General features: G+C 61.3%; 52 protein-coding genes and 1 tRNA gene (1 of these 53 only partly in view). 39 read left to right on the top strand and 14 right to left on the bottom strand.

Annotation, left to right across the window (positions count from 1 at the left end; all coding sequences use genetic code 11):
• Together ABG996_RS06900 and ABG996_RS06895 are read left to right on the top strand one after the other, a co-directional pair.
• A protein-coding gene (locus ABG996_RS06900) for a hypothetical protein (RefSeq protein WP_230308442.1) crosses the window boundary here: on the top strand, positions 1-640 show its 3' portion. Its footprint begins 125 nt before the window's first position; 640 of the gene's 765 nt are visible here — the last part of the coding sequence; its start codon lies beyond the left edge, outside the window; it ends in the stop codon at positions 638-640.
• A 20-nt stretch (positions 641-660) separates the two neighbouring features.
• Entirely contained in the window at positions 661-1,662 is a 1,002-nt protein-coding gene (locus ABG996_RS06895) for a Ppx/GppA phosphatase family protein (protein WP_347479229.1), read from the top strand.
• A gap of 118 nt (positions 1,663-1,780) precedes the next feature.
• On the opposite strand, the gene ABG996_RS06890 is transcribed toward ABG996_RS06895, so the two are convergent.
• The 3 genes from ABG996_RS06890 to ABG996_RS06880 all read right to left on the bottom strand — a co-directional run bounded on the left by ABG996_RS06890 (position 1,781) and on the right by ABG996_RS06880 (position 4,100).
• On the bottom strand, positions 1,781-3,082 hold the full coding sequence (locus ABG996_RS06890) for an ATP-binding protein (RefSeq protein WP_117746838.1): 1,302 nt from the start codon (positions 3,080-3,082) through the stop codon (positions 1,781-1,783).
• A gap of 278 nt (positions 3,083-3,360) precedes the next feature.
• Positions 3,361-3,445: transfer RNA gene (locus ABG996_RS06885), tRNA-Leu, on the bottom strand.
• Positions 3,446-3,476: 31 nt separating this feature from the next.
• On the bottom strand, positions 3,477-4,100 hold the full coding sequence (locus tag ABG996_RS06880; RefSeq protein WP_006235902.1) for a hypothetical protein: 624 nt from the start codon (positions 4,098-4,100) through the stop codon (positions 3,477-3,479).
• 163 nt (positions 4,101-4,263) lie between these two features.
• On the opposite strand from ABG996_RS06880, the gene ABG996_RS06875 reads away from it, so the two are divergent.
• A complete protein-coding gene (locus ABG996_RS06875; RefSeq protein ID WP_006235903.1) occupies positions 4,264-4,551 on the top strand; it encodes a PTS sugar transporter subunit IIB in 288 nt (95 codons plus the stop codon).
• 11 nt (positions 4,552-4,562) lie between these two features.
• Positions 4,563-4,937 (top strand): VOC family protein, encoded by a 375-nt coding sequence (locus ABG996_RS06870; protein ID WP_347479226.1) that lies wholly within the window; start codon positions 4,563-4,565, stop codon positions 4,935-4,937.
• Positions 4,938-5,012: 75 nt separating this feature from the next.
• On the opposite strand, the gene ABG996_RS06865 is transcribed toward ABG996_RS06870, so the two are convergent.
• From ABG996_RS06865 to ABG996_RS06855, 3 genes are read right to left on the bottom strand one after another with little or no spacing between them, the layout of a single operon-like run.
• Positions 5,013-6,308 carry a sensor histidine kinase gene (locus ABG996_RS06865; protein WP_347479224.1) on the bottom strand — a complete coding sequence of 432 codons (1,296 nt, stop codon included), beginning with the start codon at positions 6,306-6,308 and terminating at the stop codon, positions 5,013-5,015.
• On the bottom strand, positions 6,292-7,071 hold the full coding sequence (locus tag ABG996_RS06860) for a response regulator transcription factor (protein ID WP_347479223.1): 780 nt from the start codon (positions 7,069-7,071) through the stop codon (positions 6,292-6,294). Before ABG996_RS06860 ends, ABG996_RS06865 begins: the two co-directional genes overlap by 17 nt.
• Positions 7,072-7,090: 19 nt before the next feature.
• Positions 7,091-7,633: a UBA domain-containing protein gene (locus tag ABG996_RS06855; RefSeq protein ID WP_347479221.1), complete on the bottom strand. Its 543-nt coding sequence runs from the start codon at positions 7,631-7,633 to the stop codon at positions 7,091-7,093.
• A gap of 359 nt (positions 7,634-7,992) precedes the next feature.
• On the opposite strand from ABG996_RS06855, the gene ABG996_RS06850 reads away from it, so the two are divergent.
• Together ABG996_RS06850 and ABG996_RS06845 are read left to right on the top strand one after the other, a co-directional pair.
• A complete protein-coding gene (locus ABG996_RS06850; RefSeq protein ID WP_346979717.1) occupies positions 7,993-8,268 on the top strand; it encodes a hypothetical protein in 276 nt (91 codons plus the stop codon).
• A gap of 48 nt (positions 8,269-8,316) precedes the next feature.
• On the top strand, positions 8,317-9,042 hold the full coding sequence (locus ABG996_RS06845; protein ID WP_347479219.1) for a metallophosphoesterase: 726 nt from the start codon (positions 8,317-8,319) through the stop codon (positions 9,040-9,042).
• Between the two features lie 15 nt (positions 9,043-9,057).
• Here the strand turns inward: ABG996_RS06845 and gluQRS are convergent, their stop codons facing one another.
• On the bottom strand, positions 9,058-10,068 hold the full coding sequence (gluQRS, locus tag ABG996_RS06840) for a tRNA glutamyl-Q(34) synthetase GluQRS (protein ID WP_347479217.1): 1,011 nt from the start codon (positions 10,066-10,068) through the stop codon (positions 9,058-9,060).
• A gap of 514 nt (positions 10,069-10,582) precedes the next feature.
• On the opposite strand from gluQRS, the gene ABG996_RS06835 reads away from it, so the two are divergent.
• Positions 10,583-12,526, top strand: coding sequence for a DUF2207 family protein (locus ABG996_RS06835; protein ID WP_347479216.1), 1,944 nt, complete (start codon positions 10,583-10,585; stop codon positions 12,524-12,526).
• A 189-nt stretch (positions 12,527-12,715) separates the two neighbouring features.
• Here the strand turns inward: ABG996_RS06835 and ABG996_RS06830 are convergent, their stop codons facing one another.
• Complete coding sequence (locus tag ABG996_RS06830) at positions 12,716-13,357, bottom strand: GNAT family N-acetyltransferase (protein WP_347479214.1); 642 nt, start codon at positions 13,355-13,357, stop codon at positions 12,716-12,718.
• Between the two features lie 277 nt (positions 13,358-13,634).
• On the opposite strand from ABG996_RS06830, the gene purH reads away from it, so the two are divergent.
• Together purH and ABG996_RS06820 are read left to right on the top strand one after the other, a co-directional pair.
• Entirely contained in the window at positions 13,635-15,242 is a 1,608-nt protein-coding gene (gene purH, locus ABG996_RS06825) for a bifunctional phosphoribosylaminoimidazolecarboxamide formyltransferase/IMP cyclohydrolase (RefSeq protein WP_347479212.1), read from the top strand.
• A gap of 105 nt (positions 15,243-15,347) precedes the next feature.
• On the top strand, positions 15,348-16,058 hold the full coding sequence (locus ABG996_RS06820; RefSeq protein WP_347479210.1) for a hypothetical protein: 711 nt from the start codon (positions 15,348-15,350) through the stop codon (positions 16,056-16,058).
• Between the two features lie 18 nt (positions 16,059-16,076).
• Here the strand turns inward: ABG996_RS06820 and ABG996_RS06815 are convergent, their stop codons facing one another.
• A complete protein-coding gene (locus tag ABG996_RS06815) occupies positions 16,077-17,258 on the bottom strand; it encodes a PucR family transcriptional regulator (RefSeq protein WP_347479208.1) in 1,182 nt (393 codons plus the stop codon).
• A gap of 217 nt (positions 17,259-17,475) precedes the next feature.
• Between ABG996_RS06815 and ABG996_RS06810 the strand changes: the two genes are divergently transcribed.
• The 4 genes from ABG996_RS06810 (at position 17,476) to ABG996_RS06795 (ending at position 21,557) form a co-directional block, all read left to right on the top strand.
• The gene (locus ABG996_RS06810; protein WP_347479206.1) at positions 17,476-18,507 is read left to right on the top strand and encodes an ornithine cyclodeaminase family protein; all 1,032 of its coding nucleotides are present in this window, start codon (positions 17,476-17,478) and stop codon (positions 18,505-18,507) included.
• 24 nt (positions 18,508-18,531) lie between these two features.
• Positions 18,532-19,662, top strand: coding sequence for an aminotransferase (locus tag ABG996_RS06805; RefSeq protein ID WP_347479204.1), 1,131 nt, complete (start codon positions 18,532-18,534; stop codon positions 19,660-19,662).
• Between the two features lie 170 nt (positions 19,663-19,832).
• On the top strand, positions 19,833-20,504 hold the full coding sequence (locus tag ABG996_RS06800; protein WP_347479202.1) for a response regulator transcription factor: 672 nt from the start codon (positions 19,833-19,835) through the stop codon (positions 20,502-20,504).
• A 9-nt stretch (positions 20,505-20,513) separates the two neighbouring features.
• Positions 20,514-21,557 (top strand): ATP-binding protein, encoded by a 1,044-nt coding sequence (locus ABG996_RS06795; RefSeq protein ID WP_347479200.1) that lies wholly within the window; start codon positions 20,514-20,516, stop codon positions 21,555-21,557.
• 294 nt (positions 21,558-21,851) lie between these two features.
• Here the strand turns inward: ABG996_RS06795 and ABG996_RS06790 are convergent, their stop codons facing one another.
• Positions 21,852-22,289, bottom strand: a complete 438-nt coding sequence (locus tag ABG996_RS06790; protein WP_006235921.1) for a universal stress protein — start codon at positions 22,287-22,289, stop codon at positions 21,852-21,854.
• 248 nt (positions 22,290-22,537) lie between these two features.
• On the opposite strand from ABG996_RS06790, the gene ABG996_RS06785 reads away from it, so the two are divergent.
• The 4 genes from ABG996_RS06785 (at position 22,538) to ABG996_RS06770 (ending at position 28,899) form a co-directional block, all read left to right on the top strand.
• Complete coding sequence (locus ABG996_RS06785) at positions 22,538-23,518, top strand: undecaprenyl-diphosphate phosphatase (RefSeq protein WP_055310402.1); 981 nt, start codon at positions 22,538-22,540, stop codon at positions 23,516-23,518.
• 333 nt (positions 23,519-23,851) lie between these two features.
• A complete protein-coding gene (locus tag ABG996_RS06780) occupies positions 23,852-26,749 on the top strand; it encodes an ATP-dependent helicase (RefSeq protein WP_347479198.1) in 2,898 nt (965 codons plus the stop codon).
• A gap of 366 nt (positions 26,750-27,115) precedes the next feature.
• On the top strand, positions 27,116-28,144 hold the full coding sequence (locus ABG996_RS06775; RefSeq protein WP_347479196.1) for a hypothetical protein: 1,029 nt from the start codon (positions 27,116-27,118) through the stop codon (positions 28,142-28,144).
• Positions 28,132-28,899 carry a hypothetical protein gene (locus ABG996_RS06770; protein WP_152068460.1) on the top strand — a complete coding sequence of 256 codons (768 nt, stop codon included), beginning with the start codon at positions 28,132-28,134 and terminating at the stop codon, positions 28,897-28,899. Before ABG996_RS06775 ends, ABG996_RS06770 begins: the two co-directional genes overlap by 13 nt.
• Positions 28,900-29,139: 240 nt before the next feature.
• Here ABG996_RS06770 and ABG996_RS06765 read toward each other — a convergent pair whose 3' ends face one another.
• Positions 29,140-30,072, bottom strand: a complete 933-nt coding sequence (locus tag ABG996_RS06765) for a type I phosphomannose isomerase catalytic subunit (RefSeq protein WP_411266838.1) — start codon at positions 30,070-30,072, stop codon at positions 29,140-29,142.
• A 74-nt stretch (positions 30,073-30,146) separates the two neighbouring features.
• On the bottom strand, positions 30,147-30,866 hold the full coding sequence (locus ABG996_RS06760; RefSeq protein ID WP_260700014.1) for a GntR family transcriptional regulator: 720 nt from the start codon (positions 30,864-30,866) through the stop codon (positions 30,147-30,149).
• Between the two features lie 281 nt (positions 30,867-31,147).
• Here ABG996_RS06760 and ABG996_RS06755 point away from each other — a divergent pair, with 281 nt between their 5' ends.
• From ABG996_RS06755 to nhaA, 3 genes are all read left to right on the top strand, one after another.
• Positions 31,148-32,101 carry an ROK family protein gene (locus ABG996_RS06755; protein WP_117820909.1) on the top strand — a complete coding sequence of 318 codons (954 nt, stop codon included), beginning with the start codon at positions 31,148-31,150 and terminating at the stop codon, positions 32,099-32,101.
• A gap of 168 nt (positions 32,102-32,269) precedes the next feature.
• The gene (locus tag ABG996_RS06750) at positions 32,270-33,193 is read left to right on the top strand and encodes a manganese-dependent inorganic pyrophosphatase (RefSeq protein ID WP_006235927.1); all 924 of its coding nucleotides are present in this window, start codon (positions 32,270-32,272) and stop codon (positions 33,191-33,193) included.
• A 267-nt stretch (positions 33,194-33,460) separates the two neighbouring features.
• Positions 33,461-34,819 carry a Na+/H+ antiporter NhaA gene (nhaA, locus tag ABG996_RS06745; protein WP_347479192.1) on the top strand — a complete coding sequence of 453 codons (1,359 nt, stop codon included), beginning with the start codon at positions 33,461-33,463 and terminating at the stop codon, positions 34,817-34,819.
• Between the two features lie 332 nt (positions 34,820-35,151).
• On the opposite strand, the gene ABG996_RS06740 is transcribed toward nhaA, so the two are convergent.
• A complete protein-coding gene (locus tag ABG996_RS06740; protein WP_055285533.1) occupies positions 35,152-35,406 on the bottom strand; it encodes a hypothetical protein in 255 nt (84 codons plus the stop codon).
• 150 nt (positions 35,407-35,556) lie between these two features.
• Here ABG996_RS06740 and ABG996_RS06735 point away from each other — a divergent pair, with 150 nt between their 5' ends.
• The 7 genes from ABG996_RS06735 (at position 35,557) to ABG996_RS06705 (ending at position 42,504) form a co-directional block, all read left to right on the top strand.
• On the top strand, positions 35,557-36,861 hold the full coding sequence (locus ABG996_RS06735) for an aspartate aminotransferase type Ic (protein WP_347479190.1): 1,305 nt from the start codon (positions 35,557-35,559) through the stop codon (positions 36,859-36,861).
• Between the two features lie 51 nt (positions 36,862-36,912).
• Positions 36,913-37,227 carry an STAS domain-containing protein gene (locus ABG996_RS06730; protein ID WP_035137695.1) on the top strand — a complete coding sequence of 105 codons (315 nt, stop codon included), beginning with the start codon at positions 36,913-36,915 and terminating at the stop codon, positions 37,225-37,227.
• 153 nt (positions 37,228-37,380) lie between these two features.
• Positions 37,381-37,980, top strand: coding sequence for a twin-arginine translocase TatA/TatE family subunit (locus ABG996_RS06725; RefSeq protein ID WP_347479188.1), 600 nt, complete (start codon positions 37,381-37,383; stop codon positions 37,978-37,980).
• The gene (gene tatC / locus ABG996_RS06720; protein WP_022093860.1) at positions 37,980-38,771 is read left to right on the top strand and encodes a twin-arginine translocase subunit TatC; all 792 of its coding nucleotides are present in this window, start codon (positions 37,980-37,982) and stop codon (positions 38,769-38,771) included. The genes ABG996_RS06725 and tatC overlap by 1 nt, the downstream gene beginning before the upstream one ends.
• A 6-nt stretch (positions 38,772-38,777) precedes the next feature.
• Positions 38,778-39,134, top strand: a complete 357-nt coding sequence (hypA, locus tag ABG996_RS06715; protein ID WP_346979259.1) for a hydrogenase maturation nickel metallochaperone HypA — start codon at positions 38,778-38,780, stop codon at positions 39,132-39,134.
• 55 nt (positions 39,135-39,189) lie between these two features.
• Positions 39,190-39,873 (top strand): hydrogenase nickel incorporation protein HypB, encoded by a 684-nt coding sequence (gene hypB / locus ABG996_RS06710; protein WP_161115879.1) that lies wholly within the window; start codon positions 39,190-39,192, stop codon positions 39,871-39,873.
• Between the two features lie 54 nt (positions 39,874-39,927).
• On the top strand, positions 39,928-42,504 hold the full coding sequence (locus ABG996_RS06705) for a DNA topoisomerase I (RefSeq protein WP_347479186.1): 2,577 nt from the start codon (positions 39,928-39,930) through the stop codon (positions 42,502-42,504).
• 144 nt (positions 42,505-42,648) lie between these two features.
• On the opposite strand, the gene ABG996_RS06700 is transcribed toward ABG996_RS06705, so the two are convergent.
• Positions 42,649-43,632, bottom strand: coding sequence for a zinc-ribbon domain-containing protein (locus ABG996_RS06700; RefSeq protein WP_195535148.1), 984 nt, complete (start codon positions 43,630-43,632; stop codon positions 42,649-42,651).
• Positions 43,633-43,943: 311 nt separating this feature from the next.
• Between ABG996_RS06700 and tmk the strand changes: the two genes are divergently transcribed.
• From tmk to ABG996_RS06640, 12 genes are all read left to right on the top strand, one after another.
• Complete coding sequence (tmk, locus tag ABG996_RS06695; RefSeq protein ID WP_195535147.1) at positions 43,944-44,627, top strand: dTMP kinase; 684 nt, start codon at positions 43,944-43,946, stop codon at positions 44,625-44,627.
• Position 44,628: 1 nt separating this feature from the next.
• A complete protein-coding gene (locus ABG996_RS06690) occupies positions 44,629-45,756 on the top strand; it encodes a DNA polymerase III subunit (protein WP_347479183.1) in 1,128 nt (375 codons plus the stop codon).
• Positions 45,747-47,447 (top strand): PSP1 domain-containing protein, encoded by a 1,701-nt coding sequence (locus ABG996_RS06685; RefSeq protein WP_316365454.1) that lies wholly within the window; start codon positions 45,747-45,749, stop codon positions 47,445-47,447. The genes ABG996_RS06690 and ABG996_RS06685 overlap by 10 nt, the downstream gene beginning before the upstream one ends.
• Before the next feature lie 102 nt (positions 47,448-47,549).
• A complete protein-coding gene (locus tag ABG996_RS06680) occupies positions 47,550-48,356 on the top strand; it encodes a ComF family protein (RefSeq protein WP_227790540.1) in 807 nt (268 codons plus the stop codon).
• Positions 48,357-48,821: 465 nt separating this feature from the next.
• Entirely contained in the window at positions 48,822-49,829 is a 1,008-nt protein-coding gene (locus tag ABG996_RS06675; RefSeq protein ID WP_347479181.1) for a substrate-binding periplasmic protein, read from the top strand.
• Positions 49,830-50,146: 317 nt separating this feature from the next.
• On the top strand, positions 50,147-50,731 hold the full coding sequence (gene hpf, locus ABG996_RS06670) for a ribosome hibernation-promoting factor, HPF/YfiA family (RefSeq protein ID WP_035137685.1): 585 nt from the start codon (positions 50,147-50,149) through the stop codon (positions 50,729-50,731).
• A gap of 79 nt (positions 50,732-50,810) precedes the next feature.
• Positions 50,811-51,764, top strand: coding sequence for a DegV family protein (locus ABG996_RS06665; protein ID WP_342996075.1), 954 nt, complete (start codon positions 50,811-50,813; stop codon positions 51,762-51,764).
• 98 nt (positions 51,765-51,862) lie between these two features.
• A complete protein-coding gene (locus ABG996_RS06660) occupies positions 51,863-52,978 on the top strand; it encodes an NAD(P)-dependent oxidoreductase (protein ID WP_347479179.1) in 1,116 nt (371 codons plus the stop codon).
• Between the two features lie 5 nt (positions 52,979-52,983).
• Positions 52,984-53,412: a hypothetical protein gene (locus ABG996_RS06655; protein WP_227790537.1), complete on the top strand. Its 429-nt coding sequence runs from the start codon at positions 52,984-52,986 to the stop codon at positions 53,410-53,412.
• A gap of 15 nt (positions 53,413-53,427) precedes the next feature.
• Entirely contained in the window at positions 53,428-54,126 is a 699-nt protein-coding gene (locus ABG996_RS06650; RefSeq protein ID WP_347479176.1) for a HEAT repeat domain-containing protein, read from the top strand.
• Between the two features lie 6 nt (positions 54,127-54,132).
• Complete coding sequence (locus tag ABG996_RS06645; RefSeq protein ID WP_347479174.1) at positions 54,133-55,218, top strand: isocitrate/isopropylmalate dehydrogenase family protein; 1,086 nt, start codon at positions 54,133-54,135, stop codon at positions 55,216-55,218.
• A 126-nt stretch (positions 55,219-55,344) separates the two neighbouring features.
• Positions 55,345-56,430, top strand: coding sequence for a hypothetical protein (locus tag ABG996_RS06640; RefSeq protein ID WP_347479172.1), 1,086 nt, complete (start codon positions 55,345-55,347; stop codon positions 56,428-56,430).
• The last annotated feature ends 138 nt before the right edge of the window (positions 56,431-56,568 follow it).

Raw genomic sequence — 56,568 nt, 5'->3', positions numbered from 1 at the left:
GACAAGTACCTCGCGCCCCAATGCTCAAGTGAATACTTCGACAGATGGACCAGTGCGCCCGGCACGTTCGTCGCATGCTCAGCGCTCGTCGGCTCAAACGCACGATAGGTCGAGCAGGCCCTCGAACCGTCTTTCGGGCTCGGACTTTATGCACTACGCCAACGACAACGCGGTGGTCAAGGCGATCTACGACTTTACCCACGGTCCTCAGCGAGGGCTATTCATCGGCATCGTCGTTGCCCTGGTGCTCGTGAGCCTGTATTTCCCCGTGCGCGACCTGTACGTGGCAAAGCGTTCGAGCGATATCTTGGCCAAGCAGGTCGAGATTCGCCAGCAATACAATGATGAGCTGCAAAAAAGCGTCGACAAGCTGCTCTCGGAGGAGGGTATCAAGGACGCGGCATCCGAGGACCTGGGCCTGGTGATGCCCGGCGAGAAGAGGATTGAAGTGCAGGGCCTGGACGGCGATTCGGACTCGTCGTCGGCTGAAAAGAAGTCGTCGAACGCCAAGAAGGCCAGCGAGGTGGCCAAGGAGATCGAAGAAGTCGGCAAGGACGCGCCATGGTACATCCAAGCGCTCGACATGCTGTTTGGGTTTAACGGCGTCGAGGGTCAGACGGTCGTGTCCAACGGCAAATAGCGCCCGGAGGGGAGCTCGCAATGACAAATTGCAAACGATATAAGGTGGCCGCGATCGACCTGGGAACGGTGTCGTCGCGACTAGTGCTAGCGCAGGTCGAGGCCGGGGCGATCGTGGAATCGTCCAAGCATACCGAGATTACCGACTTGGGCGAGGGCGTGGACGCGACGGGCCGCTTTTGCGAGACGGCGGTCGAGCGTGTACTCGCTGCGTGCCGTATGTTTGTGGACGAGGCGCGTACCTTTGGCGCCGCGTGCATCTGCACCACGTGCACGAGCGCCGCGCGCGATGCGTCCAACGCCGCCCTGCTGCTGGACGGCCTGCGCGAGCTGGGTCTCGAGCCGCAGGTGATTCCAGGAGAAGTCGAGGCGCGCCTGACGTTTTTTGGCGTGGCGCACGACTTTGCCGGTGAACGCATTATCGTCGCCGATTCGGGCGGCGGCTCCACGGAGCTCGCGACGGGCGTGTACGCGCCGGAGCGCGGGGTCTTTGCGCTGGAGGGAACGCGCTCGCTGGACATCGGTTGCCGTCGCGTGACCGAGCGGTTTTTCTCTGCGCTGCCGCCGTCGACGAACGAGCTTGCGGTTGCCGCCGCGTGGGCGGGCGAGCAGTTCTCCGCCTATTTTGAGGGCCTGCCCAGCGACTTTGAGCACGCCGAGCGCCTCGTCGCGGTGGGCGGTACCGTCACCACGCTCGTGGCGCTGGTCCACGAACTGGAGCCGTACGACTCGAGCTTTGTGCACCTGCGCGAGCTTTCGATGGAGCAGATCTCGGCCGCCATCGATCGTATATCTACGCTGGATGTGGAGGGTATCGCTGCGCTGCCGGGCGTGCAGCCCAAGCGCGCGGGCGTGATTCTGGCCGGCGCCGTGGTGATTCGCGAGCTCATGCGCGCCGGTGGCTACGATGCGCTCACCGTAAGCGAGAACAGCCTACTCGCTGGCATGGCCGCCACCATCAACGAGGTTCTCGACGGCGCGACTCCCACCATCGCATGGACTCCCAGCCTCAGCGCCCTCTAAATAAGTTGCGGTGAAATACGGACTAAAATCGCCCTTTCGGGCGCCAAACAGTCCCTATTCCACCGCAACTCAACAGCCGGCACCTGGGGACAGTCCTTGCGGGGCGTCCCCACAGCGCCTATGCCAGCTTGTCGATTTGCCCAATCTCCCAAAGCGGAATATTGACGAGCATGCCCTCGTCTCTATATGCCGCCAGGGAGCTCCTCACGCAACGCTCGAGCTTGAATTTTTCGCAGGCTATTTTCAGACTCTTCGCTTTAAGGTTCTCTGCCGCCTTGACCTCAAGCGGAAGCACGGTTCCCGCATGGTCGATGGCAAAGTCGGTTTCGGCATTGCCAGAGGTAGAGGACCAATACGCGGGAGTTTTGTCCTGGAGCAAAAGCTCCTGCGCGACGTATTGTTCGGTCAGCGAACCTTTGAACTCGGTAAAAACAGCGGATCCGTTAAGAACGATGGCCGGAGAGAGACCGGAGAGCGCTCCGAGGATGCCGGTGTCGATGCAGAACAGTTTGAAGCCCGAGAGGTCTTCGTAGCTCGAGAGCGGCGCCTTTAGAGCGGAAACACGTGGCACCTTATGAACGATTCCGTAGTCCGTGAGCCACTGGAGGCTTTCCTCGAAATCGCGTGCGCGCGCTCCGGGGCGAAGGGCGCCATAGACAAACTTCTTGTTCTCTTTGGCAAGCTGGCCGGGAAGGGATTTCCAAACCAACCTCATGCGCTCGATGATGCGGGCGGGTGCATGTTTGCCAAAATCGGATTCGTAAGCCTCGATGATTTGCTGCTGAAGCCTTCGGGCTTCGATGAAGTCGCGTGTCTCGGCGAAAGCGGAGACAACTTCGGGCATACCGCCGACAACAAGGTATTCCTTGAGCAAGTGTTCGAGCTTTTCGGTAACGTTTGCTAGAAGGTTCATGTCTGCGGCAAGGATGGCGTCGGCGAGCGGGTCGCCGTCGACGGCACGAACGAACTCGGCGAACCCCATGGGACGCATGGTGAGCTGGTCGATTTTGCCGACGGGAAATGACTCGTTTTCGCGTCGGAGCGCGAGGCCCATATAGGAACCGGCTGCTACGATGTGGTATTCGGGTGCAAGCTCGTTGAAGTACTTGAGCGAGGTGATCCCGCGCGGGGCCTCTTGGATCTCGTCGAAGATGATGAGCGTGTCTGCTGGCGTTACAGTTTGGCCACGTAGGAGTTCTATCTGGGAGATGATGCGCTTGGGGTCGAGGTCCCCATCGAACAGCGAGCGTGTGCTCGGCTCGAGCATAAAGTCAAAACGAATGACGTTTCGATACTGCTGGCTTGCGAATTCGTTAAGAAGCCAAGTCTTTCCTGTCTGGCGGGCTCCCTTAAGCAAGAGAGGTTTGCGATTCGTCCTTGATTTCCAAGCGATAAGTTCACTCATAAGCTGTCGCTGCATATTGCCTCCCAACCCTCTCGGCTAGTATAAGGCCATTTGGGAGTTTCCATCGGAAAATGTGCGAGACAACCACGTTTTTCCATCGGAAAATGTGCGAGACAACCACGTTTTTCCATCGGAAAATGTGGGAACACCAACCTAAGTCGCGGTGGAATAGTTCCTAAATGGGCTGGTAAACTGCCAAAACAGGAACTATTCCACCGCAACTTAGAGCCCCGCCGGCGTGTAAAAGAAACGAGCCCGCATCCCTGGGGAACACGGGCTCGCAAGCAATCACATGGTAGGGGCGGTGGGACTCGAACCCACAATCCTTGCGGCGAGAGATTTTAAGTCTCCTGCGTATGCCAATTCCGCCACGCCCCCGTGAGACTAGAAGTCTAGCACAAGCCGTCCGTTACGCGTTGACGGCCATCGAGTGTTGGCCCGACTTCTCCAGGAACTCCTGGAACTTGGCTTCGTCGCCCTTGTTTTGGTACTGCAGGGCCAGCAGGTACTCCAGGCGGCAGCGCTTGACCGGGTCATCGCCGACATCCTCGAGCATGCGCTCCAGCTCGGGAATGTCGTTGTGGCGCTTGAGGATCATCGTGTCGTACATCAGCTGGCACTCGTGCGCAACTGCCTCGGCCTGACCGCCCTCAAAGCCTTTGATCTCGTGCAACAGCTCCTTGGACTTTTTGCGGTCCTCCTGGCCAACGTAGTAGTTAAAGGCCTTAATCACCAGGTCGACGCGCTGCATCTTGGGGAGGTTGAGACCCAGCAGCAGGTCGAACATCTCGCTGGCGCGCTCGTGGTCCTCGCGCAGCAGATAGGAGTTCAGACGCAGGTAGTCGCGGTTGTAGCGCGGGTACAGCATGCTGGTGAGTTTGCCGTCGAGCAAACGATCGAACTCGTCCCACTGCTTGGCAGCCATAAGCTGCTGCAGGCGCTTAAACGTGGTGCGTTTTTTGACGCTAAAGAACACCGACACGGCGATGCAGATGATAACGACGGCGGTCCAGAGTGTGCGGGAATCGGGCATATTAGGGTCCTTAGTCGCTCGTAAAACAAGCGGTATGACAACACGTACTAGATGTATTATACGCAGCGCGCAAGCAAACTAGCATAAAAGCTCATCGAGGCTGAGTGCCATCGCTCGCTGCGGTACACTTACCTAAAGTAAACCATGAAGGGAGATATTACCTATGAAGAAGATCGTTTTGGCTTGCGGTGCTGGCGCTGCTACTTCCACGCTCGTTGCCCAGAAGGTCGCCACCCTGCTCGACGCCAACGGTTACGCCGACAAGTATGAGATCGTGCAGTGCGCCATCTCCGAGGCCAAGGATTACTGCGACGAGGGCGCTGATCTGCTGATCGCCACCACCGTTGCCCCCGAGGGCCTCACCTGCCCGTACGTGAGCGGCGTGCCCTTCATGACCGGCATGAACCGCGTCGCTGCCGAGAAGGCCGTTCTTGACGTCATGGCTCAGTAGGCGCTGACTGCATGAGTGAGCAGAACGCCAATCCGGTCGAGCTCTTTGGCATGCGCGTTGCCCATGTGGGCATTAACGCCACCGACCCGGCAGACGCCCTGGAGATCGCGGAGCTGTTCTCGACGATGATGGGTCTGCCCGTTATCGAGACCCCGGTTTCGTACTTTAACGATTCGCTGGTCGAGGTCATGAAGCAGAATGGTCGTGGCACCAAGGGCCACATCGGCTTTGCCGTTAACGACATCGATGCAGCTGAGAAGTGGTTTGCCGAGCGCGGGCTCGAGGTCAACGAGGAGTCGCGCGTGCTGCTGCCCGACGGCGGTACCAAGCTCGTGTACTTTAAGCGCGAGTTCGCCGGTTTCGCCGTGCATCTGTGCCGCGAGTAGCGCACAAGCTGCCATAGCTAGCAAAAAGGGATAGGGCCGTGTGGTCCTATCCCTTTATTTATGCCGAGGGGCTTTCTAGCGCGGCAGGCGAATCGTAAAGCGGCTGCCGACGCCCTCGACTGAGGTCACGCCAATGACGCCGCCATGGCTATCGACGATCCACTTGGCAATGGCAAGCCCCAGACCCGAGCCCTGTGCGCCGGCATCGCGTGCATTGTCGGCGCGGTAGAACCGTTCAAACGCGTGAGCTGCGGATTCCTGGTTCATGCCGATGCCCTCGTCCTCAACACTTATGTCGATCGTGCCCATGCCCGCATCGGGCGTTATGCCAAATGTGACGGTCGTTCCCGCATCCGAGTACTTGGCGGCGTTTTGCACGATCACGCGCAGAGCCTGCTTCACGAGCGCCACGTCGACGGGCGCGTCGCAGCGCGGGTCGCTGGCAAGCAAGGCGTCAAAAGCCAGCCGATACGTGTGCTCGGCATCGATCATCTGTGACTCCTCGCATACCTCGCCGACCAGTGCGGCCAGGTTGGTATTCGCACGCCGCAGGGCCGTGCGCCCGGCATCGCCGCGCGCCAAAAACAGCAGCTGCTCCACAAGCTCTTGCATGTGCTCGCTTTCGGCCTTGAGGGATGAGATGGACTCCGCCAGCACGTCCGGGTCGTCTTTGCCCCAGCGGTCGAGCATGTTCGCGTAGCCCTGAATCACCGCGATGGGCGTGCGCAGCTCGTGGCTCGCGTCGTTGACAAAGCGCATCTGCTGCAGCTTGGCCTCTTGCATCTGGCGCAGCAGGCGGTTGAGTGCGACCTCGATGCTTGCCAGGTCGGCGTCGCCGGTGGTGACGCTCGGCGAGTCGACGCTTGCGCGCTCGATGGCCTGCTCCAGTGTTTCCATTTTGCCGCCGGCGAGTTGCATACGGCCGAGTTCGTCCACGCGCAGGGCCAGATCGTTGAGCGGCGCCATGGTGCGGCGCACGCGGCGGGCGCCGCCGAGCATGTTGAGCACGCTGATGACCTGCCAACCCACAACGACAAGGTAGAGAGGCCATAGCGTGACGAGGTCCTGCGCGAGGGGGAAAGTCTTGGTGGTACGCGCAAGCTCGACGGTATAGGTGAGCGTTGTCAGGTCCCAGCCGCGCGCGGGCGTCAGCGACATGCCGTGAACGGTGGCGCCGGGAATCCAGCCTGCGGTAAACGCGCCGTCGGGCAGCGTCTGGTTGTATCCATAGACGAGGATCGCCGCCGCAATCACTACCAGCAACAGATCGAGCCAGACGTAGCTCATCAGACGGCGCCACATATAGCTCCAGTTGATGGCGCGGGCGATGGAGGTGACGCGCTTGGCCTCGGCGTTACGCGCGGCAGACATAGCCCACCCCGCGCACGGTCTGGATGATGCGGGCGCCGCCGGCGTCCTCGATCTTGGCGCGTAGATGCGCGATGTGCACGTCGACGTTGTTGGTGTCGCCCATGTATTCGTAGCCCAGCGCTTCGTGCGCGATGCGTTCGCGCGTGAGCACGGTCTCGGCATGCGCCATAAGCAGGGCGAGGACATCGAACTCGCGGGCCGTGAGCGCAATGGGCGAGCCGCCGACCGTGACTTCGCGGCGGTCGGGGTCGAGCGCAACCGAGCCCACGGCGAGCGTGGCGGGGGAGAGCGAGGCGGAAACCTGGGTCGAGTCACTGACCGGGGGCATCGCAGTGGCGCCGACACCCGTGCCGCCTGCCGCGCCCGTCCCGAAGCCGCCAACGCCCGAAGCCGCCCGCACGGCCTCCGAGCGCTTCAACGCCACGCGGATCCGTGCGAACAGCTCCTCAATCGCAAACGGCTTGGTCAGGTAATCGTCGGCGCCGGCATCGAGCCCGGCCACCTTGTCCATCACGGCATCGCGCGCGGTGACCATTATCACCGGCACATCCTTGTGCTTGCGGACGCGCCGCAGGACCTCCATGCCGTTGAGCTGCGGTAACAGCACGTCGAGCAGAATCAGATCGTAGTCGCGCTCCAGCGCCAGGTCCACGGCGGTGCGGCCGTCGGCGGCGTGCTCCACCTGGTAGCCCTCGTGCTCCAGCTCGAGCGTCACAAAGCGGGCGATTTTCTCCTCGTCCTCTACGATTAGGATCCGTGCCATGCGTGCCCCCCGTCTGCGATTACTTGTCGTCGTTGAGATTTTGTTTGATGTCGTCCGCGGCATCGGCAGCGTGATTCATAAGGTTGTTGATGCTGCCGGGCACGTCGCCGTCGCTGTCGATGCGGTAGCGCATGCCAAAGAACAGGCCAATCAGCATCAGCCATATCGTGGCGCCCCAAGCAAACAGCGCGACGATGGGGATCAGGATGGGGATGTTGAGGATGATCGCATCGCGGCGCGTGGCAATAAACTTGGTGTCCAGGCTCAGGCGGAAGAGCTTTTTGAGGTACTCCCACACGCTGTCCATCTTCTTGGAGAAGTCGGTCTTTTCGCTCGACTTTTCGTAGGCGGCCTGCGCGGCGACCATCTCGGCCGAGGGCTCATCGACCGGCACGGACTCGGTGGCGGCGTGCGCCGACGTGGTTTGCGTCTTGCCCTGCGACTCGAGCCAAATGATGGCATCCAGAACGTTACCGTCGGCGGCGTCGAGCGCGGCCTTGGCATCGGTGTAGCTCACGTTGCACTTGGTGCGGATGGTTTCAACTTTTTCGAGGTCGTCCATGACCTGTCCTTTCGTTCGATGGGCGCGACGCCGGGCGATCTGCCCAGGCGCGAGCGTAGCGTTCGGCGGCCTGCGTTGCGCGGCGCCGCCCCGCCCCTTGTTCGAACTCTATAGTGCAGGTTATAGATTAAGCGATTCTTGAGCCAAGATTAATGTTGGATGAGTTTTTGGGTGACGGTGGGAAAAGTATTAGACCTCGATAGCGGGGGATGTGGTGCCGGTGCAAAACGGCGTCAAAGGTTGGTCGAGCAGGCGGTTTCTCCATTGATGTCCGCACAGCATGTGACACTTACCCTGCCGCCCCGCTCTGCCGCGGCGGCATGCGTCTGAACAACGACCCTCTAAGGAGTTCGATACCGATGAGTGACAACGCAAAGCATCTCGCAAAGAAGTGCGTTAAGGACGCGGGGCCGTGCCTCGCGCTGTGCGTAGCCGGCGCAGCGGTCGCGCTGCTGGCTGTTCTGGGGCCGTTCGACGTGCTCCGAAGTGCCAGCTTTCTGCATGTTTGCATGGCTCTTGCCGGCGCCATGATGACCGGCGGCGTGCTCGATCTGATCTTTTGGGTGTTTGACCCGTTTGGATGGAAGAGCGAGGGTAGGTCCCAAAGGATGGAAGGGCTGGAACGGTTGACTTAGTGATCGTGCAGAATGTGGGCTAGCGACTTACAGGGAAGTGGTGATCCGATGACGGTCTATGTGACGGGCGATATTCACGGCGGCGTCGACATGCAAAAGCTTCGCGACTGGGATCTTGGGGATGGTCTGGCAAGTGACGACTATCTCATCATTGCGGGCGACTTTGGCTTTCCGTGGGATTTCTCTGCCGAGGAATGTGCCGACATCGCCTGGCTGGAGTCGCGCCCCTATACCGTGCTGTTTGTCGACGGCAACCACGAGCGTTTCGATCACTGGTCGGAGCGCCCCATGGAGCTGTGGCACGGCGGCCTGACGCAGCGTCTGTCGGACACCTCGCCCATCCGACGCCTGACGCGCGGTGAGGTTTTTGAGCTTGACGGCTCAACGATCTTTACCATGGGCGGCGCCACGAGCGTGGATAAGGAATACCGCATTCCCTATTCCAGCTGGTGGCCGCAGGAGCTGCCGGACGAGCGCAACTTTGAGGAGGCGCGGGCAAAGCTCGACAACGTGGGTTGGAAGGTCGACTATGCGATCACCCATACCTGCTCCACACGCATGCTTTCGCCCACGCTTTACCCGGCACCTGGCTGGAATTATCCCGATGTCGATCGACTCACCACGTTTTTCGACGAGCTGGAGGACCACCTGGACTACAAGCGCTGGTACTACGGGCATTTTCATCGCGACGCCAACCCTGCCGAGCGCCATACCGTGCTCTACGACTGCATCGTTCGCCTGGGCGACGAACTCCAGCCCTGGGATGTCGCGTAGGGGCGGGGTGGCTGGCTACTCGACCGTTACAGTGATGTTTTCCCGATGCGTACGGATAACATCCCAGCTAAAGTGCTCGACCAGCTGCTCGGCAGAGCGCGGTGTGGCGTCCGGCGCGATGCCTGTTTGCCCGGCGAGCCAGCCCAGCAGTGCCTCGGGCGTGCCAAAGCGGGTGCGGAGCTCGCCCAGGTCCAGATCGCGATCGCGCTTGGAAAGGCGGCGCCCGTCCGGCGACATGAGCAGTGGAATGTGCGCGTAGCGTGGCGTGGGAAGTCCCAGCAGATGCTGCAGGTAGATTTGGCGGGGCGTGGAGCCCAGCAGATCGCATCCGCGCACGACCTCGGTGACGCCCATGGCGGCGTCGTCGACCACCACGGCTAGCTGGTAGGCAAATACGCCGTCGCTGCGGCGCACCAAAAAGTCACCGCATTCGGTGGCGAGTGCTTCGCATTGGGCTCCGTACGTGCGGTCCACGAATTCGATCACGTCGCTGGCGAGGTCGTCGACGGTGGGCACGCGCAGGCGCGTGGCCGGAGCACGCAGGGCACTGCGGCGGGCGACCTCTTCGGCCGAAAGGCCTCGGCAGGCGCCGCGGTAGATGGGCGTGCCGTCGCTGGCGTGCGGCGCGCTCGCGGCGTGGAGTTCGGCACGCGTGCAAAAACAGGGATAGGTGAGGCCGGCGTCTTGCAGCTGGCGCAGGGCGTCCTCGTACAGATCCAGACGATCGTGCTGGTAGTAGGGGCCTTCGTCCCACTCGAGCCCCAGCCAGGTCAGATCGTCAATCAGTTGAGCGGCAAGTTCCGGGCGCTTGCAGCGATTGTCCAGGTCCTCGATGCGCAGCACGATGCTGCCGCCCTGGCTGCGGGCCGAAAGCCACGAGCACAGGCAGCTGAACACGTTGCCCAGGTGCATGCGGCCCGAGGGCGACGGGGCGAAACGGCCCACGACGGGCGCGGGGGCGGAGGCGGGTGGCGTCGCTGGCGCGTCCGCGGCGGGCGTTGCTATGTTGCGTGTTTTGATATCCATGCGGACGAGTATAGCGCGGGGCTTGGCAGGGAAGGCGTTGCCGCGCTCACAAGTTGGCGGCGGTGCGCATTGCGCACGGTGGGTTTGCGGCTCAAGGTCTCGATCGCTGCGTACCGACTTAGCCTCACAAACGACAGAAACCCCGGCAGCTCTTCGCAACTGCCGGGGTTTCCGCGGAAAAGGGGGACATGATCCTCGAGCGAACGGCAAAGGGGCAAACCGTTTTCGCTCAACTGCTTTATGCCCCTCAGCTGGCGGCTCAATCAGCGCATGCCGCGCCCACACAAAGCCGCTACACCTGTGACGGAGCTGTGGAGTGGTATCTATTGCTGGCGCAGGCCATGCCAAGGGTGTCCCTAACGGCTAGTCATTTAAGAACGTCCCCAATGACTAGCTGCTGGCGGCGGGCGTGACTTTCATCCCGTTTGGCGCTCCGGTCGCCTAGATATTCGTCATGTGCGCCCGTAAACGTGGGACAATGGCGCTGTTGGTATCACAGACAAAGGATGTGCCTATGAACGCCCCCGTTGCCAAGATCTGTCGGCAGCGCCGCCTATTCGCGCGATTCGCTTCCGTCTGCGCACTCGTCGCGCTTGCGTTGTTGCTGCTGCCTGCCGCCGCACACGCCGACGGCTACTCCATGAGCCAAACCTACATCGGCGCCACGGTTGAGGCCGATGGATCGCTGACCGTTGTCGAGGGACGCCAGTTCGATTTCGACGACGACGTCAACGGCGTGTATTGGGAGATCAATGCGGGCACCAACCAGCAGGGCGGTGCGGCGGGTGTCGACGTGCTGAGCGTCGAGGAAGACGATGCCGCGTTTAACAGGGTCGACTATGCAAACAAAGGCGACAGCGGCGTCTATACGGTCGAGCAGTCCGACGGCGGCGTAAAGATCAAGGTTTTCAGCCCCCACGAGAGCGGCGATAGCGCGATCTATTACGTGAGCTACACCATGACCGGTGCGGTCATGAACTGGGCCGATACCGCCGAGCTCTACTGGAAGTTCGTGGGTGACGGCTGGTCCGCGGATTCCGACGATGTCGAGATGGAAGTGTACTTCGCAAACGCCGCTGCCGGGACGGCGGCCGTCAAGGGCGATAACTTCCGCGCATGGGGTCACGGTCCGCTGACGGGCGACGTGTCACTCGATGCGGATGAACCCATGGTCACCTATACCATTCCCTGCGTGCATCAGGGCGAATTCGCCGAGGCGCGCATCGCCTTCCCCAGCGACTGGGTGCCATGGCTTTCCGCTTCAAGTGAGGAGCGCATGCCGACAATCCTGAGCGAGGAGAAGGCGTGGGCCGACGAAGCTAACGCCCGCCGCGCTCACGCTCGCGTGATTTCCAATGCGCTTGCCGTGTTAAGTGTTGTCGCAGCGGTGGCCTTTACCGGCACAATCGTTGTGCTCAAGCTGCGCCGCCGCAAGCCCAAGCCGCTTTTCCAGGACGAATATTTCCGCGATGTGCCTTCGGCCGACCATCCCGCCGTGCTTTCGGCCCTCATGAGCTGGAACGAGGTACCCGATCAGGCATATATCGCCACGCTCATGAAGCTCACCGACGACCGTGTGATCAAGCTGGAGCAGGCGACCGTGACCAAGGCCAAGAAGGGTCTGTTGGGGCGTGAAAAAGAAGAGCAGACATATCGCGTGACGGTGAGTGATGCGGGCTGGAAGTCGGCCAAGGGCATTGACCACATGGTGCTCAAGGTTTTCTTTGCCGGTGCTAAGCCCGACGAGAACGGCGATCGCTCGCGCACGTTTGACGAGCTGCAGCACTACGTTAAACAGCACGCTACGCCCGTGGGGGACAAGCTCGAGGACTATCAGAACACCGTTAAGGGCAAGCTGGCCGATAGCGAGTACGTTGCCTCGGACGGCATCGTTGCAATGGTGTTTTGCCTGGTTCTTGGTATTCTGATCGCCTTTGTTCCCGTGGGATCCATTTTCTTTACTGACGGCGCGCAGGTGAACATTATCGCCGCGGTTATCTCGGCGCCGATTGTGCTGGTGGGTATCGGCGTGGGCCTTACGTTCCGCCGCTTTACGCCGGAGGGCGCCGAGGTGGCGGCTCGCTGCAAGGCACTTAAGCATTGGCTCGAGGACTTCACGCGTCTAAAGGAAGCCGTCCCCGGCGATCTGGTGCTGTGGAACAAGCTGCTGGTGATGGGCGTGGCGCTGGGCGTTTCCAAGGAAGTGCTGCGTCAGCTTGCCGAGGCCGTGCCGCCCGAGGTGCGCGAGGCCGACGGCTTCTATGACAATTATCCCTGCTACTGGTGGTACTACCATCATTACGGTACCGAGTCCCCGCTCGATTCATTCGATGACGTGTATCACGAGACCATCCGTGAGCTGGCGTCGAGTTCCGATAGCTCGAGCGGCGGCGGCGGTGGCGGCTTCTCGGGCGGCGGCGGAGGCGGCGTCGGCGGAGGCGGCGGCGGAACGTTCTAACGGTCGTAAATTATGGGATGGGCTTTTCTCGACAGCCGTCGGGGAAAGCCCATCCCCTTTTTACGCGCTATCTACGAAGACTGTCCCCAGCGACTAGTCATTTAAGAACGTTCCCAACAACTAGGTGCGGTTGCTGCCAAGGAGTGTCCCGGGGTGCCGGCACAAAAGGAACGTCCCTAAGTGACAGGTTTAGGCTGTTAGATCGAGTTCGTAGAGGAAGCTTTCGCGCGGCATGTCGTGACGGCGCTCTTCGCGGTTAGCGCGGTGCGTGGCCGTGCGCTTAAAGCCGTGCAGCTCGTAGAACTTCCACGAGCAGTTGGAGTCGGTGTACAGGTGCGCCCTCGTCGCTCCAAGCGAGGACAGGTGCGAGACGGCGGCATCGAGCAGAACCGTGCCAACGCCCAGACCATGGACATCGCGATCCACGGCAAGCAGCGTGACCTCGTTGTCGTGCGGCAACGGGCTGCTCTCGAGCAGGCGGTTGTTGGTTCGGATGGTTGCGCGCACAAACGAGAGGTACTCGGCGCAGGCATCGGGCTCCAGCTCACGCATCTGCGATAGCAGCGCGCGTTCGGTATCCATCCAATGCTCGTTGATAGTGACGCCGGAGCTCTGTCCCGCACGCGCGAGCGAAATGCCACGCGCCTGACCGTCGATTACGGCAACCTGTGAAAACGTCGACGACGAAAGGCAATAGGCGAGGTCGCACGCGGCCTCAAGGCGGTTGTACTCATCGTTATCCGAATTGTTATGCCAAAGCTGCTGCAGAATCAGCGCGATGGCGTCGAAGTCTTCGGTATCAAACGGTCGGTAGAGAACCCGCGAGACCATGGTGCCTCTTTCTTTTGCGGATGCATATCGAGCACAGTTCTACCACGCCATTGGCATCTAATTATGGTGCCCCTGTGTTCCATGAACTCACCGTGCCCGGTGCTGCGCCCATCCCCTCCGCTCGCAAACTTTTTCTGCACATGCGCCCGTTGCGGGATGCATCGATGCGCTCGATGCGCTACATTGAATCAGTATTTTCATTGCCGCTGCGCGAGCGCTGCAGATCGACGTATCACCGACTCACAGAGCACGGCGGCGTACCAGACAGGAGGACTGCATGGGATCTGATGTGAAGATCGCACGCGCGTTGATCTCGGTTACCGATAAGACGGGCGTCGTCGATTTCGCACGGACGCTGGTTGACGACTTTGGCGTCGAGATCATCTCTACGGGCGGCACGGCTCGTGCCATCGAGGACGCGGGCGTTCCCGTAACCCCCATCGAGGAGTTCACGGGCTATCCCGAGATGATGGACGGCCGCGTTAAGACCCTGCACCCCAAGGTTCACGGCGCGCTGCTGGCCCGCCGCGATTCCGAGCAGCACATGCAGGAGGCCGCTCAGCACGGCATTAAGCTGATCGACCTGGTCGTCGTCAACCTGTACGAGTTCGAGAAGACCGTCGCCAACCCCGAGGTCACCTTCGCGGATGCCATCGAGCACATCGACATCGGTGGCCCCTCCATGCTGCGCTCTGCCGCCAAGAACGCCGCGAGCGTTACCGTTATCTCCGACCCGGCCGACTATGATGCCGTCCTGGCCGAGATGCGCGAGACCGGTGGCTGCACCACGCTTTCCACCCGTCGTCGCCTGCAGGTGAAGGTCTACCAGACCACCGCCGCCTACGACACGGCTATCTCCCGTTGGCTTGCCGCCCAGGCAAGCGACGTGGCGGACACCTCTGCCAAGCTCGAGATCTCGCTGGAGAAGGTCGACGACCTGCGCTATGGCGAGAATCCTCAGCAGAAGGCTACGGTCTACCGCTTTGCCGAGGGCTGCGAGAACACCGCGAGCTCGCAGTTCCCGCTCGTGGGCTCCGAGCAGATCCAGGGCAAGCCGCTCAGCTACAACAACTATCTGGATGCCGACGCCGCCTGGAACCTGGTCCGCGAGTTCGACGAGCCGGCCTGCGTGATCCTCAAGCACCAGAACCCCTGCGGTTCCGCCGTTGCCGAGGACATCACGGCCGCCTACGACCGCGCCTTCGCCTGCGATCCCAAGAGCGCCTTTGGCGGCATCATCGCCTGCAACCGCGAGGTTCCCTTTGATCTGGTTGAGCACTTTGCCGATCAGAACAAGCAGTTCGTCGAGGTCATCATCGCCCCGAGCTATACCGACGAGGCGCTCGAGCGCATGGCCAAGCGCCCCAACCTGCGCGTGCTGGCTACCGGCGGCGTGGACCACGGCGCCCAGGTGGAGCTGCGCTCCGTCGACGGCGGCATGCTGGTGCAGGAGGTCGACCACGTGACCGAGGACCCCGCGACCTTTACGTTCCCCACCGACCGCAAGCCCACCGACGCCGAGATGGCCGAGCTCGAGTTTGCCTGGAAGGTCTGCAAGGGCGTTAAGTCCAACGCCATCCTGGTCTCCAAGGGCAAGGCCGGCATTGGCATGGGCCCGGGTCAGCCCAACCGCGTGGATTCTGCGCTGCTGGCCTGCGAGCGTGCCGAGGACTTCTGCGAGCGCGAGGGCGTGGAGAAGGGCGGCTTTGCCTGCGCAAGCGACGCATTCTTCCCGTTCCGCGACAACGTCGACGTGCTTGCCGAGCATGGTGTGACCTGCATCATCCAGCCCGGCGGCTCCAAGCGCGACGACGAGAGCATCCAGGCCTGCAACGAACACAATATCGCTATGGTCTTCACCGGTGCCAGGCATTTCCGTCACTAAGTTTCGCCCCGGGACAAAATAATCTCCGCAAAAGACGGTCGCTCCGTTTGGAGGGCCGTCTTTTTGGTATAAGAGGACGGAATGACTAACACGAAAGGTACAACCATGCCCCAGATTGATGATGCCGAGCTGTTTGGCAATGCCGAGGATCAGCGTGCGTACGAGGACTTTTGCGCCAATCAGGAGGCGGTCGAGAAGTTTACGCTCGACAAGCCCGCGCTTATCTGCCGCTGGCGCATGTCCAACAAAAAGGTGCCCATGCTCAACCGCCACATCCGTGCGCTGTCCGAGCGCCTGGTGCAGGGCGAGCCGCTTACCCATAACATGCTCAGCTGGGCCAAACAGCACGTTGAGTGGTCGCTTGCCGAGGGCGATTACACTGCGCACGACGGCGTACTCATGCTGGTGATCGACATCAACGGCAACGCCGCCATGACGGTGGGGGAGTACGAGCCGCTCGCCGATACGTCGGCCAAGGCGCTGCGTGCCCGCTCCGCCGAGGCCCGCTCCGAGGCCGACGAAACCGGCGTGGCGCCCGAGCTGCTCGCCGCCATCGATAACGGCGAGCTTGCCTTTGTGGCGCCAGCGGACGAGTGCCTGTGCGGCACGGCGACGCTCATCGAGCAGCTGGCCCAGACCAAGGGCATCCCGGTCACGCGCGTAGATATTCCCGCGCAGCTTAAGGGCGCGCTGTTCCTGGTGAGCGACGAGCACGGCGTGGTCCCCGCTGCCGAGACGGACGCCGCCGAGGCGGACGCCGCTACGGTCGCCTTCTTCGCCGAAGGCTACGAAAAGCTCCGTGCCCGCCGCTCCTAACCTCAAGGCGGGGTGGGCTTACTGAAGCGAGCGAGCGCGTTCGATGGCGTAGGCGAGCGACAGCTGCTCCATCTCCGGGGCGCATTTGTAGCTCAGTCCGGTGAGAGCTGTCACCTTATCGAGGCGATATCGAATTGTGTTCGGGTGCTGGCTGGTCTGCTTGGCGGTTTGCTCGATACGTCGGTCGTTCTCGATGAATGCGGCGAGCGTTGATTCCAGTTCGCTGCCATGCTCGCTGTCGTGCTCGCGTATCGGCGAGAGAATCGCCTCCGAGAACGATCGCATCTCCGGGGTTTCCGCAAAAGGCATCACGGTTCTCAGGATGCCGAGCTGCGTATAGCGGACGGGACCCTCGGCTCGTTGACAAGATAGGCGCTGTGCGTAAATCGCCTGCGAGATCGCCTGCGCCACCGCCTCGTCTCCAAACAGAATATCGCTGATGCCGAGTCCTTCCGCTCCGCCATCGATACCGCTAGCCTCGATGAGCTCCGTGAGCGCCTGAACGATTTGCTCCACATCGAGCGCCTGCTCCGAGTCGCTTGTCGCTACGAATAGCAAACCTCCGTCATAGGGTGCCAGCATGTTGTGGCATCCGGCGAGGGTCGATTTTGCACAGAGATGTTCGATTTGCAAAAACGTACGCGGGTCGAGGGGCTCTGCAAACGATGCGAACAGGGCGACCGCTTCGTCCAGAAATGACGGGTTGAGGCCTCGGATGCGTCGGCAGATGGACTCAGGCGATACGTCTGTCCTCAGGGCATCGATCTCGCGCTGTGCGAAGTCGATGGACGCGAGCTGCTCGATATGCCGTTTGACTTCATAGATGACGCCGTCAAAGAACAGTGAGTCGTCGGTCGTGAGAAAGACCGGGTAGTGCCGCGCGTTGGCGTAGCGGATGGCTTGGTCGGGAATCGGAATGTGCAGGACGTTTTTGATGATAAGACCGCTCGTCCCCTTGGCGACGAGGTATTTCACGGCTTCAGTGATGAGGTACGGGTCGTCCTTCGCATAGAGGAAGGTGCTGAGGACGATCTCGTCTGGGCTGAAGTTGACGCGCTGGTACTTGTTCTTGAGGCCGGGCATGAGTTCATAATCGAGGATCCCGACGCCGGATACGGCACGCGAGACGCCATCGCTGCCGGCGATTAGGCGGACCGACCCCTCATATTCCCGTGAGAAATCCGAGATGGTGTATAGCATCAACATCACCTTGTAAATAGCTATAATAAGTACAGGTATAAATAGGATAATCGCACATCCGTATGCCTTTCATGCGAGAAATAGTTCAAATACATGCTGATAGAACGAAAAATCAGACCGAGAATCGTTGTAGATTCCAACAAGAAATGATCCTTGGCGGCATCATTGCTAAACCGTACAGTGAAGCAACGTAAAACTTTCGCTGAGAGGAGCGATGATGGGGCAGATGGTGGTGCTTTCGGCCGAGGAAGTTTCCAAGGTGCTGACGATCGAGGATGCAATCGCCGCCGTGGAGGAGGCATATCGCCAGAAGGCAACGGGCAAAGGTGTTGCGTGGCCGATGGTATATGAGCAGTTTGAACCCGACGTGGCCGATATGGATATCCGCTCGGGCGAGTTGGCGGGAAGCGGCCTCTTCGGTCTCAAGCTCACTGCGTGGTTCTCTCAGAATCCTAAAAAGGAGTTGCCCGAGATCTTTGGCACCACGCTGCTGTGCGACAACGCGACGGGCGAGCCGCTGGCGCTGCTTAATGCCTCCGCCGTCACTGGGCTTCGCACCGGTGCCGCCGCTGCACTCGGTGCCAAGTGGCTGGCTCGGGCGGATGCGTCCAAACTGCTTGTTGCGGGTGCCGGCCATATGAGCACCTATATGGTGGCGGGCGTGCTCGCCGCTTGTCCCAAAGTGAGCGAGGTCAAGGTGTGGGAGCCGGTTTCCGATGCCGCGCCCGAGGCCCGCGTCGAGCGCATGCGAGACGAGGTCGCCCATATCTTGGGCGCCTGCGAGCATGCTCGCGAGGCATCCACCTATTCCATCGAGGCGACGGCCGACGGCCAAGGTGCCGCGGCAGAGGCCGACATCATCGTGACGATCACGCCGGCGACCAAGCCCATCATCCCCGATGCATGGGTGCGTCTCGGTACGCATATCTCCTGCGTTGGTGCCGACATGCCCGGCAAGCAGGAGCTCGCCTCGGCGCTTGTCGCCCGTGCCGCTGTTTACGTCGACGACCGCGAGCAATCGGTCGCGTCCGGTGAGCTGGAGATTCCGGTTGCCGAGGGTGCCATCACGCCCGAGGACATCAAAGCGGAGCTCGGCGAAGTCATCGCCGGCACGGCTACGGGGCGTTCGGATGACGAACAGGTGACAGTGTTCGATACGTCGGGCATCGCCGTTCAGGACCTTTCGGCATCGAAAATCGCCTACGACCGCGCCGTCGAGGCGGGGCTGGGCACCGTGGTGGAACTGTAAGAAAGCCAAGGAAAGGAAAAGACAATGCAGATCAAGGATTTCGCTGTCGAGCAGTGGATGAACGAGTGGGAGACCAAGTGCACCCACAACGTTGCAGAGACGTGCGTCTACTCCCTCACGCTTGACCAGCTGTTCGAGCTTACGAACACCGACAAGAAGGCGTGGCTCGATAGCCTGTGCTCGCGCCGATTCACCTACGGAGACATCGAGGGGCAGTCCGGCTTCCTCGAGGGGGTCGCGCGTCTCTATAAGACGGTCGAGCCCGGGCATATCGTGCCCACGCACGGCGCGACCGGTGCCAACTCCCTGGTTATTTCCACGCTTGTCGAACCGGGCGATCATGTGGTCTCCGTCAAGCCCACCTACCAGCAGCCTTACTCGATTCCCGAGATGTGCGGCGCGAAGGTCGATATCCTTCAGCTCGACCGCAAGAACGGCTACCACGTCGACGTCGATGCGCTCGATGCTCTGGTGACCGACGATACCAAGCTCATCTGCATCAATAATCCGGACAACCCCACGGGCGCCCTGCTCGACACCGATACGCTCAAGGCGATTGTCGAGGTCGCACGCAAACACGACGCGTGGGTGCTCTGCGACGAGGTCTACCGTCTGCTTACTCAGACGGATGAGTACTCCGAGTCCGTGATCGACCTGTACGACAAGGCCATCGTCACCGCATCCATGTCCAAGGTCTGGTCGTTCGCCGGCCTGCGTCTGGGCTGGGCGGTCACCAAGAGTCCGGAGCTCCGTCGCGCGCTGCTCTCGCATCGCGACTACAACCTGATTTCCGCCGGCATATTCAGCGAGTCGGTGGCGGAGCTGATTCTGGGCAACGCTTCCGTGATCCTTGAGCGCAGCCGTCGCATCGTCCGTCAGAACCTTGCTGTTCTGGAGAAGTGGGTCGAGAGCGAGCCGCACCTGTCGTTCGTTAAGCCCGAGGCGGGTACCACCGCGCTCGTGTATTACGACTACGACATCGACTCCAGGACGTTCTGCATCGACATGATTAAGAAGTCCGGCGCGCTCGTCACCCCGGGCGATTGCTTTGAGGAGCCCAAGAGCATGCGCATCGGCTATGCATACTCCGATAACACCGACGACCTGCAGAAGGGCCTGGATGCCATCTCTGCATACATGCGTACGCTTGAGTAGAGGCTCGAGGTCGAAGTGATGGGGTCGATCGGTTTAGGACCGGTCGGCCCCTATTTTCTCTCAAGACTACCGAACGCTTTTGTCACATTAGGTGCCCACGGGGTCGTATCGCTGCGACGCTGTGGGCATAATGGTGTGAAAGGTGCAAGTTACGCGAAATGGGAGGACACATGGCGCTTATTTATGTCGTTGAGGACGACGAGCCCATTCGTCGTGAGCTTGTCGACATCCTTGCCCGCGCCGGGTTTGAAGTCGAGGCCTGCGAATCGTTCGAACATGTCTCGCGCGATATTCTCGCCGCCGCGCCCGACCTGGTGCTGCTCGACCTCACGCTCCCTGTCAAAGACGGTCAGCACATCTGCCATGAGGTCCGTCGCGAATCCGAGGTTCCCATCATCGTTCTCACGTCGCGCACGACCGAGATCGACGAGGTCATGGCCATGACGCTCGGCGCGGACGACTTTGTTCCCAAGCCCTACAGCGCGCGCGTGCTCGTGGCGCGCATCAACGCACTGCTGCGTCGTACCGCGGCGGCGGGCGAGCGCAGCACGCTTGTCCACAAGGGCCTGGAGCTCGATCTCGCTCGCTCCATGGTCACCAACATGCAGACCGGTACCAGTACCGAGCTCACCAAAAACGAGCTGCGTATTCTCTCGCTGCTTCTGAGCCGTGCGGGCAAGATCGTCTCGCGCTCGGCCATCATGCAGGACCTGTGGGACTCCGACGCCTTCGTGGACGACAATACGCTGACCGTCAACATCAACCGCCTGCGCACCACGCTCGAAAAAATCGGCATCAAGGGGTATTTGACGACGCACCGCGGCCAGGGCTATTCGGTCTAGGGGCCGGCTATGTCGTTCGCCAAATTCTTCAAAGATGCGCTGCTTCCCGTCGCCGTGTGGACGTGCGGCGTGCTGCTGAGCTGCTTTGTGCTGACGGTCGCCGGCGCACCCGTTTCCATCGTGGTCGTGGCGGTCGGCGTGTCCTTTATCTTTGGCATGCTGGGCATCGTGATCGAGTACGCGCGCCGTCGTCGTTTTCTGCGCCAGCTGGAGCGTGCGGCAGAGGAGCTCGAGAGTCCCGCATGGGTGCAGGAGATGGTGCAATGTCCGACCTATGCCGAGGGCGAGCTCGAATACGAGGTCTTGTGCCGGGTGGGCAAGGCGGCATGCGATGAGGTGGTGGAAGGCCGCCGTCAGACCGATGACTATCGCGACTATATCGAGAGCTGGGTCCATGAGGCCAAGCTGCCCCTGGCGGCGGCCCATCTGATTTTGGAAAACCTGGACGGTAGCGAAGACGACCTGTCGCGCGTGGACGATTTGGCACGCGAGCTTGCCCGCGTGGAGCGCTATATCGACCAAGCTCTGTACTATGCGCGCTCGGAAGTCGTGGAGCGCGACTACCTGATTCGCCGCTGGGATCTCAAGACCTTGGTGACGGGCGCAATCAAGGCCAATGCGCGTGAGCTCATCGCGGCACACGTGGCGCCGGTGTGCGAGAACCTCGACTTTGAGGTCTTTACCGACGAGAAGTGGCTCGAGTTTATTCTGGGCCAGCTCATTCAGAACAGCATTAAATATGCGCGTGAGGACGGCGCAAAGATCGTGTTTTCGGGTGCGTTGCTGGACGAGGGTCTGGCAAGCGAGCGCATCGAGCTTACCGTCGCGGACAACGGCTGCGGCGTGTGTGCGGCAGACCTGCCGCGCGTGTTCGAGAAGGGCTTTACCGGCGACAACGGCCGCACCACCAAGCGCGCAACAGGCATCGGCCTCTACCTGGTGGCGCGCCTGTGCTCCAAGATGGGCATCGACGTCACCGCAGCATCCGACTCCGGCAAAGGCTTCGTCGTAACATTCGCCTTCTCAACCAACAAGTTCCAATATTTCGAGTAGTCGGGCCGTCTTGCGGTGCGGACGGCAATGTTCCCGAACGTGAACTTAGCTAAGGCAATTGGCGCTATGTTCCCGAACGTGAACACAACTATGGGGCTCAAATGAATCCCCCATAAAAAACGTGCCGCCCCAAACGGGGCGGCACGCCATTTTTCCATCAGACAACTCGTTGAAGTAAGGCTGCGAAGGCCGCGGGGCCGGGAGGGGTTTCCTAAGGGCACATCCCGCAGCCGCAACGCGGCGAGGACGTGCCCTTAGGAAACCCCGCAGGCCCCGCGGCCGGTGGGAGCAACGCTACTTCACGACCAAGATGTCGCAGTCCGTGTTGCGCAGCAGGAACGTCGAAATCGAACCCAGCAGCGCATACTTGATCGAGGACAGGCCGCGTGCGCCGCAGAGCACCAGGTCGGGCTTAACCACGTCGAGCATCTCGTCCTTGAGCGTCTCGCGAATGCGGCCGGCGCGAATCATGACCTCGACCTCGGGAATGTCGGGATTGGCCTTGGCCTCTTCGAGCTGCTTGGCGATGGAGTTCTTAAATGCCTCCTCTAGGCCGTTGACCAGATCGACCGGATAGGAACCGGCGCTCTCGAGCGCCGTGGAATCGATAACGTGGCCGATGATTAGCTTGGCGCCGTTGTTCGCGGCGACCTTGATGGCGCGTGCGAGCACAAAATCCTGCTGCTCAGTACCGTCGAGTGAAACAAATACCTTGGTGTAGCCCTCGTTCATGGTTTCCTCCTTGGTCTATCGCACGGGCGCGGGGCTCGTGCGTCGGGCGGGCGCGGGCGCGTTGGCCGCCGGACACTTTATCTTGTTGCAGTTATACCCAAGGATTTCGGTTTGACCGCTCGCAATTCTGTGAACGGGCGAGTTTTTTGGTAAGGGTAGGCGCAGGCGCGCCGCCAACGGTTGATAATGGGACATCGCCCGCACCGTCCGCAGAACAATATCGGCGGGTGTCTAACGAGGGGGTCCCTTTGGATATTATCGAGCTTCTAAAATCTGCCTTCATGGGCCTGGTCGAGGGCATCACCGAATGGCTGCCTGTTTCGTCGACCGGTCACATGATCTTGGTGGACGAGTTCGTCAAGATGAACGTGAGCGAGACGTTCTGGAATATGTTCCTGGTCGTGATTCAGCTCGGCGCCATTCTGGCCGTCTGTGTGCTGTTCTTCCATGAGCTCAATCCGTTCTCGCCCAGCAAGGGCAAGGAGGGCCGTCGCGACACCTGGGTGCTGTGGGGCAAGATTGTGCTCGGCTGCATTCCCGCCGCGGCGATCGGTCTGCCGCTTAACGACTGGATGGAGGAGCATTTCTACAATGCTCCCGTCGTGGCGCTGGCGCTCATTGTGTACGGCGTGCTGTTTATCGTGATCGAGAACTGGCGCGCGAGCAAGCGCGAGGAAATGGCCGTTGCCGGTTCGTTTGGTTCGCGTGCTGTGGTGTCGGGTGGACGTCCCGCCGGTGCGCACTTTGCGGCGCCCGCCGCGGCTACCGCTGAGGATGAGGACGATGACGAGAATCTGGACTTTGGCTCCATCGCCACGCTCGAGGACCTGAGCTGGAAGACTGCGCTGGGTATCGGCTGCTTCCAGGTGCTTTCGCTGGTGCCTGGAACGTCTCGCTCCGGTTCTACCATCATCGGCGGCCTGCTTTTGGGCTGCACGCGTTCGGTGGCGTCCAAGTTTACGTTCTTCCTGGCCATCCCTGTCATGTTTGGCGCGAGTGCGCTCAAGCTGGTCAAGTATTTCATCAAGGGCGGTACGTTCGGCGCCAACGAGGTCGCTATCCTGGGCGTGGGTTGCGTTGTGGCCTTTGTGGTGTCGCTCATCGCCATCAAGTGGCTCATGGGCTTCGTCCGCCGTCACGACTTCAAGTGCTTCGGTGTTTACCGCATCATCCTGGGCATCGTAGTGCTCGCATACTTCTTCGTTCTGGAGCCGATGCTCGGCCTCTAACTTAGTCGACGCTGCGCGGCGGCCAGGGCGACAACTTGTCATTCAAAGGGGGTGGCATGACCAAAAGGTCTATGCCGCCCCCTTTTCATGCCAATTTGTTCGCCCTGACCGTCGCTCGCTGCTGCTGCCATGACATCGGCGGTTTCGTGATTGTCAATAGATTGGTGCAGACTAACCTGACCCCATTGCACCAAATCCGTTGGGGCGAGCCTGACGGTGACGCACGGAGTCGTGGTGTGATTTGCGTCGGTGTCCGCGCGGCTCGGTATACTGGTGCGGCTCAAACTATGGCGCTGCCCGCAGGCGCGCCGTCCGTCAGATGAGGAGTCGCCCATGACCCAGCCCTTGCCCTGGGAAAAGAATGTCGCGGTACCTGTGCCGCCCGCGCCGGAACCCGTGCCGCTCGATGCATACACCGCCCCTGCTGCGCCGGAGCCCGAGCTCGTTCCGCTCGACATCTACGACGCTCCCGCGCCGGCGCCCAAGCCCGCCAAGCCGCTCGTCGACATCGACAGCCTTAATCCCGCTCAGCGCGAGGCGGTCCTGACCACCGAGGGCCCGCTGCTGGTCCTTGCCGGCGCCGGCTCGGGCAAGACCCGCGTCTTGACCTTCCGTATCGCACATATGCTCGGCGACCTGGGCGTTAAGCCCTGGCAGATCCTTGCCATCACGTTTACCAACAAGGCCGCGGCCGAGATGCGTGAGCGTCTGGCGGCACTCATTCCCAGCGGCACCCGTGGCATGTGGGTATGCACCTTCCATGCCATGTGCGTGCGTATGCTGCGCGAGGACGCCGACCTGCTGGGATACACCGGTCAGTTCACCATCTACGATGACGACGATTCCAAGCGCATGGTGCGCGATATTATGCAGGCGCTCGGTATCGAGCAAAAGCAATTCCCCATCAATATGATCCGCAGCAAGATCAGTTCGGCCAAAAACGCCATGATCGGCCCCGAGGACATGCTCAAATCCGCCGACAGCCCCAACGACAAAAAGGCCGCGCAGGTCTACCTGGAGCTGGAACGCCGCCTGCGCGCCGCCAACGCTATGGACTTCGACGACCTGCTCGTGCGCACGCTTGAGCTGCTGCGCACCCGCCCCGAGGTGCTCGATAAGTACCAAGAGCGTTTCCGCTACATTAGCGTCGACGAGTATCAGGACACCAACCACGTCCAGTACGAGATCGCCAACCTGCTGGCCGCCAAGTACCAAAACCTCATGGTCGTAGGCGACGATGACCAGTCCATTTATAGCTGGCGCGGCGCCGACATCACCAACATCCTGGACTTTGAGAAGGACTTTAAAAACTGCAAGACCGTTAAGCTGGAGCAGAACTACCGCTCTACGGGTCATATCCTGAGCGCCGCCAACGCCGTGGTGCGCCACAACTCGCAACGCAAGGACAAGCGTCTGTTTACGGCCGAGGGCGACGGCGAGAAGATCCAGGCCTTCCAGGCAAGCGATGAGCGCGACGAGGGCCGCTGGATTGCTGGCGAGATCGAAAAGCTGCACTCCAAGGGCACGAGTTACGACGATATCGCTGTGTTCTACCGCACCAACGCCCAGTCGCGTATCCTCGAAGATATGTTCCTGCGCGCAGGCGTGCCCTACAAGATCGTGGGCGGCACGCGATTCTTCGACCGTGCCGAGATCCGCGACGTCATGGCCTACCTCAAGATGATCGTGAACCCGGCAGACGAGATGAGCGTCAAGCGCGTCATCAACACGCCGCGCCGCGGCATCGGCTCCACCTCGATCCAAAAGATCGAGCAGCTGGCGCGCGACAACCGTTGCTCGTTCTTTCAGGCCTGCGAGATCGCAACAGCCGAGACGGGCATGTTTAGCGCCAAGGTGCGTAACGGCCTGTCGAGTTTTGTGGCGCTGGTTCGCGAGGGTCGTCGCATGGACGGCGAGCTCAAGGACGTCGTCGAGATGATTGTCGACAAGACGGGCCTGCTGCAGGCGTTCCGCGCTGAGGGCACCATGGAGTCCGAGAGCCGCGCCGAGAACATTCAGGAATTCCTGGGCGTCGCTGCCGAATTTGAGGAGACGCACGAGGATATCGAGGGTACGCTCGAGAGCTTGGAAGAGCTGCGCGCAGCCGGTGTTGCTGACGTGCCCGCCGGCGCCGAGCCCGTCGTGGTGAGCGCGTCCGCGCCCGAGCCGGGACCGTCCGCGCTCGCGTCCTCGTTTGAGGCGCTGGTCGGCGCTCGCGATGCCGCTGGCTCCAATCCGCTCGATAGCCTGGCCGCCCCGGCGCTCTCGCCGCAGGATGCCTTGGCTGCTGCCATCGCGGGCAACGCCTATGCCGCGCCGACTGAGCTGCCGGCGGGCGCCGTGCATGCCGACGAGATCGAGCGCACCTACGGTCCGCTCACCTGTAAGGCGCTGCCGGCACTCATGGAGTGGCTGGCCCTGCGCTCCGACTTGGATTCCCTGGCCGGCGAGACGCATGCCATTACCATGATGACTATCCACTCCGCCAAGGGCCTGGAGTTCCCGGCGGTGTTCGTGGCCGGCATGGAGGAGGGCATCTTCCCGCACGTGCACGACTTTGGCGGCAGCGATGACCCGGGCAAGCTCGAGGAGGAGCGTCGCCTCGCCTACGTTGCCATCACGCGTGCCCGTAAGCGCCTGTTCCTGACCTATGCGGCCACGCGTCGCACCTACGGCTCGACCTCTGCCAACCCGCGCTCGCGCTTCCTCAACGAGATTCCGTTTGAGGACATCGAGTTTAGCGGCATCGGTTCTGCCGGTTTTGAGGGCACGGGTTGGGAGAAGCGCGGCGACCGTCACGGCACCTTTGGCTCGGGCGTGGGTTCGGATATGTATGGCGGCAAGGTGTTCGGTTCGCATACGCGCTCGACCGGCGGTTCCGGTTCGCGCGGCGGATCGAGCTTTGACGATTTCTTTGGCGGCAGCAGCTATGGGACCGAGCGCCATCGTGGGGTTTCGCCCGATGCCGGCCGTGTTGCCTCGACCTTTGGTTCGGGTGCGCCGCGAGCCAAAAAGCCGTCGTCCAAGGTGTCCCCGACGGTGGAGCGCAAGGTTGATCGCGCTGGCGCGTCGCAGGACTTTGCCGCAGGCGATACCGTGAGCCACAAGACCTTTGGCACGGGTACCGTAATCTCGGTCGCCGGAGACATGATCGAGGTTCAATTCGAAAAGACCGGCCAGACCAAAAAGCTGATGAAGGGCTTCGCGCCGATTGTCAAGCTGAATGCCTAACTGCGAGGTTGACCGGGCGCGCCGGGGGCTTTGGTCGCCTGCTCGGACAGTCCTGCTCGCACGGAGAGCACATTAAGTGCTCTCCGGCTCGTGCGGAACTCGCGATCGACCAAAGCCCCCGGCGCGCCCTCTTCCTTGTGGCGTTTTGGCCTGCAGCTTGCGAACGTCGCTTTGCTTGTCCGCTTTTTGATCTGGAGAGCCGGGTGGGCTGAATACTTAGACATGGCAAGGGGCTCCCCCGTTAAAGAACGGGGGAGCCCCTTGTTGCGTTTTGAATGGTGCGCTTGGCTTTGATGATTGATGATTTTATACGATTCAGTATAATTTCAGATAGATACTAAAATGTAACTGAAATGAAAAGGGTGATTGGACATGCTGCTAAATTGTCTCCCAAAAAGACTCTTCTCTTTAGAGCTCGCCATCGACCCGGAGCCAGTTGAGATGCAGATTCCTCGCATGTATCTTGAGCGGTATTCGCTTCGCTTGGCACGGCTTGGCATGTCTGAGCAGGGCCGTTTTATTGTTGCGGAACCTAAAGAACCGCCCAGTGTCATTTCGGCGCGAAATCTCGTCAATGCAGTGCTTACGTTAGATGCTCGTCCGGTGGCAATTTGCTGGGATGCTATGGATTTAGGTTTTATGCGCGCGCTTTCTTCGGAGGGAATCGCATATATCCGAGATGAGCGAAATGCGTTCCTGCCGTTTATCGGAGCCGTTATTTCCGATGAAGTGCTGGGTGCTTCTCCCGCTGCTCCGCTTTCGTCCCAATCTCAACGAATCGTCCTAAATCTCATTGCGGGACGATGGGTTGACTGCTCCGCCGGCGACCTAGCGCGTCTGTGTGGCAAAAGCGCGGCAAGCGTCAGCGGCTATCTTTCGGAAATCGCCGCTATAGCTCCTGGGTTGATTATGCGGGACGGCAAAAAGCGTATATTGTGTGACGCCGGGCTGTCGACCGAGACGTTGCTAGATGGGTTTGAGGACTATCTTCGCACGCCAGTTTTAGAGCGAATCCGGCTCAAGAAGGTTATCGAGAGAACAGAGCTACGTGCCGTTGATGCGCTGCTTTCCGGTGTGTCTGCCCTTAGCTATATGTCCGACCTTGCCCATGAAGACTCTGCTCCAACCATTGCTCTCGAAAAATATCAGCTAAAGGCCTTGAAAGAGCATATGGGCGACAGATGGCTGGAGGCTCAGTGGTACGAACCGGCGGCAGTTGTGATTGAGGTCTGGTCGTATTCCGTGGACGCGCCGTCCGATATTAGTTTTGACGCGACTGGTTTGCAGTGTGTCGACCCGTTTTCCTTATACGTTGCTTGCGCAAAAGCAGATTACAAAGAAGATCGTCTGCTCGACGCGGTCGAACAGCTCAGGAGGACGATATGTCAAAAGTGAGGGGAATAGAGCGATTTGCCGATGCCATGAGCGGCTGTAAAGGCGGTTACGTCCTTATTGGTGGAGGGGCCTGCAGCGTTCTATTTGACAATGAGGGCGATTCGTTTAGAGCTACTGAAGACTTGGATGTCGTCGTAATTGTTGATGGGAAAGGCGTTGAATTCGCCACTGCATTGTGGGCATTTATCAAAGCTGCCGGATATGAGACTGGAAAGGTCGGCGATGGAAGGTGCACTTACTATCGGTTCTGTTTGCCCGAAGGATCAAGGCAAGTCCTAGACTATCCCGGCCAAATTGAGCTATTTGCCCGACATCCTGATTTTGTGCTCGAAGATGAAACGAGCGAAGTGGCACCTCTTTCCTTTGACGGGGCCGTATCAAGTCTTTCGGCAATTATTCTCGACGATGGCTACTACGAATTTATTCGCGACAACGCAACGAACGTAGAGGGCATTACGTTGCTCGATGCGCTCCATATCATTCCCCTCAAGATGCGTGCACACATTGATATCAATAGGAGCTATGAAGAAGGGCGCCATTGCAACGATAAAGATCGACGAAAGCATCGCTCGGATATTGTTCGACTTGCGGGTTTGTTGCCGCCTTCGGCTCGCTTGGAGCTAATAGAGCAAATGAGGGCTGATGCCGGAGACTTCTTTGCGGACTTTTCTTCTTATGTAAATCGGCAGACCGATCGTAAAGAGAGAGCGCGTCTTCAGGACACATTATCGTTTCTCGAAAAGGTCTACCTATAGGCACCTTGATTCGTTATGTATGGCGAGGGGCTCTCCCGTTTGATGAGCGGGGGAGCCCCTTGTTGCTTTTTGATTGTCGTAACTAGCCAGAGGCTCGCCGGGACGGGCGCGGGGGTTTGGTCGATCGCGAGTTCCGCACGAGCCGGAGAGCACTTAATGTGCTCTCCGTGCGAGCAGGACTGTCCGAGCAGGCGACCAAACCCCGCGCCCCGTCCCGGCGAGCGCTTGGGGACCGGTGGCCTACAGGTGGCTGATGATCAGTTCCATCTTGCCTTCGAGGTCGATGGAGCTGACGGTGCTCGGGGCCAGCAGGTGGCTTCCCTTGTGGACGGGGTCGCCGCAGACGGTGCCTTCGCCGTCGATGACCGACAGGCACATGAAGGGCCAGCGCTGGTCGAGGGTCTTGCTGCCGTTGGCGCGCACGCGATCGACGGTGTAGCAGGGGTTGGACTCGAGCTCGGTCACGCCGTCCACCTCGGGCGCGGTCACCGTGCCGTCGGTCGGAGCCTGAGCATCAAAGTCGATGCAGTCGAGGCTCTGCTCAATGTGCAGCGGGCGCAGCTTTCCGTCGGTGCCGGGGCGGTCGTAGTCGTACAGGCGATATGTCACGTCGCTCGACTGCTGCGTCTCCAGAATCAGCGTGCCGGTCTTGATGGCGTGAACGGTGCCGGAGTCGATCTGGAAAAAGTCTCCCTTGTGAATCGGCAGCACGTTGAGCATCTCGTCCCAACGGCCCCCCTCGATCATCTGCGCGGCCTCGGCGCGGTCGTGCGCGCGCTGGCCGACGATGATCGTGGCACCGGGCTCGCAGTCCAGTACATACCAGCACTCGGTTTTGCCCAGGCTGCCGTTCTCGTGCTTGGCGGCGTACTCGTCGTTGGGATGAATCTGGATCGAAAGGTCGTCCTTGGCGTCCAGAATCTTGATGAGCAGCGGGAACTCCTTGCCCTCGCAGTTGCCAAAGAGCTCGCGGTGCTCGGCCCACAGCCACGACAGCGTGTGGCCGGCGTACGGTCCCTCCGCAATCTGGCAGTCGCCGTTGGGATGGGCCGAGATGGCCCAGCACTCACCGATGGGACCCTCGGGAATGTCGTAGCCAAACACGGTCTCCAACTGGCGGCCGCCCCAGATCTTCTCGTGGAAGATCGGCGTGAGTTTAATCAAATCGGACATGTGCATACTCCCATAAGGTTGTGCGGGTGCCGCGTAAGACGGCTCAAAACGAGCGCCCGCGTGACTACAAAAACCTATGCCAACGTTACGTTGTGCAACTCAAAGCGATCGCCAACGTTGCGCGAGATCGAATACTCAAAGGCGGCGCCGCTGTCCAAAAAGCCAATCTGGGTGAGCTCGAGCAGGGGAGAGCCAAGTTTGGTGTCCAGACGCTCGGCTTCTTCCTCGGTTGCTGCCACGGCGCGAATGGTACGGTGGAAGCTCGAAATCTTCAGCCCACATTGCTCGCGGATGAAGCGGTAGACCGATCCGTACAGGTCCTTCTTTTTAAGGCCTGGAATCAGCTCGAGGGGCATGTAGGTGTACTCGATAACGATGGGCTTCTCATCGGCCTGACGCACGCGCACGACGTGATAGGCAAAGTCATCCTCGGCAATTCCCAGCTGGGCTGCGATGTCCGCTGGTGGATTAACGATCGAGAAATCGTAGACCACCGAGGTCACCTTCTCCCCGCGATGCTCATACGAAAAACCCTGGGTACGGTCGTTTTTGCCCTGGAAAAACGCCTGGCCGGGAAGCCCCGCCGTGTCCTTAACGTAGGTACCCGATCCACGCCGGCTGGTAATAAGACCTTCTTCGGTGATTTGTTCAATAGCTCGTTTGACGGTGATTTTGGAAACGTTATAGAGCTTGCAGAACTCAACGACGGTAGGAAGCTTGTCGCCCGGTTTAAGAGCGCCATCCTCGATAGTGCGACGAATATCTGCAGCTATCGCCTCGTATTTGGGAATCATGGAACCTCCTTTCCAACTTGGTTGAGTATAAAAGAAAGTATAGTTAACACCTAAGCATCCCTATTATATATTTAAAAAGTTCGGGAAAGATATAATTAAAAGTCGCTTTGCATATAAATTAGAGCGCTCTAAATAGATAAACATCTGAGTAATGTCGTGTTAAGCGGCCATTCGCGTTTTCCCAGATAAAACCTGCCAAAACAAACCTGTCCTTTTTGGTAGGTTTTTGCCTTGGGAGCGGTACCATACAGGCAATGTTTAAACGAGAAAGGCGGGCTCCCATGGAACCTAAGCAGTATTACATCGGCATCGACGTCGGCGGCACCTCGGTCAAGGAGGGTCTGTTCGATGAGGACGGAAACCTGCTTGCCAAGGCCAGCGTGCCCACGCCTCCCATCGTTGACGCTGCGGGCTTTGCCGCGGTGACCGAGGCTATCGACCAGGTGGTCGCCAAGGCACAGATTCCGCGTGCCTTTGTGGCGGGCATTGGCCTGGCCGTTCCGTGTCCCATCCCGGCGTCGGGCGATGCCAAGGTCAAGGCCAACATTGCCATTAACCTGCCCGAGCTGAGGGTCGCCATTCAGGAGCACTGCCCCGATGCGGTCGTTAAGTATGAGAACGATGCCAACGCCGCTGCCATGGGCGAGGCCTGGCTCGGTTCTGCCAAGGGCGTGCAGAACGTGGTGATGGTCACCATTGGTACCGGCGTGGGCGGCGGCGTTATCGTTAACGGCGACGTGGTATCGGGCGTTGTGGGTGCTGGCGGCGAGATTGGCCACATGTGCCTGAACCCGGCCGAGGAGCGCACCTGCGGCTGCGGCGGCCATGGCCACCTGGAGCAGTATTCCAGCGCCACCGGCGTGGTGAGCAACTACCTTGCCGAGTGCAAGAAGGCGGGCGTCGAGCCCATCGAGCTGACCGGCCCCTCCGATTCCAAGGACGTGTTCCAGGCTTGTCGCGAGGGCGACAAGCTCGCGCTGGCCGCGGCCGATACCATGGCCGACTATCTCGGCCGCGCACTGGCGCTTATTGCCAACGTGGTTGATCCCGAGATGTTCCTCATCGGCGGCGGCGCCTCCGCCTCGGCCGATGTCTACCTCGACAAGGTTCGCGAGCACTTTAAGCAGTACGCGCTTTCCGCCTCGCGCGAGACGCCCATTAAGGTCGCTTCGCTCGGAAACGACGCCGGCATCATCGGTGCCGCCTACGTAGCCCTGCGCGCTGCCGGTAAATAGCTGGTGCAAGGGGGACAGGTTACATTGCACCAACATGGTGCAAAAGGGACAGTCTTGGCCCCCGTGCCTGCGCCCCAAAATATGCCGTGGCCCTTCCGTCTGCGAAGGCTCGGCATCGGCGTGCTACCATAGCTACGTCCAAGTACACATATCAAGTGGAGGATATCCATGGCAAACGTTCTTGTCTTTGGTCACCAGAACCCCGATAACGACGCCATCATGAGCGCCGTCGTCCTGTCCCAGCTGCTCAACCAGGTTGAGTATGCCGGCAACACCTACGAGGCCTGCGCCCTTGGTCAGCTTCCGGCCGAGTCCGCCAAGCTGCTCGCCGACGCCGGCATTGCCGAGCCCCGCGTGATCGAGTCCGTCGAGGCCGGTCAGCTCGTCGTCCTCACCGACCACAACGAGTCTGCCCAGTCCGTCGCCGGTCTTAAGGACGCCACGGTCTTTGGCGTCGTCGACCACCACCGCATCGGCGACTTCGAGACCGCCGGCCCGCTGCACTACATCTGCCTGCCCTGGGGCTCCAGCTGCACCATCGTCACCAAGCTCGCCGGCGTGCTCGGCGTTGAGCTTTCCGACGTTCAGGCCAAGCTGCTGCTCTCGGCCATGATGACCGACACGCTCATGCTCAAGAGCCCCACTACCACCGATGTCGACCGCGCCGTCGCCGCCAAGCTCGGCGAGCAGGTGGGCGTCGACCCGGTCAAGTTTGGCATGGAGGTCTTCCTCACCCGCCCGTCCGGCTCCTTCACCGCAGCCGAGATGGTTGGCAACGACATCAAGATGTTCGAGCCCGCCGGCAAGAAGCTGCTCATCGGCCAGTACGAGACCGTCGACAAGAGCCGTGCGCTCGGCATGATCGACGAGATCCGCGAGGCCATGCGCGCCTACGCCGCCGAGAAGGGTGCCGACGGCATCGTCCTGTGCATCACCGACATCATGGAGGAGGGCTCGCAGGTCCTGCTCGAGGGCGAGACCGAGGCCGCTCAGAAGGGCCTGGGCATTGCCGACGAGCACGACGGCGTCTGGATGCCGGGCGTCCTCTCCCGTAAGAAGCAGGTTGCTGCCCCCATCATGGCCGCCTGCTAGGTTTAGTTGACCAAACGCCACGACCGGATCGCGGACGCCCCGCGCTCCGGTCGTTTTTTGTGCACGGCGCCGCGTCGTCTCTTGGACAGGCGTGCCCGTGCCGTTGAGCAAATAATGTTCAACCTGTGGTTCCGCTTTTCGGCCACGCCTGCGTGCTTGTCGTGCAGGGTAGGCTAGATGCAAGCGTAATACGTTAGAGCGCGGCGCCGCCACTTGGGCGGGCCGTGCTTTTTTAAGACGGGAGCCATCCCGTGAAAGGAGCCGCCCATGGCAGCAACTGAGCAGCTGTTCAACGTTCGCGAGCGCAAGCGCTTTGAACGTCACGACATCTGGGAGCGCATCGCCGAGAACGGCACGATTTCCGCCGCCGTCATGGTCTTCGCCGCCATCGCCGCCGTCATTTGCGCTAATACCGATGCCTACGAGGCCATCCATCACTTTTTGGAGACCCCGCTGTATGTGGGTCTGGGGCATTTGACGGCTGGCCTCACCGTCGAGCTTTTCGTCAACGACTTCCTCATGGCGATTTTCTTTTTGCTGGTGGGCATTGAGCTCAAATATGAAATGACGGTCGGCGAGCTCAAAAACCCGCGCCAGGCTATGCTTCCCATGCTGGCGGCCGTGGGCGGCGTCGTCGTTCCCGCCTGCATCTATCTGATCTTTAACCATGCCGGCGCGCACAACGGCTGGGCCATTCCCATGGCAACCGATATTGCCTTTGCGCTGGGCGTGCTGTCGCTTTTGGGCAATCGCGTGCCCAACGGCGTGCGTGTGTTCTTCTCGACGCTCGCCATCGCCGACGACCTCATCTCCATCGCCGCCATCGCCATCTTCTACGGTCAGAGCCCCAATCCGTTTTGGTTGGGCGCCGCCGCGCTTGTGACGTGCGCGCTCGTGTGGCTCAACAAGACGCAGCACTACCGCCTCGCCCCGTATTCGGTGCTGGGCCTGCTGCTGTGGTTCTGCATGTTCAAGAGCGGCGTGCACGCTACGCTTGCCGGCGTCATCCTGGCCTTCACCATCCCGGCCAAGTGCGGTGTTAAGCTTGATAGCCTCACCGATTGGCTGGGCGAGTGCTTGCCGCTGCTCGATGACCGCTACGACGACGAGGCGCACATCCTGGGCCAGCATGACTTTACCGTCTCGACTACCAAAGTCGAGCGTGTCATGCACCGCGTGACCCCGCCGCTCATCCGCATGGAGCGCCTGATCTCCACGCCGGTCAACTTTGTGATCCTGCCGATCTTCGCGTTCGTCAACGCACAGGTTCGCCTGGTGGGCGTGGACATGAGCACGCTACTCACCGACCCGGTGACGCTCGGCGTGTACTTTGGCATGCTGCTGGGCAAGCCGATCGGCATCTTTGGCATGACGTTCGCCCTGGTCAAGCTCAAGGCCTGCGAGCTGCCGCACAATGTCAACTGGCATATGATTGCCGGCGTGGGCATTCTGGGCGGCATCGGCTTTACCATGTCGATTCTCATCAGCGGCCTTGCCTTCCCGACGGCTGAGTTTGAGGTTCTGGCCGCTAAGGCCGCTATTCTCGCCGGCTCTGTCACCGCGGCCGTACTTGGCATGATCTACATGAGTGTGATCTGCAAGCACCCCGCGCCCAAGAACGAGTAGGCGCGTAGAAACAGACGCCAGAGTCTGCTCGAGCGCGTGTAAAACGCGGTTTTGAGTGGTACTTGCCACCTGCCGGACACCCCAGTGGCCAAAAAACGCCGTTTGTGAGTACTGTCACAAACGGCGTTTCATTTTAGGCGCGAAAAATAATGTACAAATCTATTCTGTCTGTGCATTAACGATTGCGTGGCTGGACGAAAAATGCCGATGCATCCTTCCAAAACCGGACACAAAAGGCCAAGACTGGCCTTTTTAATTCAAAATCGCTGTTACTAAAAAAGTAACAGTACTCATATTTGCTATTTTTTGACCACAGGCCCCAATGACTAGGTTTATTCCACGGTGCCGTAGATGGCGCCCCAGCCGTGGGCGGCCAAGGCGGAGTTGAGCTGGTCGCAAAGTGACTGGCGGTCGTAATAGCCGGGCGGTAGCAGGTTCACGATTTCCATGAGATCGGGCGCCAGGTCCAAGATTTCGGCCTGTACGATCAGATCCAGGCGGTCGATGGCGTGGCGGTCGTAAAACAGTCCGTCGACCAGGCGCTGCAGGTCGCCGAATTCCTCGGCTTGGAACGATCCGTACTCCATAGTGCCTCCTTGGGCGCCCCACGCCGGCATGCGCGGCGATTCGTAATTTATTGCGATGGACTTAATCTATCACGGCTTCATAACGTTGCGGCGGTGGCGGTCTATACTTAGACAAACTGCAACGTACCGCTTCGCGAAAGGTCGCACCCCATGCAGACGATCTACCAGAAGATGGAAACCACCGAACTCGATGCCGCCATCGAGGCGCTCAAGGCCGAGGTCTCCGAGGTCAAGGCCAAGGGCCTGGCGCTCGATATGGCCCGCGGCAAGCCATCGCCCGCCCAGGTGGACATCTCGCGCCCCATGCTCGATATCCTCAATGCCGATGCCGATCTGCACGACGGCAACGTCGACTGCTCCAACTACGGCTGCTTTGAGGGCATTCCCTCGGCACGCAAGCTAGCGGGGGAGTTCCTGGGTTGCCCCGCCGAGCAGACGCTCGTGCTGGGCTCGTCGAGCTTGCTGATCGAGCACGATATCGCCGGTATGTTCTGGCGTTGCGGCTCATGTGGTAGCGACCCTTGGGAGGCTTACGAGGCCGCGCACGACGGCAAGAAGGTCAAGTTCCTGTGCCCGGTTCCCGGCTACGACCGCCACTTTGGCATCACCGCCGATCTGGGTATCGAGAACGTCCCCGTCGCGATGACCGACAACGGCCCCGACATGGGCGAGGTCGAGCGCCTCGTCGCCGCCGACGATTCCATCAAGGGCATCTGGTGCGTGCCCAAGTATTCCAACCCCACGGGCATCACCTTTAGCGAGGACACCGTGCGTCGCCTGGTCGAGATGCCCACGGCCGCGCCCGATTTCCGCATCTTCTGGGACAACGCCTACTGTGTGCACGACCTGTACGACGAGACCGACGAGCTCGCCAACATCTTCGATCTTGCCCGCGCGGCGGGCACCGAGGACCGCGTGGTGGCCTTTGCCTCGACGTCCAAGATCACCTTCCCGGGTGCCGGTATCGGCTTTATCGGTGCGAGCCCCGCGGTTATCGCGGAGTTCTCCAAGCGCCTGAAGGCCGGCCTCATCAGCGCCGACAAGCTCAACCAGCTGCGCCACGTGCGCTTCCTTCCCACCATCGAGGTGGTCAAGGAGCACATGAAAAAGCATGCCGAGTTCCTGCGCCCGCGCTTTGAGGCCGTCGAGCGCAAGCTCACCGAGGGTCTGGGCGAGACGGGCTGCGCCACCTGGACGCACCCCCGCGGCGGCTACTTTGTAAGCTTCGATGGTCCCGAGGGCTCGGCCCAGAAGGTCGCCGCGCTCTGCGCCGACCTGGGCGTCAAGCTCACGCCGGCCGGTGCCACCTGGCCTTATGGCAAGGACCCGCGCGACACCAACATCCGCATCGCGCCGAGCTATCCCACGGTCGAGGACCTGGAGGCCGCGCTCGATGTGCTGGTGCTGGCTGTGAAGCTTGTCGCTGCCGAGCTTGCGCGTGCCGAGCGCGCCTAACGCGCGGCTTCCCGTACTATCCGCACTTTCGATACACAAAGGAGCGTATACATGGATTTGGGTATTTCCACCAACCCCACGCCAGAGCTCTACACCATTAAGGTAACCGGCGAGATCGATATCTCTAACGCCGATAGCCTGCGCAATGCCATCGACCTGGCGCTCGAGCAGCCCACTGAGGCCGTTGAGCTCGATTTTGCCCAGGTGAGCTACATCGATTCGACGGGCATTGGCGTGCTCGTGGGCGCCGCGCACCACGCGGTCGACCACGGCAAGCGCTTTAGCTGCACCAATGTGCAGCCCCCGGTGATGCGCGTGGTCCAGCTGTTGGGTGTCGACCAGGAGATTTCGATCACCGCTGCATAATCTTTGCCCCCAAAAGGGCGTGCCGTTTGGCATATGTTTGTGATGCGCTCGGACGTTTTGGCGTCCGGGCGCTATACTTGACCGAATGAATAGACGAGTTCCGGCCGAATGGCGCGGTGCGGGCTCGACTCACATCGAGCCTTGGAGGTATGTGTGTTTGGTATTGGAGAGGGTGAGCTCGCGATCATCGTGGTCTTCGGCTTTTTGCTGTTTGGCCCGGATAAGCTCCCGCAGATGGGCCGCACAATCGGCCGTGCCATCCGTCAGTTCCGCGAGACGCAGGAAAAGATGACGGCCGTTGTTCAGTCCGAGATTATCGATCCGGTAAGTGAGGCCGCTTCGGCACCGGTCAAGCCCAAGAAGACTGCCGTCGATGACGATTCCGATGCGGACGAGGATGCCGCCGAGACGGCAGCGCCCGCAAAGAAGGAGACCTTTGCCGAGCGCCGTGCCCGCCTTGCTGCCGAGAAGGCCGCGAGCGAGGCTGCCGCCGAGGGCGAGGGTGCTGCTGAGGAGTCCGAGGCCGAGGGTGCCGAGCCTGCCGCTGCCGCCGAGCCTGTCGTCGAGCCCGAGCCTGCTGTAGAACCGGAGCCCGAGCCCGAGCCGGCAGAGCCCACGACGGCCGACCTCTACGCCCGTCGTCCACGCAAGCGCAAGGCCGTCGTCGACCAGCTCGCCCGCGAGCTCGAGGCCGAGGACGACGCCGCTGCCGAGGCTGCCACCGCCGATGCCCCGAAGGGAGGCGATGAGTAATGCCTATCGGACCTGCGCGCATGCCGCTCTTCGATCACCTGGGCGAGCTCCGTCGCCGCCTGACCATCGTGGTCGTGTCGGTGTTTGCCGCCGCCATCGTGCTGTATTTCGCCACGCCCGTGGTGCTCGACATCCTGGAAGACCCCATCCGCTCCTTTGTGCCGGACGGTAAGTTCTACATCACCACCACGCTCGGCGGCTTTGGCCTGCGCTTCTCGCTGGCCATCAAGATGGCCGTGGTCATGTGCACGCCCATGATCATCTGGCAGATTCTGGCATTTTTCCTGCCGGCACTGCGTCCCAACGAGCGCAAGTGGGTCGTGCCCACGGTGCTTGCCTCGACGGTGCTGTTCTTCCTGGGCGCAATCTTCTGCTATTTCATCATCATTCCTGCGGGCTTTGAGTGGCTCATCGGCGAGACCTCGGCCGTCGCTACGGCGCTGCCCGATCTGGAGAACTACGTCAACATGGAGCTGCTCTTTATGATCGGCTTTGGCGTGGCGTTTGAGCTGCCGCTCATCATCTTCTACCTGTCCGTCTTCCACATCGTGTCCTACGCGGCCTTCCGCGGCGCCTGGCGCTACGTGTACGTGGGCCTGCTTGTGGGCTCGGCTGTGATTACGCCCGACGGCTCGCCCGTTACGCTGGGCCTCATGTATGGTGCCCTGCTCTCGCTCTACGAGATTTCGCTCGCCATTGCCCGCGTGGTCATTACCGCGCGCGAGGGCAAGGAGGGCTTGTTTGTGAGCCGTCTGGACCTGTTCTCGGACGATGAGGACGACGAGGAGTAAATCGGTATGCACGAGGTTGGCATTGTCAACGGCATACTCGATACAGTGATTCGCGCGGCGCGTGGGGCGGGGGCCTCGCGCGCCGTTTTGGTAACGCTGCGTATCGGGGATATGACCGAAGTTGTGCGCGAGGCGCTCGACTTTGCGTGGGAGACATTTCGCGACGAGGACCCGCTCACGCGAGGCTGCGAGCTTGCCGTGGAGGAGGTCCATCCACAAAGCGAGTGTCTGGACTGCGGCGAGGTTTTCGACCACGATCGCTTCCACTGTCGCTGTCCCCAGTGTGGTGGTGCCAACGTGCGCCTACTGCGCGGCCGCGAGCTCGATATCGCGAGTATCGAAATTGAAACCCCCGACGATTAGCCCGCCAGCCACCTGGGGACGGGGTATAAAGGGGCCAAAGTAAGGAGTGCCGAGTATGGCCGAGAAAACGATTGATATCGCGTCGCCGATTCTGTCGCGCAACGAGCGCCTGGCAGATCAGTTGCGTCAGCGATTTAAAGAGACAAACACCTATGTGATCAACGTCTTGTCGAGCCCCGGTTCGGGCAAGACCACCACGATCCTGGGCACCAACGAGCGCCTGCGCGACAAGGCCGGCCTGCGCTGTGCCGTCATCGAGGGCGATATCGCCTCGGATGTCGACGCCATCACCATGAAGGAAGCCGGCATGCCCGCCATCCAGATCAACACGGGCGGCCTGTGCCACCTCGAGGGTAACATGATCATGGAGGCCGTTGACGCGTTCGACCAGGCGGTGGGCCTTCAAAACATCGACGTCATCTTTATCGAAAACGTGGGCAACCTGGTCTGCCCGGTCGACTTTGACCTGGGCGAGAACCTGTCCATCATGATTCTCTCGGTGCCCGAGGGCGACGACAAGCCCATCAAGTACCCGGGCATCTTCCAGCACGCCGGCGCGCAGCTGCTCAATAAGGTCGACGTGGCCCCGGCTTTCGATTTTGATATGGATAGGTATACTAGGACACTCGACGACCTCAATCCGCAGGCGCCGCGGTTTGCCGTGAGCGCGCGCAAGGGCGAGGGCATGGATGCCTGGTGCGATTGGCTCATCGGGCAGATCGAGCAAGCAAGGGCGTAAATCGGCCGCCATACGGGCGGGCGTAGCCGCAGAGACACGAGATAGGAGCCTCTTTTGAAGCTCATCATCGCCGAGAAAAACGACGCCGCGCGTCAGATCGCCGAGCGTCTGTCCACGGGCAAACCAAAAAAGGACAAGGTGTACAACACCGCCATCTACCGTTTTGAGTGGAAGGGCGAGGAGTGCGTGACGATCGGCCTTGCCGGTCACATCCTTGCGCCCGATTTTTGCGACAGCGTGCTGTTCGATAAAAAGCTGGGCTGGTATTCGGTTACCGAGGACGGCGAGATGCTACCGGCCGACATGCCCGATGGCCTGGCACGCCCGCCCTACGACACCAAGCGCAAGCCGTTTCTTGCCGACGGCATCTCCATCAAGGGCTGGAAGCTCGAGAGTCTGCCGTATCTCACCTGGGCACCCGTCATTAAGCTGCCGGCCGAGAAGGAACTCATCCGCTCGCTTAAGAACCTTGCCAAGAAGTCCGACAGCGTCATCATTGCCACGGACTTCGATCGCGAGGGCGAGCTGATTGGTTCGGACGCCCTCAACAAGGTGCGCGAGGTGGCGCCCGACTTGCCGGTCGCCCGCGCCCAGTATTCTTCGTTTACCAAGGCCGAGATCACGCAGGCCTTCGATAACCTTGTCTCGCTCGACCAGAACCTGGCCGACGCCGGCGAGAGCCGTCAGCACATCGACCTCATTTGGGGTGCGGTGCTCACGCGCTACCTGACGCTCGCCAAGTTTGGCGGCTTTGGCAACGTGCGTTCCGCCGGCCGCGTGCAGACGCCGACGCTTGCCCTGGTGGTCGAGCGCGAACGCGAGCGCATGGCGTTTGTGCCCGAGGACTATTGGCAGATTCGCGGCATGGGCGCCGCGCAAGGCGCTGCCGAGGACGATCGCTTTAAGATCGCGCACAAGACGGCGCGCTTTACCGACAAGGATGCTGCTGAGACGGCGTACGGTCACGTTGACGGTGCCAAGACGGCAACCGTCGCCGCGGTGACCAAGCGCTCGCGCAAGCAGCAGCCGCCCACGCCGTTTGCGACCACCTCGCTGCAGGCTGCCGCCGCAGCCGAGGGTATCTCGCCTGCGCGTACCATGCGCATCGCCGAGTCCCTCTACATGGCGGGCCTCATCAGCTACCCGCGTGTCGACAATACCGTATACCCCGCGACGCTTGATCTGGGCGCTGTGGTGAGTGACCTTGCAAAGATCAACCCGGCGCTGGCGCCCGTGTGCAAAAAGGTCCTCGCCGGCCCCATGAAGCCCACGCGCGGCAAGGTCGAGACCACCGACCACCCGCCTATCTATCCCACGGGCGAGGGCGATCCGTCCACGCTCGACGGCGGCCAGCGCAAGCTCTACGACCTCATCGCTCGCCGCTTCCTAGCGACGCTTATGGGCCCCGCGACCATCGAAAACACTAAGCTCGAGCTCGACGTGAACGGTGAGCCGTTCGTGGCTTCGGGCGATGTGCTCGTGACCCCGGGTTTCCGCGAGGCGTACCCGTACGGACTCAAGCGCGACGAGCAGATGCCGCCGCTGGAGCAGGGCGATACGGTCGACGTGTTCGACATTAAGCTCGAGGCCAAGCAGACCGAGCCGCCCGCGCGCTACAGCCAGGGCAAGCTCGTGCAGGAGATGGAAAAGCGCGGCCTGGGCACCAAGTCCACGCGCGCGAGCATCATCGAGCGCCTGTACGCCGTGCGCTATCTCAAAAACGATCCCGTGGAGCCGAGTCAGCTGGGCATCGCCATTATCGATGCACTGTCGCAGTTTGCCCCGCGCATCACGAGCCCCGATATGACCAGCGAGCTCGATGGCGACATGACCCGTGTGGAGCGCGGCGAGGATACCGAAGAGCATGTCGTGACGCACTCGCGCGCGCTGCTGGCTGGCGTGCTCGACGAGCTGCTCAAGCACACGCAGGAGCTGGGCGACGCCATCAGCGACGCCGTCACGGCCGATGCGCGCGTGGGCGCTTGCCCCAAGTGCGGCAAGGACCTGGTTATGAAGACGAGCGCCAAGACCCGTGGCAGCTTCATTGGCTGCATGGGCTGGCCCGACTGCGACGTGACCTATCCGGTGCCGAGCGGCGTCAAGGTAAGCCCGCTCGAGGGCGAGGCAGCCGTGTGCCCCGAGTGCGGCGCGCCGCGCATTAAGTGCCAGCCGTTCCGCCAGAAGGCCTTCGAGATTTGCGTGAACCCCACGTGCCCCACCAACTACGAGCCCGACCTTAAGGTGGGCGAGTGCAAGGTGTGCGCCGAGGCCGGACGCCATGGCGACCTGATCGCGCACAAGAGCGAGAAGAGCGGCAAGCGCTTTATCCGCTGCACCAACTACGATGACTGCGGCGTGAGCTATCCTCTACCGGCGCGCGGTAAGCTCGAGGCGACGGGTGAGACCTGCCCCGAGTGCGGCGCCCCCATCGTGGTGGTCAACACGGCGCGCGGTCCGTGGCGTATTTGCGTCAACATGGACTGCCCGACCAAGGAGAAGAAGCCCGCCCGCGGCCGCAAGACCACGACCAAGGCGAGCACGGCCAAGAAGACGACGGCTAAGAAAGCCACTGCCGCCAAGAAGGCGACCGCGAAGAAGTCGACTACCAAAAAGACCGCTGCCGACAAGTAGCCGCACGGTCGAAGCATCACCTAAAACAAAAACGAGCGAGGACCTCAAAATCCTCGCTCGTTTTTTATCCGGCAGTTAGGGACGTTCCTTTTCTGCCGGCAGTTTAGGAACGTCCCTAACTGCCGGCTCGGGAACGACAAAGCGCTAGTTCACTTCGACGGGTTTGGCGCCGGGATAGCGCTCCTCAAAGTCTAAGCGATACTTATTGTCATTGGTGCCCGCCACGTTGTCGCGTGACAGCGGCGCCACGATCTCATTCTTGTGGTCCGCAGGCTTGGCGTATTTCAGGCTGATCTCCCAGGCATCACAGATTGCGTCAATGCGGTGATCCAGGTCGTCGTACAGGGCGATGATGTCCTTCCAGGAGCTGTAGTTCTTGGAGCTCGTCGGGACGTCTAGGTCCTCGACGATGTCGTAATACTGCTCGATGGTGTCCTCCGTGCGCTCGGCGACGTCGGCGAGATTTTGACGGGTGGTTCGATCCTCTTCCAGATAGCTGCCGTTGAAGTTCTGCGCGCAGCCACGGACGTAGTTGTCGAGATCTTCGAGCAAGTCGTAGTATTCGCTCAGTCGGCGGTAGAGGTTCTGCTCGGAGAGCGTTGCTTCGCCGCCATCCTCGTCGTCATCGTCATCATCGTCGTACAGGCTGTTGGGATCGCCGAGAGGCTTTAGGTCATCGTCGTCGACGTCATGGTGCAGCTTAGCTACCTCGGCAGTCGTCTGCGTGGCGGCGTTGTCGAAAGGCTTGATCACAAAGAAAACGACCAGGGCGATGATGATTGCCACCAGCACAACGATAACGGCGATAAGCGGCCCGGTGCCGCTCTTTTTGGGGGCGGGGGTCTGTGGCGAAGCGGGCGCGTATGCGGGAGCCGGCTCCTGTTGGGACGAGCCGCTCGCGACGGGTATGCGCTGCGTGGTCTCGACGGCCGCGGGGCCTGCGGCGGGGTCGGGGCGATAGGCGAGGGGGTCGTCCGCCTTGGCTTGCGGCGTATCGAGGGAACCGGTCTGCTCGAAAGCGGGCTGGCTATCGCTCGCGGCTGTTTGCTCAACGGGTGCACCGCACGAGGTGCAGAACTTGGCATTATCTGCAAGAAGCTTGCCGCACGAGGCGCAATACCGAGACATTGCCACTCCTTTCGCCACATTTCAATGCAATACGACGATTATACCCAGCGTCCAAAATTCTCCATCATAAGTTGCGGTGAAATAGGGACTGTTTGGCGGTCTCAGAGCTTCAATCAGTCCCTATTTCACCGCAACTTCGGGGATGCCTCGATGGCTAGGTTGTGGGGGTCATTGGGGACGTTCTTAAACGACTAGTCATTCAAGAACGTCCCCAATGACTAGGTGGGGTTTGGGACGCGCCTGCCCCTGGGGTATCATGGCTTGGTTGCTATAACTCGCATTTACGCGCCTTGTAGGAAGGGGCTGCGCCCATGGCTTTTGAGCCCGCTCAACATAGCTTCATTACGCTCGAGGGTGTCGATGGCGCCGGTAAATCTACGCAGGCGCGCCTGCTTGCCCGTGCGCTCGACCTTGCCGGCTACCAGGTTGTGACCCTGCGCGAGCCGGGCGGTACCGCCATCAGCGAAAAGATCCGTGCTCTGCTGCTCGACTCCGCCAATACGGCGATGGGCGACACCTGCGAGTTGTTGCTCTACGAGGCCGCGCGCGCCCAGTTGGTGCACGAGGTCATCGCGCCTGCCCTTGCTGCCGGCAAGGTGGTCCTGTGCGACCGCTTCTACGATTCCACAACTTGCTATCAGGCGTTTGCCGATGGCCTCGATCGCCAGATAGTGCGCGATGCCAACAACCTGGCCGTCGCGGGGACGCACCCGGCGCTCACGCTCGTCTATCACATCACGCCCGAGCAGGCGGCGCTGCGCATGGCAGCCCGTGGCGCGGCAGATCGCATGGAGGCTAAGGGCATGGCCTTCCAAGAGCGTGTCTACCAGGGATTTTGCGCCATCGCCGCCGAGGAACCAAACCGCGTAAAGCTCATCGACGCGACCGCGTCCATCGAGGACGTCTTCGCGCGGACGGTCGAGCAGGTTCGCGTCTACGGCCTCGACATTTCCCAGGACGCCGTCACCGCCGCGCTTGCCCAGGAGGCCGAGTAACATGGCCCCCGCTCAGACAAGCCTGCTGGCCAAGCTTGACACCCAAGAGCGCGTGCGCGACTTTTTGACCAATGCCGTCGCCAGCGGTCGCGCATCGCACGCCTACCTGTTTTTGGGCGCGCCCGGCGCGGGCAAGCTCGACGCCGCGTGGGCGCTCGCCCAAGCCTTCCTGTGCGAGCAGGATGGCTGCGGCTCATGCGATAGCTGCGTGCGCGTCGCCCGCCATACGCACCCCGACGTGCACTATTACACGCCCGAGAGCGCCACGGGCTACCTCATCGCCCAGACCCGCGAGCTGCTCGATGACGTGCCTCTGGCGCCCATCCGTGCCAAGGCCAAGGTCTACATCATCGACCGTGCCGAGCAACTGCGCGCCAACACCGCCAACGCGCTGCTCAAGACACTCGAGGAGCCGCCCGAGGGCGTTATGTTCATCCTGCTGGGCACCTCGGCAGACGTGATGTTGTCCACCATCGTGAGCCGCTGCCAGTGCGTGCCGTTTCGGCTGGTATCGCCCGCCGTCGCCGCGCAGGCCGTGAGCCGCGCCACCGGTCAGGACCCTGCGCGTTGCCGCATGGCCGTCGCCGTGGCGGGAAGCCCCACGCGTGGCATCGAGTTCCTCAAGAGCGCCGAGCGCCAGGACGCCCGCCGTCAGATGGTTCGCGCCATCGATTCGCTTATCGCCGCCGACGAGGCCGACGTGCTCAGCCGCGCCAAGTCACTCATCGTCGCCGTTAAGGCGCCGCTCGCCGAGGTCAAGTCCACGCAGGAAAAGGTGCTCGAGCAAAACGCCGACTACCTGTCGCGTGGAGCATTGAAGCAGCTTGAGGACCGCAACAAGCGCGAACTCAACGCGCGCGAGCGTTCGGGTATCATGGAAGCGCTGGCGAGCGCGCGGACGCTCATGCGCGACGTGCTGCTGACGCTTCAGGACGAGGCAGCCGACGTGGTGAACGAAGACGTGCGCGACACGATCGGTCGGCTTGCCGCCGCGACCAATGTTGCGGGTGCCACCCAGGCGCTCGAGGCAGTCGCGACCGCCGAGCGCAACATCGCCAGAAACGTTACTCCCCAGCTGGCCATCGAGGTCATGCTGTTCGATATCAGGAAGGCACTGAAATGCCGTTAGTCGTACCCGTTAAGTTTACCTACGCCTCGCGCGACCTGTGGTTTGATCCGCAGGATCTGGATATCCTCGAGGCCGATTATGCCATTTGCTCCACTGAGCGCGGAACCGAGATCGGCCTGGTCACGGCCGATCCCTTCGAGGTGCCGCAAGACGAGATCGGTCAGCCGCTCAAGCCCGTGCTGCGCGTGGCGAGCGACATCGACCTGCAGCTTGCCGATGACCTGGCCATCCAGGGCGACGAGGCCATGGTCGACTTCCGCCGCCTGGTCAAGGAGCTCGACCTCGAGATGAAACCGGTGGGCGTCGAGTACCTGTTTGGCGGCGAGAAGGCCGTGTTCTACTTTGCGGCCGAGGAGCGCGTCGATTTTCGCCAGCTCGTCAAGGATCTGTCCTCGACGCTGCACATTCGCGTCGACATGCGCCAGATCGGCGTGCGCGACGAGACCCGCCTGGTGGGCGGCTATGCCCAGTGCGGACAGGAACTCTGCTGCACGCGCTTTGGCGGACAGTTTGAGCCCGTCTCGATTCGCATGGCAAAAGAGCAAGACCTGCCGCTCAATTCCTCCAAGATCAGCGGCGTGTGCGGTCGTCTGATGTGCTGCCTGCGCTACGAGTTCGAGGCCTACAAGGACTTTAAGAGCCGTGCGCCCAAAAAGAAGACGCTCATCGATACGCCGCTTGGCAAGGCGCGTATCCAGGAGTATGACACGCCGCGTGAGCAGCTGGTGCTGCGCCTGGAGAACGGCAAAGTCTTTAAGGTCAACCTAGCCGATATGACGTGCTCGGAGGGCTGCAAAAAGAAGGCCGCCGAGCAGGGCTGCAACTGCCGCCCCGACTGCGTGACGCGCGACGTGCTCGAGCGCATCGAGTCGCCCGAGATGCGCCTGGCGCTCATGGAGCTCGATCGCGAAAACGGCGTCGATGTGGGCGATGGCCTGTCGAGTGCCGACCGTCTGGCCGGCACGTCGATGCCCAAGCGCCGTCGTCGCGATGCTGAATCCGATGCTCGCGCCGGTCAGGGTCAGGGCGAGGGCCGTGGCCGCGGAAAAGGCCGCGGTAAGGCCGAGACACCCGAGGCCGAGGGGGCGGCCGATGGCCGTCGCCGTCGCAAGCGCGCGGGCTCGGGCGATGCTACCGAGGTTGCAGCCGCGGGCAAGAACGCCTCTCGCGAGCGCGAGGTTCAGCAGCCCCAGCAGCAGAATCGCGGCGGCGGCATGAACCCCACACGTCGCCGCCGCCGTCATCTGTCGAGCGAGGAGCGCGAGGACGCCTTCCGCGCCGCAGCTGCTCGCGAGGCCGGTGCCGCTTCCAAGGGCGCCTCGGCCTCCGATGCGCCTGTCGACAAGAGCGGCAAGTCACGTGGCGAGGAGGAGCGCGCGCCGCGTCCGCGCCGTCGCCATTCCTCGGGCGCGCAACAGAAGCCCTCAGTGCCCTCCGTGGCCGATCAGGTCTCGGATGGCGAGGTCAAGGTCACGCGCCGTCGTCCCGGGGATGGCGGGGGAGCGGCTGCCAAGGCTTCGCGTGGCGCCGCTCGCGACGAGCGCGAGCCGCGCGAGAATCGCGGTGGCGAGGGCTCGGCCGACCAGGGTCAAAAGCGCCGTCGCCGTCGTCGTTCCCGCAAGCCGCGCCAGGATGGTGGCGAGGGCTCGACCCCGTCTTCGTCCGCACCACAACCGCCCGCCGGCGAATAACGCCCGCGAGCGGATTTAACCTGCCTTGCCCCGAGCGCATCGGGGTATCATAGCGCCGAATCAACAACCCTCCCTGCGATCGAGCGTAGGGAGGGTTGTGTCTTGAAGAGCCATCTGAACATATTGAGCCGTCTGCAGAGTGCCGGTGCCCTACCGTTTGCGGACGAATTGCTACCGTTTGCCGAGCGCGCGACGTACGAGGCGCTCGAGGCATTGTCGCCAACACGATGTACCGGCTGCGAGCGCGCCGGTGCGCTTATTTGCCAAGACTGCCTGGCCGCGCTCACGCTCATCGACCCACGTCATAGCTGCACCCGATGTGGCGCCCCGTTTGGGGATTTGCTGTGCACTGAGTGTTCGGTCGAGGGCACGTCTTCGGCAATGGCGGAGGCGCTCGACCGCTGCCTGGCGTGCGCCGTCTATGCGCATCCGCTGCCGCGTATCATTAAAGCGTACAAGGATGCGGGCGAGCGACGTCTGGCTCCGTATCTGGCGGAGCTGCTCTACGACACCGCCCTGCATGCCCAGGTCGTAGCTCCCGATCGCTACGGAGGCGTGCTTTCCGGTGCGGATGCGGTGGTGTTTGTGCCTGCGACGGCGGCAGCGTTTCGGCGGCGTGGTTTTGATCATATGGAGGCTATTGCGCGCCCATTTTGCGAGCTGTCGGGTGTTCCTCTGCTCGATGCTCTCGTCAAGTACGGGCATGGCGACCAGCGCGAACTCGGTCGTGAGGAGCGCCGCGAGCGTGCCCGAGGTATGTACGAGACGGTTGAGGACGTGCACGGCCGCCGCCTGCTGCTTATCGACGACGTTATCACCACGGGTGCGACGATGGCAGCGGCTTCGGCGGAACTCAAGCGCGCCGGTGCCACGGCCGTTGATGGCCTCGCTATCGCACGCGTTTGGTAGGGGTGGTTTTGTGGCAGTGAAGATAGCGCGTGCGGCCCGTCCTGACCTGCGAAATCTGTACTCGAGATGCGAATGACGCCCCTAACCTTAAACTTTAGCTTGAACTTAGTTATAATGCGCTTCGTTCCTACCAGGCTGTGGTTGCGGACGGACGAAATGCCCGTCCTAGTCCAAGACAGACGCGGTCAAAGGGATCCACGTAAGCGACCGCGTGCGCGCGGCGCGATCATGGCGCGTCCTAGATGTAAGCCGCACCGTCCGTTCTACTTTCTTTGGGGCAATACCGCCTCGCGGGCGAGCGGGCCAGTCGTGAAGGTGGCTGCGGCCTCCCGAGCAAACACCCCGGTGCGCAAGTGTGGGGTCAAATACCAGGTCAGCTGGTGGGAACAACCCGATATCCCGTGCAGGGCACGGATCGTATACGACACAGAAGGCAGGGTAGCGGACATGGTGAGGGGCAGCTTGATGCACGCGGTTCGGTTAGGTGCTGGGACCGCAGCGGTCATTGCCGTTTTGGGCCTGAGCGGATGCGCGTTCAACCCGCTGTCTACGTTCACGACTCCCACGATCGACCAGATCGAGTACGAGACCGTCACGCCGGCGGTGTCGGACGATGCCCTGGTCACTCCCGGAACCCTGACGGTCGCCCTCGATACTTCCGATGCGCCGCAGGCCATGCAGGACGCCGACGGCGAGCTCACGGGGTATGCGGTTGACGCCGCCCGCGCCCTCGCAAGCCGCATGGGCCTTAAGGTCGCCTTTGTCGATGCGTCCTCGGCAGGTTCCGCGCTCGGCGACAAAAAGGCCGATATCTTTATCGGCGAGATTAACTCCACGGACGGGGACATTAGCTCGCTCGGCACCTGCCTGTACGATGCCACTTCCGTGTTCGGTAAAACTAGAGATGGTGGGTCGCTAAGCGTTTCCACCGATACCCTTAGCACGTCCACCCTGGGCGTTCAGATGTCCTCGGCCTCGCAGGAGGCGCTTGCTAAGCAGAGCATTACCGCCAACCAAAAGACCTACTCCAACATCAACGAGTGCTTTGAGGCGCTCGAGTCCGGCGAGGTCGACTATGTGATCTGCGACTCCACGGCCGGCGGCTACCTTGCACGCCTGATGAGCGAGGTCTCCTATGTCGGTGCGCTCGAGGCGCCCTCGACGCTTGGTGTTGCGGGCCTCTCGTCCAATGACGAACTGTGCCGTGCCGTGAGCGATGCCCTCGACGGTATTACGGCCGACGGCACGCTCGAGGCGGTCCACTCTGTCTGGTATGGCACGATGCCCTACGACCTCACCACTAAGACGGTTTCGGGCGCTAACGTGCAGCCGGTCGACTCTGAGTCCAGTGAGACCACGTCCTCCGGCAGCGAGTCCTCCGATTCCAACAATGAGACCGCATCCTCCGAGGACAAATCGTCCAGCCAGGAAGGCGCCATCACCGACGACGACATTAACAAACTCAATAGCTAGTTATTGCTAGGGGTGGTGTCTCCTATACGTTGGAAAGGACACCTCTTCACGGTTTCAACACGCACTGCCGGGCTTCCCCAATAGAGGAGCCCGGCTTTTTCATCCCTATAAAACCAGCAGGTCAAAGCCAATTTCAAGAAGAAAAACCAACTCTGCCGACGCCCTCCTATAGCGCACTTTGCCACAGAAAAGTGCGAGACTTCGGTATGCGGTATCAAGCAATCGTTATTCGGGTCTTTAGGAATCCGCGTGATTAAATGCACGGCAATGGGTACATAGCCAGTACAGTAAGTCCCCGAGGCAGATTGGAGCCACGTATGGATATCAAGGTTTCTGGACGCAAGACGACGGTAACCGATGCTCTGCGTGCGCATGTGGATGAGAAGATCGGCGAGGCGCTCAAGGTTTTCGATATCGAGCCCATGACGGTCGACGTTGTACTTCGCTATGAGAAGAACCCCTCGAACCCCAACCCGGCAATCGTCGAGGTTACGGTTCGTGCCCGCGGTTCGGTGATTCGCGTTGCCGAGCACGGTGCAGATATGTACGCCGCCATCGACCTCTCCGCCGATAAGGTCACCCGCCAGCTGCGCAAGTTCAAGACCAAGGTCGTGGACAACCGCCAGGGCGGTGCCAGCGCGGCGGATGTCGCACCGGTCGAGCGCGTCGAGGATCTGGCCGACCTGCTGCTGCCCGAGGAAGAGGACGACCTGCTTGTCCGCGAGAAGGTTATCGACGTCACCCCGATGACTGAGGAGCAGGCGCTGGTGCAGACCGATCTGCTCGGCCACGACTTCTACGTGTTCGAGAACGCGACGACTGGCCTCATCAATGTGGTGTATCACCGTAAGAATGGTGGATATGGCATCATCAAGCCCCGCATCGAAACACTTGACGAGTAAAATACGTTAACTTGCATGAGTTAACGGTTGGCGGCCATCCCATGCGGGTGGCCGCCTTTTTACGTAAGGAGTCGCTTTGATGGACAAGGCCGCATCTACCGGTCATTCGGACCGTTGCCGCATCGTCGTCGATACCTGCTGCGACTTTAGCCCCGAGGTCGCCGCGAACCTCGATGTCGATATCCTGGGTTTCCCCTTCATTATCGATGGCGAGGAGCGCACGGATGACATCTGGTCGAGCATCACGCCCAAGGAGTTTTACGACCGCATGCGCGCCGGTGCCCGCGTGTCCACCTCGGCTGTGTCGCTCGGTCGCTATATCGAGTTCTTTACCGAGTGCGCCAAAGAGGGCACGCCCACGGTCTACCTGTGCTTTACCTCGGCGCTGTCGTCGAGCTACAACTCCGCGTGCCAGGCGGCGGACGCCGTGCGTGCCGAGTATCCCGATTTTGAGCTGTACGTGGTCGACAACGCTCTGCCCTGCGCGACTGGCGCGCTCTTGGCGCTCGAGGCCGTGCGCCAGCGTTCGGCGGGACTGACCGCCAAGCAGCTGGTCGATTGGGCAAACGAGGCAAAGACCTACGTCCACGGCTACTTTACGCTCGAGAGCTTCGACGCACTAGCTGCCGGCGGCCGCATTCCGCCCGCGGCGGCGCAGCTCACGGCAAAGCTCGATGTCAAGCCCGAGCTCTCCTACGACCTTGCCGGCTCGCTGTCGCTGATCGGCGTCAACCGCGGCCGCAAGAAGGCGCTCAAGTCCATTCTCAAGTCGTTCCGCGAGAACTACGTGCCCGACCGCACCATGCCCATCGCAATCATGACGGCCGATGCCGAGAAGGACGGCGACTGGCTCGAAGCTGCCATCCGCAAGGAGGAGGGCTGCGCCGACGTCACGATCATTCGCAGCTCCGTGGGTCCCACCATTGGCTCGCACGTGGGCCCCGGCATGGTGGCCTGCGCGTTTTGGGGTAAGAACCGCGCCGACAAGGCGTCGCTTTCCGATCGCATCGCCCGCCGCGTGCGCGGTCAGTAGGCAAGTAACGCGTCCGTAATCGCCCTCGACTCACAGCTCAAACGCTGGCACCGAGTATTCAACCTGGTAATAACACCCAACCTAAAAGGAAAGGTTTCATGGCAAACAAGCTCTCTGTCGCATTTATCGGCACCGGAATTATGGGTGCCCCCATCGCCGGCCACATTCTGGACGCTGGCTATCCCGTCACGGTCAACAACCGCACCAAGTCCAAGGCTGCAGCGCTCGTTGAGCGCGGTGCCGTCTGGGCCGATACGCCGGCAGATGCCGCGGCGAACGCCGACGTCATCTTTACCATGGTGGGTTATCCCTCCGAGGTCGAGGAGCTCTACCTGGCGGGCGACGGTCTGCTCGCGTGCACTAAGCCCGGCGCGGTCCTGATCGACCTTACCACGAGCTCGCCCGAGCTGGCGCGCGACATTGCCGAGGCCGCCCAGGTTTCCGGTCGCATGGCGTTTGACTGCCCCGTCACCGGCGGCGAGTCGGGTGCTATCGCCGGCACGCTTACGGCTATCGTGGGCGCCACCGAGAACGACATCGCTCCGGTCCGTGATATCCTTTCCACCTTTGCGGCAACCATCTGCTGCTTCGACGGCGCCGGCAAGGGCCAGGCTGCCAAGCTCGCCAACCAGGTGTCGCTGGGCGCCTGCATGGTCGGCATGGCAGACGCCATGGCGTTTGCCGAGCTGAGCGGCCTTGACCTGGAGAAGACCCGCCAGATGATCCTGGGCGGTACCGGCAAGTCCGGCGCCATGGAGAGCCTGGCTCCCAAGGCGCTCGACGGCGACTACAAGCCCGGCTTTATGGTCGAGCACTTCATTAAGGACCTGCGCTTGGCGCTCGCCTATGCCGACGACCGCGAGCTTGCGCTGCCCGGCGCCGACGTGGCCTTTACGCTCTATGACATGCTCGACGCCATCGGTGGTGCCAAGCTGGGCACCCAGGCCATCACGGTCCTCTATAAGGAGGAGGCCGACGCCATCGCCGCCGGTCTGGACTGGTCGCAGTATCGTCCCGAGGAGCATGGCGCTCACGAGGACGGCTGCGGTTGCGGCGAGCATGGCGACGACCACGAGTGCGGTTGCGGCCACCACCATGGCGAGGACCACGAGTGCTGCGGCGGCCACGGCCATGATGATGGCCACGAGTGCTGCTGCGGCCACGGCCATGATGATGGCCACGAGTGCTGCTGCGGCCACCATCACGGGGAGTAGCGCCCATGAGCTGGACGTTCGTGGTGTTAGCGCTGGTGCTCTTTCTCTTTGCGATCTACATTGGCTTTTTGTGCGGTCAGTGGGCGTGCGAAAAGCGCGTCATCACCAAGCGCGACTACTGGATTGCCAACTTTGTGGGAGCGGCGGCAGTCGTCCTGCTGACCTGGGTGTTCTCGCTGTTCCCGCTGGTGCAGTTTGCGCCGATCGGCTGGCTCGGCGGCTTTATCGCCGGTCTTAAAATGAGCTTTGGCGAGTCCGTCGGTCCGTGGCGCAAGCACGACGAGGTCTTTAACGTCAACAAGGCTCATCGCGCCGCCGCCGACGCGGGCGACGCCGAGGAGCGCCGCCGTGCGCGTCGCAATGGCGCGGCCGACCGACAGCTCATCTCGGTCACCGATGACAGCAAGGGTGCTGGCAAGCACGCTAAGAAATAGTAAGAAGAGGTAACTATGGCAGAAAACAAAGACGAACAGCTCACCGACGAGGAGCTGGTACAGCTTCAGCTGGCAGAGGAGAATGAGAACGCCGTCGACCGCCTGGTTCAGGAGCTCGGCTGCCCCACGCGCCGCATCCGCCAGTTTGCTGCCCGCGTGTTGCATCTGCTTGCCGAGCGCGATCCCCAGCGCGTCGTGCCCTGCGTGCCCGCGCTGATCGAGGCGCTCGACCGTCCCGAGGCGCAGACCCGCTGGGAGGCCCTCGATGCCCTGACGACGCTCGCCACCACCTGCCCCGAGCAGCTGGGCGATGCCTTTGAGGGCGCCGAGACCGCGCTGTTCGACGAGATCTCCTCCACGCTGCGCTATGCCGCCTTCCGCCTGCTGTGCGTGTGGGGTGCCACGAGCGTCGAGCGCTCGCGCGAGGCTTGGCCCATCCTGGACGAGGCCATCCAGTGCTACCACGGCGACCTTGAGTATCGCGACATGCTCGGTTGCCTGTACGAGTTTTGCCAGGGCGAGATCGACGCCGAGGTTGCCGAGAAGCTCGCGCTGCGCCTTAAGTTCGACGCCGAGAACGGCAAGGGCAGCTATCTCAAGGCCCGTTCGAGCGAGATTTGCGAAATGCTTGTTAAACGTTTTGGCCTGGATCTCTCCAAAAAGAAGAAGCGTGCTAGCGTTAAAAAAGCTGACGACGCCGAAGACGAGGAGTAACAGATTATGGCGCACGATGTAGTCCTGATTCCCGGTGACGGTATCGGTCCCGAGATTACGCAGGCCATGCGCCGCGTGGTCGAGGCCACTGGTGTCCAGATCAACTGGAACGTCCAGGAGGCCGGTGCCGGCGTCATGGACGAGTTTGGCACGCCGCTGCCCCAGCACGTGCTCGATGCGGTCGCCGAGACCAAGGTTGCCATCAAGGGTCCCATCACCACGCCGGTCGGCACGGGTTTCCGCAGCGTCAACGTGGCTCTGCGCAAGCATTTTGACCTGTACGCTTGCGTGCGCCCTTGCCTGTCGCAGCCGGGCGACGGCTCGCGCTTCCGCGACGTCGACCTGGTCATCGTGCGCGAGAACACCGAGGACCTCTACGCCGGCATCGAGTTCGATGAGGGCGCTGCCGAGGTCGAGGAGCTTTCGCAGCTCGTCGAGCGTTCGGGCCAAAAGACCTTCGCCGTCGATTCCGCGATCTCGATCAAGCCGATCTCCATCGCCAAGAGCCGCCGCATTGTGGAGTATGCCTTTGAGTATGCCCGCCGCTGCGGCCGCAAAAAGGTGACGGCCGTGCACAAGGCCAACATCATGAAGGCGACCGACGGCCTGTTCCTGCGCGTGGCGCGCGAGGTGGCCGCCAAATATCCTGATATCGAGTTCAACGACAAGATCGTTGACGCCACCTGCATGGGCCTGGTCCAGAACCCCAACGACTTCGATGTCCTGGTGCTGCCCAACCTGTACGGCGACATCGTGAGCGACCTGTGCGCCGGCCTGGTGGGCGGTCTGGGCATGGCCCCCGGCTCCAACATCGGTGCCGACTGCGCAATCTTTGAGGCTACGCATGGCTCCGCGCCCGATATCGCCGGCCAGGATATCGCCAACCCCACGGCCGAGATCCTCTCTGCTGCGATGATGCTCGATCACCTGGGCGAGAACGATGCTGCCAATCGCATTCGTGCCGCCGTATCTGCCACGCTCGACGAGGGCGAGCAGGTTACCGGTGACGTGCGTCGTGCCCAGACCGGCTCCGTTGAGGGCGCTGTGGGCACACAGGCCTTTGCCGATGCCGTTATCGCGCACCTGGTCTAAGGTATGCACGCTGCAAACGCCTAAATAGTACTTAAGTGTTTGCGTATAACCTAAGAATCAATACGCCCGGCGCTCTGCCGGGCGTATTCTATTGAGGACTATGTTTCCTAACAAGGAGTAACTGATATGGGTCTGATTCAAAAGAAGGACGAGAAGGACGAGATCGACGGCATCCAGATCATCGAGCGCGGCGAAGGCCCCGACGGTGACGAGGATGAGAAGATCGATCTGGTCGCCGGTACGTCTGCCGAGCACATTGCCGCCGGCACGACGGCCGAGGAGGAGGACGCTCGCCTGGAGGCAAAGATCGCCGCGGACGCCGCCGACGAGAACCTCATGCCCGAGGAGCAGGACGAGGACGACGACTCCGATGCTGACGACCATGCATCCAAGCACAAGAAGACGATGATTGCCGCCTTTGTGGTTGCAGTCGTGATTGCTGCCGTGGTCGGCTTCTTTATTGGCAATGGCGGCTTTGGCGGCAAGGGTGTCGGCTCGGCGACCCTCACCGAGGACCAGCTCGATTCGACCGTGGCAAGCTACAGCTACAACGGCAAGAAGAGCGACATCGCTGCGCGCGAGGCCATCGAGAGCCAGTACAGCCTCGACACCGTCAAGGATAGCGATGGCAACTACACCGCTCCTTCTGCCGACGTCATCCTGTCCTACGTGCGCAACAAGATCCTGCTCGACGCTGCCGAGGACGAGGGCATCACCGTCTCTTCTAAGGAGATGAAGAAGTACGCCGAGGATTCCATCGGCACTTCGGACTACAAGACCATGGCCAAGCAGTATGGCGTGTCCAAGGACCAGGCCAAGCAGATCGTCCGCCAGTCCGCGACGCTGCAGAAGCTCTACAAGAAGAAGGTGGGCGATAGCTCCGCGACCATGCCGACCGCTCCGACCGAGCCTTCTGACGGCAACGAGGAGACCGCGAGCAAGGACTACGCCGACTACATCATCAACCTTGCCGGCGACGAGTGGGATAGCGAGAAAGGCACTTGGAAGGACGCCGATGGCACCTACGCTAAGGCATTCGCCGACGATGCCTTTACGGCCGATAGCGCGACCTATAAGCAGGCCATGACCGCCTATTACACTGCCTACCAGCAGTACTCTTCGCAGGCTTCGAGCGCCAGCTCCAAGTGGACCGAGTACGCCAACGGCCTCTACGCCAAGGCCAACATCAGCATCTACGGCCTGTTTGCGTAAAGATTTGTCTGAGCCACCGAGCGCGTAGCCGAAATATCTGAATAGCCCGCTAGAACGGATGTGAACTGCCTCCCATTTCTTGGACATGAGAAATGGGAGGCTTTCTTTATGCGCGTTGATTTGAGAGTGAAGCATGAT

The organism is Collinsella aerofaciens (assembly GCF_039836695.1).
Taxonomy (GTDB): Bacteria; Actinomycetota; Coriobacteriia; order Coriobacteriales; family Coriobacteriaceae; genus Collinsella; species Collinsella aerofaciens_BD.
The sequence above is the reverse complement of the archived record's forward strand: the minus strand, read 5'-3'. Positions and strand labels throughout refer to the sequence as shown.

Bases quoted from the DNA above. Each gene is read 5' to 3' on its own strand.
- ABG996_RS06665 (WP_342996075.1), top strand. From the start codon at position 50,811: ATGGACAAGGCCGCATCTACCGGTCATTCGGACCGTTGCCGCATCGTC.
- ABG996_RS06800 (WP_347479202.1), top strand. From the start codon at position 19,833: ATGGCGCTTATTTATGTCGTTGAGGACGACGAGCCCATTCGTCGTGAG.
- ABG996_RS06655 (WP_227790537.1), top strand. From the start codon at position 52,984: ATGAGCTGGACGTTCGTGGTGTTAGCGCTGGTGCTCTTTCTCTTTGCG.
- ABG996_RS06815 (WP_347479208.1), bottom strand. From the start codon at position 17,258: ATGCTATACACCATCTCGGATTTCTCACGGGAATATGAGGGGTCGGTC.
- ABG996_RS06760 (WP_260700014.1), bottom strand. From the start codon at position 30,866: ATGATTCCCAAATACGAGGCGATAGCTGCAGATATTCGTCGCACTATC.
- ABG996_RS06795 (WP_347479200.1), top strand. From the start codon at position 20,514: ATGTCGTTCGCCAAATTCTTCAAAGATGCGCTGCTTCCCGTCGCCGTG.
- ABG996_RS06860 (WP_347479223.1), bottom strand. From the start codon at position 7,071: ATGGCACGGATCCTAATCGTAGAGGACGAGGAGAAAATCGCCCGCTTT.
- ABG996_RS06650 (WP_347479176.1), top strand. From the start codon at position 53,428: ATGGCAGAAAACAAAGACGAACAGCTCACCGACGAGGAGCTGGTACAG.
- ABG996_RS06700 (WP_195535148.1), bottom strand. From the start codon at position 43,632: ATGTCTCGGTATTGCGCCTCGTGCGGCAAGCTTCTTGCAGATAATGCC.
- ABG996_RS06765 (WP_411266838.1), bottom strand. From the start codon at position 30,072: ATGTCCGATTTGATTAAACTCACGCCGATCTTCCACGAGAAGATCTGG.
- purH (WP_347479212.1), top strand. From the start codon at position 13,635: ATGGGATCTGATGTGAAGATCGCACGCGCGTTGATCTCGGTTACCGAT.
- ABG996_RS06645 (WP_347479174.1), top strand. From the start codon at position 54,133: ATGGCGCACGATGTAGTCCTGATTCCCGGTGACGGTATCGGTCCCGAG.
- ABG996_RS06855 (WP_347479221.1), bottom strand. From the start codon at position 7,633: ATGGACGACCTCGAAAAAGTTGAAACCATCCGCACCAAGTGCAACGTG.
- ABG996_RS06875 (WP_006235903.1), top strand. From the start codon at position 4,264: ATGAAGAAGATCGTTTTGGCTTGCGGTGCTGGCGCTGCTACTTCCACG.
- ABG996_RS06740 (WP_055285533.1), bottom strand. From the start codon at position 35,406: ATGGAGTACGGATCGTTCCAAGCCGAGGAATTCGGCGACCTGCAGCGC.
- ABG996_RS06790 (WP_006235921.1), bottom strand. From the start codon at position 22,289: ATGAACGAGGGCTACACCAAGGTATTTGTTTCACTCGACGGTACTGAG.
- ABG996_RS06685 (WP_316365454.1), top strand. From the start codon at position 45,747: ATGCCGTTAGTCGTACCCGTTAAGTTTACCTACGCCTCGCGCGACCTG.
- ABG996_RS06780 (WP_347479198.1), top strand. From the start codon at position 23,852: ATGACCCAGCCCTTGCCCTGGGAAAAGAATGTCGCGGTACCTGTGCCG.
- nhaA (WP_347479192.1), top strand. From the start codon at position 33,461: ATGGCAGCAACTGAGCAGCTGTTCAACGTTCGCGAGCGCAAGCGCTTT.
- ABG996_RS06865 (WP_347479224.1), bottom strand. From the start codon at position 6,308: ATGTCTGCCGCGCGTAACGCCGAGGCCAAGCGCGTCACCTCCATCGCC.
- ABG996_RS06755 (WP_117820909.1), top strand. From the start codon at position 31,148: ATGGAACCTAAGCAGTATTACATCGGCATCGACGTCGGCGGCACCTCG.
- ABG996_RS06730 (WP_035137695.1), top strand. From the start codon at position 36,913: ATGGATTTGGGTATTTCCACCAACCCCACGCCAGAGCTCTACACCATT.
- ABG996_RS06830 (WP_347479214.1), bottom strand. From the start codon at position 13,357: ATGGTCTCGCGGGTTCTCTACCGACCGTTTGATACCGAAGACTTCGAC.
- tmk (WP_195535147.1), top strand. From the start codon at position 43,944: ATGGCTTTTGAGCCCGCTCAACATAGCTTCATTACGCTCGAGGGTGTC.
- hypA (WP_346979259.1), top strand. From the start codon at position 38,778: ATGCACGAGGTTGGCATTGTCAACGGCATACTCGATACAGTGATTCGC.
- ABG996_RS06735 (WP_347479190.1), top strand. From the start codon at position 35,557: ATGCAGACGATCTACCAGAAGATGGAAACCACCGAACTCGATGCCGCC.
- hypB (WP_161115879.1), top strand. From the start codon at position 39,190: ATGGCCGAGAAAACGATTGATATCGCGTCGCCGATTCTGTCGCGCAAC.
- ABG996_RS06845 (WP_347479219.1), top strand. From the start codon at position 8,317: ATGACGGTCTATGTGACGGGCGATATTCACGGCGGCGTCGACATGCAA.
- ABG996_RS06820 (WP_347479210.1), top strand. From the start codon at position 15,348: ATGCCCCAGATTGATGATGCCGAGCTGTTTGGCAATGCCGAGGATCAG.
- ABG996_RS06895 (WP_347479229.1), top strand. From the start codon at position 661: ATGACAAATTGCAAACGATATAAGGTGGCCGCGATCGACCTGGGAACG.
- ABG996_RS06805 (WP_347479204.1), top strand. From the start codon at position 18,532: ATGCAGATCAAGGATTTCGCTGTCGAGCAGTGGATGAACGAGTGGGAG.
- ABG996_RS06835 (WP_347479216.1), top strand. From the start codon at position 10,583: ATGAACGCCCCCGTTGCCAAGATCTGTCGGCAGCGCCGCCTATTCGCG.
- ABG996_RS06850 (WP_346979717.1), top strand. From the start codon at position 7,993: ATGAGTGACAACGCAAAGCATCTCGCAAAGAAGTGCGTTAAGGACGCG.
- ABG996_RS06690 (WP_347479183.1), top strand. From the start codon at position 44,629: ATGGCCCCCGCTCAGACAAGCCTGCTGGCCAAGCTTGACACCCAAGAG.
- hpf (WP_035137685.1), top strand. From the start codon at position 50,147: ATGGATATCAAGGTTTCTGGACGCAAGACGACGGTAACCGATGCTCTG.
- ABG996_RS06660 (WP_347479179.1), top strand. From the start codon at position 51,863: ATGGCAAACAAGCTCTCTGTCGCATTTATCGGCACCGGAATTATGGGT.
- ABG996_RS06640 (WP_347479172.1), top strand. From the start codon at position 55,345: ATGGGTCTGATTCAAAAGAAGGACGAGAAGGACGAGATCGACGGCATC.
- ABG996_RS06675 (WP_347479181.1), top strand. From the start codon at position 48,822: ATGCACGCGGTTCGGTTAGGTGCTGGGACCGCAGCGGTCATTGCCGTT.
- gluQRS (WP_347479217.1), bottom strand. From the start codon at position 10,068: ATGGATATCAAAACACGCAACATAGCAACGCCCGCCGCGGACGCGCCA.
- tatC (WP_022093860.1), top strand. From the start codon at position 37,980: ATGCCTATCGGACCTGCGCGCATGCCGCTCTTCGATCACCTGGGCGAG.
- ABG996_RS06880 (WP_006235902.1), bottom strand. From the start codon at position 4,100: ATGCCCGATTCCCGCACACTCTGGACCGCCGTCGTTATCATCTGCATC.
- ABG996_RS06810 (WP_347479206.1), top strand. From the start codon at position 17,476: ATGGGGCAGATGGTGGTGCTTTCGGCCGAGGAAGTTTCCAAGGTGCTG.
- ABG996_RS06750 (WP_006235927.1), top strand. From the start codon at position 32,270: ATGGCAAACGTTCTTGTCTTTGGTCACCAGAACCCCGATAACGACGCC.
- ABG996_RS06890 (WP_117746838.1), bottom strand. From the start codon at position 3,082: ATGCAGCGACAGCTTATGAGTGAACTTATCGCTTGGAAATCAAGGACG.
- ABG996_RS06870 (WP_347479226.1), top strand. From the start codon at position 4,563: ATGAGTGAGCAGAACGCCAATCCGGTCGAGCTCTTTGGCATGCGCGTT.
- ABG996_RS06770 (WP_152068460.1), top strand. From the start codon at position 28,132: ATGTCAAAAGTGAGGGGAATAGAGCGATTTGCCGATGCCATGAGCGGC.